Annotated in this window: 64 protein-coding genes, 3 tRNA genes and 1 pseudogene (1 of these 68 running past the window's edge); 34 read left to right on the plus strand and 34 right to left on the minus strand. The window is 45.0% G+C overall.

All coding sequences use genetic code 11. The features are described from left to right. The 9 genes and pseudogenes from CBI31_RS08915 to CBI31_RS08955 form a co-directional block, all read left to right on the plus strand. Positions 1-463: integrase core domain-containing protein (locus CBI31_RS08915; RefSeq protein WP_133062493.1), on the plus strand; the 463-nt coding region annotated here is incomplete at its 5' end. A gap of 52 nt (positions 464-515) precedes the next feature. Next, positions 516-692 (plus strand): annotated as a pseudogene (locus tag CBI31_RS10360) (ABC transporter substrate-binding protein); the annotation flags it as partial. A gap of 202 nt (positions 693-894) precedes the next feature. Further along, positions 895-1,470, plus strand: a complete 576-nt coding sequence (locus tag CBI31_RS08925) for a phasin family protein (RefSeq protein WP_088526067.1) — start codon at positions 895-897, stop codon at positions 1,468-1,470. Positions 1,471-1,636: 166 nt separating this feature from the next. Then, a complete protein-coding gene (locus tag CBI31_RS08930) occupies positions 1,637-1,816 on the plus strand; it encodes a helix-turn-helix domain-containing protein (protein ID WP_088526068.1) in 180 nt (59 codons plus the stop codon). 1 nt (position 1,817) lies between these two features. Then, positions 1,818-2,114: a hypothetical protein gene (locus CBI31_RS08935; RefSeq protein ID WP_088526069.1), complete on the plus strand. Its 297-nt coding sequence runs from the start codon at positions 1,818-1,820 to the stop codon at positions 2,112-2,114. A gap of 107 nt (positions 2,115-2,221) precedes the next feature. After that, the gene (locus CBI31_RS08940; protein WP_240553895.1) at positions 2,222-2,602 is read left to right on the plus strand and encodes a Smr/MutS family protein; all 381 of its coding nucleotides are present in this window, start codon (positions 2,222-2,224) and stop codon (positions 2,600-2,602) included. A gap of 23 nt (positions 2,603-2,625) precedes the next feature. Further along, on the plus strand, positions 2,626-2,970 hold the full coding sequence (locus CBI31_RS08945) for an ElaB/YgaM/YqjD family protein (protein WP_240553896.1): 345 nt from the start codon (positions 2,626-2,628) through the stop codon (positions 2,968-2,970). Positions 2,971-2,974: 4 nt separating this feature from the next. Continuing rightward, a complete protein-coding gene (locus tag CBI31_RS08950; RefSeq protein ID WP_088526072.1) occupies positions 2,975-3,343 on the plus strand; it encodes a phage holin family protein in 369 nt (122 codons plus the stop codon). After that, positions 3,340-3,621: a YqjK family protein gene (locus tag CBI31_RS08955; protein WP_088526073.1), complete on the plus strand. Its 282-nt coding sequence runs from the start codon at positions 3,340-3,342 to the stop codon at positions 3,619-3,621. Before CBI31_RS08950 ends, CBI31_RS08955 begins: the two co-directional genes overlap by 4 nt. 19 nt (positions 3,622-3,640) lie before the next feature. Here CBI31_RS08955 and CBI31_RS08960 read toward each other — a convergent pair whose 3' ends face one another. Beyond that, complete coding sequence (locus tag CBI31_RS08960; protein ID WP_088526074.1) at positions 3,641-4,159, minus strand: adenine phosphoribosyltransferase; 519 nt, start codon at positions 4,157-4,159, stop codon at positions 3,641-3,643. An 11-nt stretch (positions 4,160-4,170) separates the two neighbouring features. Here CBI31_RS08960 and CBI31_RS08965 point away from each other — a divergent pair, with 11 nt between their 5' ends. Further along, entirely contained in the window at positions 4,171-4,728 is a 558-nt protein-coding gene (locus CBI31_RS08965) for a phosphorylase family protein (protein WP_088526194.1), read from the plus strand. 9 nt (positions 4,729-4,737) lie between these two features. Beyond that, positions 4,738-6,414: an AMP-binding protein gene (locus CBI31_RS08970; protein ID WP_088526075.1), complete on the plus strand. Its 1,677-nt coding sequence runs from the start codon at positions 4,738-4,740 to the stop codon at positions 6,412-6,414. 21 nt (positions 6,415-6,435) lie between these two features. Here CBI31_RS08970 and CBI31_RS08975 read toward each other — a convergent pair whose 3' ends face one another. From CBI31_RS08975 to trhP, 4 genes are all read right to left on the minus strand, one after another. After that, positions 6,436-8,184, minus strand: coding sequence for an IlvD/Edd family dehydratase (locus tag CBI31_RS08975; RefSeq protein WP_088526076.1), 1,749 nt, complete (start codon positions 8,182-8,184; stop codon positions 6,436-6,438). Between the two features lie 70 nt (positions 8,185-8,254). Next, entirely contained in the window at positions 8,255-9,133 is an 879-nt protein-coding gene (locus CBI31_RS08980; RefSeq protein WP_206075486.1) for a transporter, read from the minus strand. 19 nt (positions 9,134-9,152) lie between these two features. After that, on the minus strand, positions 9,153-9,689 hold the full coding sequence (locus CBI31_RS08985) for a hypothetical protein (RefSeq protein ID WP_088526077.1): 537 nt from the start codon (positions 9,687-9,689) through the stop codon (positions 9,153-9,155). 113 nt (positions 9,690-9,802) lie between these two features. After that, the gene (trhP, locus tag CBI31_RS08990) at positions 9,803-11,113 is read right to left on the minus strand and encodes a prephenate-dependent tRNA uridine(34) hydroxylase TrhP (RefSeq protein WP_088526078.1); all 1,311 of its coding nucleotides are present in this window, start codon (positions 11,111-11,113) and stop codon (positions 9,803-9,805) included. A 155-nt stretch (positions 11,114-11,268) separates the two neighbouring features. On the opposite strand from trhP, the gene CBI31_RS08995 reads away from it, so the two are divergent. The 6 genes from CBI31_RS08995 (at position 11,269) to CBI31_RS09020 (ending at position 15,757) form a co-directional block, all read left to right on the plus strand. Beyond that, entirely contained in the window at positions 11,269-12,312 is a 1,044-nt protein-coding gene (locus tag CBI31_RS08995) for an alpha/beta hydrolase (protein WP_240553898.1), read from the plus strand. A gap of 53 nt (positions 12,313-12,365) precedes the next feature. Further along, a complete protein-coding gene (locus CBI31_RS09000) occupies positions 12,366-12,731 on the plus strand; it encodes a hypothetical protein (RefSeq protein ID WP_088526079.1) in 366 nt (121 codons plus the stop codon). 80 nt (positions 12,732-12,811) lie between these two features. Continuing rightward, positions 12,812-13,495: a DUF3313 domain-containing protein gene (locus CBI31_RS09005; protein WP_088526080.1), complete on the plus strand. Its 684-nt coding sequence runs from the start codon at positions 12,812-12,814 to the stop codon at positions 13,493-13,495. Between the two features lie 9 nt (positions 13,496-13,504). Continuing rightward, positions 13,505-13,765: an EF-hand domain-containing protein gene (locus CBI31_RS09010; protein ID WP_088526081.1), complete on the plus strand. Its 261-nt coding sequence runs from the start codon at positions 13,505-13,507 to the stop codon at positions 13,763-13,765. A 43-nt stretch (positions 13,766-13,808) separates the two neighbouring features. Next, positions 13,809-14,708, plus strand: coding sequence for an alpha/beta fold hydrolase (locus CBI31_RS09015; protein ID WP_088526082.1), 900 nt, complete (start codon positions 13,809-13,811; stop codon positions 14,706-14,708). A gap of 47 nt (positions 14,709-14,755) precedes the next feature. Further along, positions 14,756-15,757 carry a sulfurtransferase gene (locus CBI31_RS09020; protein WP_088526083.1) on the plus strand — a complete coding sequence of 334 codons (1,002 nt, stop codon included), beginning with the start codon at positions 14,756-14,758 and terminating at the stop codon, positions 15,755-15,757. Between the two features lie 31 nt (positions 15,758-15,788). Here the strand turns inward: CBI31_RS09020 and ppk2 are convergent, their stop codons facing one another. The 6 genes from ppk2 to wrbA form a co-directional block, all read right to left on the minus strand. Further along, the gene (gene ppk2, locus CBI31_RS09025; RefSeq protein WP_088526084.1) at positions 15,789-16,571 is read right to left on the minus strand and encodes a polyphosphate kinase 2; all 783 of its coding nucleotides are present in this window, start codon (positions 16,569-16,571) and stop codon (positions 15,789-15,791) included. A gap of 2 nt (positions 16,572-16,573) precedes the next feature. Continuing rightward, complete coding sequence (locus CBI31_RS09030; RefSeq protein ID WP_088526085.1) at positions 16,574-16,804, minus strand: serine/threonine protein kinase; 231 nt, start codon at positions 16,802-16,804, stop codon at positions 16,574-16,576. Between the two features lie 415 nt (positions 16,805-17,219). Then, a complete protein-coding gene (locus CBI31_RS09035) occupies positions 17,220-17,405 on the minus strand; it encodes a hypothetical protein (protein WP_088526086.1) in 186 nt (61 codons plus the stop codon). Between the two features lie 95 nt (positions 17,406-17,500). Then, the gene (locus tag CBI31_RS09040) at positions 17,501-18,919 is read right to left on the minus strand and encodes an FAD-binding oxidoreductase (RefSeq protein ID WP_088526087.1); all 1,419 of its coding nucleotides are present in this window, start codon (positions 18,917-18,919) and stop codon (positions 17,501-17,503) included. Further along, positions 18,919-19,308, minus strand: coding sequence for a DUF2069 domain-containing protein (locus CBI31_RS09045; RefSeq protein ID WP_088526088.1), 390 nt, complete (start codon positions 19,306-19,308; stop codon positions 18,919-18,921). Before CBI31_RS09045 ends, CBI31_RS09040 begins: the two co-directional genes overlap by 1 nt. 5 nt (positions 19,309-19,313) lie before the next feature. After that, positions 19,314-19,919, minus strand: coding sequence for an NAD(P)H:quinone oxidoreductase (gene wrbA, locus CBI31_RS09050; RefSeq protein WP_088526089.1), 606 nt, complete (start codon positions 19,917-19,919; stop codon positions 19,314-19,316). A gap of 19 nt (positions 19,920-19,938) precedes the next feature. Between wrbA and CBI31_RS09055 the strand changes: the two genes are divergently transcribed. The 4 genes from CBI31_RS09055 (at position 19,939) to CBI31_RS09070 (ending at position 23,671) form a co-directional block, all read left to right on the plus strand. Then, positions 19,939-20,787, plus strand: coding sequence for a YhjD/YihY/BrkB family envelope integrity protein (locus CBI31_RS09055; RefSeq protein WP_088526090.1), 849 nt, complete (start codon positions 19,939-19,941; stop codon positions 20,785-20,787). 87 nt (positions 20,788-20,874) lie between these two features. Next, a complete protein-coding gene (locus CBI31_RS09060) occupies positions 20,875-21,330 on the plus strand; it encodes a CBS domain-containing protein (RefSeq protein ID WP_088526091.1) in 456 nt (151 codons plus the stop codon). 53 nt (positions 21,331-21,383) lie between these two features. After that, positions 21,384-22,499 (plus strand): chorismate synthase, encoded by a 1,116-nt coding sequence (gene aroC / locus CBI31_RS09065; RefSeq protein ID WP_088526092.1) that lies wholly within the window; start codon positions 21,384-21,386, stop codon positions 22,497-22,499. A gap of 14 nt (positions 22,500-22,513) precedes the next feature. Continuing rightward, entirely contained in the window at positions 22,514-23,671 is a 1,158-nt protein-coding gene (locus CBI31_RS09070; protein WP_088526093.1) for an MFS transporter, read from the plus strand. A gap of 12 nt (positions 23,672-23,683) precedes the next feature. On the opposite strand, the gene CBI31_RS09075 is transcribed toward CBI31_RS09070, so the two are convergent. Genes CBI31_RS09075 through CBI31_RS09095 form a run of 5 tightly spaced genes read right to left on the minus strand, consistent with a single transcriptional unit; the run spans position 23,684 to position 27,324 of the window. Further along, positions 23,684-24,475: a peptidylprolyl isomerase gene (locus CBI31_RS09075; protein WP_088526094.1), complete on the minus strand. Its 792-nt coding sequence runs from the start codon at positions 24,473-24,475 to the stop codon at positions 23,684-23,686. Positions 24,476-24,535: 60 nt separating this feature from the next. Beyond that, positions 24,536-24,826 (minus strand): BolA family protein, encoded by a 291-nt coding sequence (locus CBI31_RS09080; protein ID WP_088526095.1) that lies wholly within the window; start codon positions 24,824-24,826, stop codon positions 24,536-24,538. Further along, positions 24,823-25,371: a septation protein A gene (locus CBI31_RS09085; RefSeq protein ID WP_088526096.1), complete on the minus strand. Its 549-nt coding sequence runs from the start codon at positions 25,369-25,371 to the stop codon at positions 24,823-24,825. The genes CBI31_RS09080 and CBI31_RS09085 overlap by 4 nt, the downstream gene beginning before the upstream one ends. Positions 25,372-25,405: 34 nt before the next feature. After that, positions 25,406-25,810 carry a peptide-methionine (R)-S-oxide reductase MsrB gene (msrB, locus tag CBI31_RS09090; protein WP_088526097.1) on the minus strand — a complete coding sequence of 135 codons (405 nt, stop codon included), beginning with the start codon at positions 25,808-25,810 and terminating at the stop codon, positions 25,406-25,408. A gap of 47 nt (positions 25,811-25,857) precedes the next feature. Further along, positions 25,858-27,324 (minus strand): protein adenylyltransferase SelO, encoded by a 1,467-nt coding sequence (locus CBI31_RS09095; RefSeq protein ID WP_088526098.1) that lies wholly within the window; start codon positions 27,322-27,324, stop codon positions 25,858-25,860. Between the two features lie 55 nt (positions 27,325-27,379). Here CBI31_RS09095 and CBI31_RS09100 point away from each other — a divergent pair, with 55 nt between their 5' ends. Continuing rightward, positions 27,380-27,871 carry a PaaI family thioesterase gene (locus CBI31_RS09100; protein WP_088526099.1) on the plus strand — a complete coding sequence of 164 codons (492 nt, stop codon included), beginning with the start codon at positions 27,380-27,382 and terminating at the stop codon, positions 27,869-27,871. Positions 27,872-27,874: 3 nt separating this feature from the next. On the opposite strand, the gene CBI31_RS09105 is transcribed toward CBI31_RS09100, so the two are convergent. Continuing rightward, positions 27,875-28,732, minus strand: a complete 858-nt coding sequence (locus tag CBI31_RS09105) for an NRDE family protein (protein ID WP_088526100.1) — start codon at positions 28,730-28,732, stop codon at positions 27,875-27,877. A 14-nt stretch (positions 28,733-28,746) separates the two neighbouring features. After that, positions 28,747-29,724 carry a CAF17-like 4Fe-4S cluster assembly/insertion protein YgfZ gene (ygfZ, locus tag CBI31_RS09110; RefSeq protein WP_088526101.1) on the minus strand — a complete coding sequence of 326 codons (978 nt, stop codon included), beginning with the start codon at positions 29,722-29,724 and terminating at the stop codon, positions 28,747-28,749. Positions 29,725-29,744: 20 nt separating this feature from the next. Here ygfZ and mltG point away from each other — a divergent pair, with 20 nt between their 5' ends. The 6 genes from mltG (at position 29,745) to CBI31_RS09140 (ending at position 34,725) form a co-directional block, all read left to right on the plus strand. Further along, positions 29,745-30,812: an endolytic transglycosylase MltG gene (mltG, locus tag CBI31_RS09115; protein WP_088526102.1), complete on the plus strand. Its 1,068-nt coding sequence runs from the start codon at positions 29,745-29,747 to the stop codon at positions 30,810-30,812. Positions 30,813-30,828: 16 nt separating this feature from the next. Next, positions 30,829-31,467 carry a dTMP kinase gene (gene tmk / locus CBI31_RS09120; protein WP_088526103.1) on the plus strand — a complete coding sequence of 213 codons (639 nt, stop codon included), beginning with the start codon at positions 30,829-30,831 and terminating at the stop codon, positions 31,465-31,467. Continuing rightward, positions 31,468-32,610: a DNA polymerase III subunit delta' gene (locus tag CBI31_RS09125; RefSeq protein WP_088526104.1), complete on the plus strand. Its 1,143-nt coding sequence runs from the start codon at positions 31,468-31,470 to the stop codon at positions 32,608-32,610. It begins immediately after the preceding gene. A gap of 31 nt (positions 32,611-32,641) precedes the next feature. Beyond that, positions 32,642-33,433 (plus strand): TatD family hydrolase, encoded by a 792-nt coding sequence (locus tag CBI31_RS09130; protein WP_088526105.1) that lies wholly within the window; start codon positions 32,642-32,644, stop codon positions 33,431-33,433. Next, a complete protein-coding gene (locus tag CBI31_RS09135) occupies positions 33,430-34,131 on the plus strand; it encodes an ankyrin repeat domain-containing protein (RefSeq protein WP_088526106.1) in 702 nt (233 codons plus the stop codon). Before CBI31_RS09130 ends, CBI31_RS09135 begins: the two co-directional genes overlap by 4 nt. A gap of 66 nt (positions 34,132-34,197) precedes the next feature. Continuing rightward, positions 34,198-34,725: an ion channel gene (locus CBI31_RS09140; RefSeq protein ID WP_206075487.1), complete on the plus strand. Its 528-nt coding sequence runs from the start codon at positions 34,198-34,200 to the stop codon at positions 34,723-34,725. On the opposite strand, the gene CBI31_RS09145 is transcribed toward CBI31_RS09140, so the two are convergent. From CBI31_RS09145 to hyi, 5 genes are all read right to left on the minus strand, one after another. Then, positions 34,722-35,693, minus strand: coding sequence for a DUF3108 domain-containing protein (locus tag CBI31_RS09145; RefSeq protein WP_240553900.1), 972 nt, complete (start codon positions 35,691-35,693; stop codon positions 34,722-34,724). The genes CBI31_RS09140 and CBI31_RS09145 overlap by 4 nt on opposite strands. Before the next feature lie 41 nt (positions 35,694-35,734). Continuing rightward, positions 35,735-36,304 (minus strand): HNH endonuclease, encoded by a 570-nt coding sequence (locus tag CBI31_RS09150; protein ID WP_088526107.1) that lies wholly within the window; start codon positions 36,302-36,304, stop codon positions 35,735-35,737. Positions 36,305-36,382: 78 nt separating this feature from the next. Next, positions 36,383-36,970 carry a YqiA/YcfP family alpha/beta fold hydrolase gene (locus CBI31_RS09155; protein WP_088526108.1) on the minus strand — a complete coding sequence of 196 codons (588 nt, stop codon included), beginning with the start codon at positions 36,968-36,970 and terminating at the stop codon, positions 36,383-36,385. Positions 36,971-36,987: 17 nt separating this feature from the next. Further along, positions 36,988-37,887, minus strand: coding sequence for a 2-hydroxy-3-oxopropionate reductase (gene glxR / locus CBI31_RS09160; protein WP_088526109.1), 900 nt, complete (start codon positions 37,885-37,887; stop codon positions 36,988-36,990). 33 nt (positions 37,888-37,920) lie between these two features. Next, on the minus strand, positions 37,921-38,700 hold the full coding sequence (gene hyi / locus CBI31_RS09165; protein WP_088526110.1) for a hydroxypyruvate isomerase: 780 nt from the start codon (positions 38,698-38,700) through the stop codon (positions 37,921-37,923). A gap of 151 nt (positions 38,701-38,851) precedes the next feature. Between hyi and CBI31_RS09170 the strand changes: the two genes are divergently transcribed. After that, positions 38,852-39,460 carry a DUF1344 domain-containing protein gene (locus tag CBI31_RS09170; protein ID WP_088526111.1) on the plus strand — a complete coding sequence of 203 codons (609 nt, stop codon included), beginning with the start codon at positions 38,852-38,854 and terminating at the stop codon, positions 39,458-39,460. Between the two features lie 12 nt (positions 39,461-39,472). Here the strand turns inward: CBI31_RS09170 and CBI31_RS09175 are convergent, their stop codons facing one another. Further along, complete coding sequence (locus CBI31_RS09175) at positions 39,473-39,937, minus strand: DUF4118 domain-containing protein (protein ID WP_088526112.1); 465 nt, start codon at positions 39,935-39,937, stop codon at positions 39,473-39,475. Between the two features lie 57 nt (positions 39,938-39,994). Here CBI31_RS09175 and CBI31_RS09180 point away from each other — a divergent pair, with 57 nt between their 5' ends. Next, the gene (locus tag CBI31_RS09180; protein ID WP_088526113.1) at positions 39,995-40,846 is read left to right on the plus strand and encodes an alpha/beta hydrolase; all 852 of its coding nucleotides are present in this window, start codon (positions 39,995-39,997) and stop codon (positions 40,844-40,846) included. Positions 40,847-40,898: 52 nt separating this feature from the next. On the opposite strand, the gene CBI31_RS09185 is transcribed toward CBI31_RS09180, so the two are convergent. The 4 genes from CBI31_RS09185 to gltX all read right to left on the minus strand — a co-directional run bounded on the left by CBI31_RS09185 (position 40,899) and on the right by gltX (position 42,688). Then, positions 40,899-40,975 (minus strand) — tRNA-Asp (locus tag CBI31_RS09185). Positions 40,976-41,025: 50 nt separating this feature from the next. After that, a tRNA-Glu gene (locus CBI31_RS09190) sits at positions 41,026-41,101 on the minus strand. 35 nt (positions 41,102-41,136) lie between these two features. Then, positions 41,137-41,212, minus strand: a tRNA-Ala gene (locus tag CBI31_RS09195). Between the two features lie 81 nt (positions 41,213-41,293). Beyond that, positions 41,294-42,688, minus strand: coding sequence for a glutamate--tRNA ligase (gene gltX / locus CBI31_RS09200; RefSeq protein ID WP_088526114.1), 1,395 nt, complete (start codon positions 42,686-42,688; stop codon positions 41,294-41,296). Positions 42,689-42,752: 64 nt separating this feature from the next. Between gltX and hslO the strand changes: the two genes are divergently transcribed. Further along, positions 42,753-43,718: an Hsp33 family molecular chaperone HslO gene (gene hslO, locus CBI31_RS09205; protein WP_088526115.1), complete on the plus strand. Its 966-nt coding sequence runs from the start codon at positions 42,753-42,755 to the stop codon at positions 43,716-43,718. Positions 43,719-43,737: 19 nt separating this feature from the next. Here hslO and ftsB read toward each other — a convergent pair whose 3' ends face one another. Genes ftsB through CBI31_RS09225 form a run of 4 tightly spaced genes read right to left on the minus strand, consistent with a single transcriptional unit; the run spans position 43,738 to position 47,960 of the window. After that, entirely contained in the window at positions 43,738-44,064 is a 327-nt protein-coding gene (ftsB, locus tag CBI31_RS09210; RefSeq protein ID WP_088526116.1) for a cell division protein FtsB, read from the minus strand. Between the two features lie 21 nt (positions 44,065-44,085). Beyond that, complete coding sequence (gene eno / locus CBI31_RS09215; protein ID WP_088526117.1) at positions 44,086-45,372, minus strand: phosphopyruvate hydratase; 1,287 nt, start codon at positions 45,370-45,372, stop codon at positions 44,086-44,088. Positions 45,373-45,425: 53 nt separating this feature from the next. After that, positions 45,426-46,289 carry a 3-deoxy-8-phosphooctulonate synthase gene (gene kdsA, locus CBI31_RS09220; RefSeq protein WP_088526118.1) on the minus strand — a complete coding sequence of 288 codons (864 nt, stop codon included), beginning with the start codon at positions 46,287-46,289 and terminating at the stop codon, positions 45,426-45,428. A 9-nt stretch (positions 46,290-46,298) separates the two neighbouring features. Next, complete coding sequence (locus CBI31_RS09225; protein ID WP_088526119.1) at positions 46,299-47,960, minus strand: CTP synthase; 1,662 nt, start codon at positions 47,958-47,960, stop codon at positions 46,299-46,301. A gap of 124 nt (positions 47,961-48,084) precedes the next feature. On the opposite strand from CBI31_RS09225, the gene CBI31_RS09230 reads away from it, so the two are divergent. The 3 genes from CBI31_RS09230 (at position 48,085) to acnB (ending at position 51,451) form a co-directional block, all read left to right on the plus strand. Then, the gene (locus CBI31_RS09230; RefSeq protein WP_240553901.1) at positions 48,085-48,495 is read left to right on the plus strand and encodes a DUF2147 domain-containing protein; all 411 of its coding nucleotides are present in this window, start codon (positions 48,085-48,087) and stop codon (positions 48,493-48,495) included. 5 nt (positions 48,496-48,500) lie between these two features. Next, a complete protein-coding gene (locus tag CBI31_RS09235) occupies positions 48,501-48,689 on the plus strand; it encodes a superinfection immunity protein (RefSeq protein ID WP_088526121.1) in 189 nt (62 codons plus the stop codon). 176 nt (positions 48,690-48,865) lie between these two features. After that, positions 48,866-51,451: a bifunctional aconitate hydratase 2/2-methylisocitrate dehydratase gene (gene acnB, locus CBI31_RS09240; RefSeq protein ID WP_088526122.1), complete on the plus strand. Its 2,586-nt coding sequence runs from the start codon at positions 48,866-48,868 to the stop codon at positions 51,449-51,451. Between the two features lie 44 nt (positions 51,452-51,495). Here the strand turns inward: acnB and CBI31_RS09245 are convergent, their stop codons facing one another. Together CBI31_RS09245 and purL are read right to left on the minus strand one after the other, a co-directional pair. Then, on the minus strand, positions 51,496-52,335 hold the full coding sequence (locus tag CBI31_RS09245) for a spermine/spermidine synthase domain-containing protein (RefSeq protein ID WP_240553903.1): 840 nt from the start codon (positions 52,333-52,335) through the stop codon (positions 51,496-51,498). Next, a protein-coding gene (purL, locus tag CBI31_RS09250; protein WP_088526124.1) for a phosphoribosylformylglycinamidine synthase crosses the window boundary here: on the minus strand, positions 52,280-55,484 show its 3' portion. Its footprint extends 797 nt past the window's final position; only the last 3,205 of its 4,002 coding nucleotides appear in the window; its start codon lies beyond the right edge, outside the window; the stop codon is at positions 52,280-52,282. The genes CBI31_RS09245 and purL overlap by 56 nt, the downstream gene beginning before the upstream one ends.

Raw genomic sequence — 55,484 nt, forward strand, 5'->3', positions numbered from 1 at the left:
TTATGGTGGCAAGATCCGCATGCTCACCCTGATTGATGAGTTCACTAGAAAGTGTTTAACGATCCACTGCGCCAGAAGGATTGGATCGATCCAAGTGATTGAGCAACTGGCGAACGCCATGATTGACAACGGTATCCCAGAGTACATCCGCAGTGATAATGGCCCAGAATTTATTGCTAAAGACCTGCGTAGTTGGTTATCTGGCATTGGAGTGAAAACTGCTTACATTGAACCAGGGAGCCCTTGGGAAAATGGCTTTTGTGAAAGCTTTAACGGCACTTTTAGGGACAACCTTTTAGATGGGGAGATCTTTTATAGCCTAAAAGAGGCCCAGATCATCGTGGGGGAGTGGGTTAAACATTACAACCATGTCAGGCCCCATAGCGCTTTAGGTTACAGACCTCCAGCACCCCAAACCCAAGTACCCCAATTAATCCAGAATCAACCCATGTTGCTGCAATGATTTACTATAGAAATACTCTCTTTGGTAGTGGACCTAAATTGACAGCAGTTCACTACCAGGCCGCTTCATGCAAATTCAGCAGGCCATGGGTGTGCCAAAGTCCTATGGTGAAGAGGCTTTAGGCGTATTAGATTCGTTTGTAGCCTCCATGAAATCATCGGGTTTTGTTCTTGACTCGCTGCGCAAACATGGCATCCAGGGTGCTTCAGTTGCCCCATTAAGCTTCTAATTTTTGCTATTTACAGTTTCCCCCCCCAATATATTTTTTAAATAAATCCATTAAATTCAGATAGTTACTGGATTTTTTGTTACCCAGATTGTCTCTAATAGTAATAACTGTAGGTATTTTTACAACTAAATGTTGCAGCACAGCAAATTTGTGTTTAAAATGACGCATCGCAACAAATTTACCAACCCCATTAGGAGAAGTCATGTTTCAAACTCAATTAAACGATCAAATCGCTCAAACTCAAGCTAAAGCAGTTGAAAAAGCGAAACACTTGGCTCAAGTAGCTGTTGAAAGTGCTCAAGAATTAGCTGAAATCAACCAAGCTGCTGCTAAAGATGCATTGGCTGCTGCACAAGATGCAAGCACACAATTGTTAGCAATTAAAGATCCACAGCAATTTACTAAATTGGCCCAGCCAGAAGTTGCTCAAGAAGCCGCTAAGTACGCTACTGCGTATCAAGCTAAGGTAAACAAAGTAATTCGCAACAGCAATAAAGAAGTTGCTCAAGTATTCGATGCTTCTATTGATGATGCACGTGATGACTTGGTTAAGTTCGTTAAAGAGTCTACAAAGACTGCACCAGCTGGATCTGAGGCTTTTGTATCAGCATTCCACACTGCATTTGATGCTTCACTCCAACAGTTTGACCAAATTCGCGCTACAGCAACTGATGCTTTTGCAAACTTTGAGAAGAGTGTTGACGCTGCAATGTCAAACATTCAAGGTCAATATGCTCCTAAGTCAGCAAAGAAATCTGCTGCTAAGTTAGCTGCCTAATTCAGTTTTAAGCTTACGAAAAGCCGCCTTAGGGCGGCTTTTTTCTTGCCTCAATTTCCCTAATTTCTAGTAATTAACCCTCAGATCCTATCGAGGGTTTGTCCTATGTGGATAAACTTCACAGCTTCACAACTTCTGTAGTATAGTATGACTACTGGGAGAAAAAATGAAGAGATTGGTGCCGAAAACACATCAAGCCTTGCAGTGGGTAGATAAAGGCTTAAGTGCTGCGCAAGCAGCCAGGAAAATGGAGATTTCAGAATCCAGTGTGTATGCCGCTCTCAGAAAATCAAAAGCAAAAGATTCGGGCTGTTGCCCAACCTGTGGTCACAAACTAAGAAACTAAGATGAAAAAGACACTATTAGCAGTTGTATCCATTTCTGTTGCTGCATTTGCTTATGCCAATACAGTTTCAGATTCATCGGCCCTGGTAAATCAGCAGTGCAAAATTTCAGCAGAGGCCGTGTCCACACTAAAGGGCTTGCGGTACGGTAATACATCCATCAAAAAAGATGTCTCTAGTCTCATTAATGCTCACTTGAAGACGCCAGAGAATCGTGAGGTGGCGCAGAAGGCTTTGATCATGATGATTGATGACAAATCAACAGATGTTGGCACCTTAGAAGGTAAATACTGCTCTTAATATCCTCGGTTCGGTAGATCTTCAGAGTGTCATTTGCTGCGGAGTGTCCTGAGTGTGGGAACCCAAGGGCATTGTTTAATCAATGTCCATATTGCGGTTCAGATCATTTGCCCGCCTTAAATACGGATACGATCGAGATCAATATCAAACAAGGTAGCCCCTATGTTGAGGAGGCCTTGGAACTATTAACAGAGCAGTTGCGTAAATGTTTGGAGCTAGGAATTAAGGCCATCATTCTGATCCATGGATATGGATCTAGCGGGGAGGGCGGCCGTATCAAATGGGCGATTCATGATGCTCTAGAAAATAACCGATATTCAGATCGCGTAGAAGAGTACTTCTTTGGCGAGGATGTAGCCTACGGTAGTCAGTCTTATCATGCATTGTTAAAACGCCGACCAGGCCTCAAAAGATATTTAAAGCGCTTTAAAGAGGGTAATGCTGGAATGACAGTGTTATTGCTAGGCTCACACCATATAAGTGCTTAGAATGGAGTTCACTCAATGAGGAGATGACTTCCATGACAGCTAAAAAATCTAATATGGCAACAGAATCAGTTTCGCCAGGCGCCGATCAATTAGTTGCCGAATTTAAAACGCTCATGGCAGATGCTGAAGCCTTGATCCAGGCGACAGAGGGACATACCGATGGCGCCATTAAATCCATTCGATCTAAAGCCTTAGAGACTATTGCTGGCGCTAAGGAAAGCCTTTCGGGGATTGAGGGCCAGTTGGCCGATAAGGCGAAAGCAGCGGCTGAGAGTGCGGATGATTTTGTCCATCGCAATCCCTGGGAAGCAGTTGGTGTTGCTGCTGGGCTAGGACTATTAATCGGCCTGTTTATTCGCCGCCACTAAGAATATGTCTCAAGAAAATTTACTATCCTCTCTTAAGAGTCTTGTCTCTACTGGTGCTTCAATTGCGCAAACACGCCTAGAGTTGATTTCGGTTGATGTACAAATTGCTAGAACTCAATTGATTAGTTTGCTGGTCATGATTGTGAGCGCCTTGTTTTTCTTATTCTTCGGCTTGGTCATGCTGGCGCTAATCATCGTCATCTACAGTTGGGAGTCTGATCGTATGATGGCCCTTGGTTTGCTTACCGGCGCCTTTCTATTTATTGGCCTCATTCTGGCTTTATTGATCATGCAATCATTGCGTACGATGCCTAAATTATTTGAGGCATCCATTGCAGAGCTTGCTAAAGATCGTGAGGCACTCACTAAATGAGTGCCACCTTAAGGGAATTGGAGCTTCGTGTGCAAGAGCTGACGGTTCAGGCCAGTCGAGAGCGCAAGGAATTTGCTGAGCACTTTGAGGTTTGGGAGAAACCACTCTCTTGGGCAGATAAAGGCGTTGATACCTTTCATTTCTTAAAAAATAATCCCTTCCTCTGGACTGGTGCATTTGCTGCACTCGCTCATTACAAGCCTAAGCTAGCTGGCAAGGTGCTTGCTGTAGGCTGGGGAGCTGTAAAGCTTTTGAAGAGTGCCAAGAATCTAATATAGGACGATCCTGGAAATATCCTTAGCTTAGCAATACAGATTTATTAGCGATACCATGCTGATCAAGTAGTTGTCTTCCATTTAGAAAGGAAATTTCTAGTAAGGTAATTGCGCCGCACACTTCAAAGCCTGCGCTACGCATTAATTTATTCGCAGCAATCAGCGTTCCGCCAGTGGCCAGAACGTCATCGATCAGCAAAACCTTGGCATTTTTAGGGAGGCTTGATTGTTGAACCTCTAAGGAATCAGAGCCGTATTCCAGACCATAGAATTCTTTATGGGTGGCTAGTGGAAGCTTGTTGGGTTTTCTGGCAAGAGCTAAGCCTTTGTGGGCATGATGGGCTAGGGCAGAGCCAAAAATGAAGCCTCTAGATTCAATGCCTAAAATATGGGTATAGTTAAATTCTTGAGCCAGTATGTCCATTTGCGCAATAGCCTCTTTGAAGGCGGCTGGATTTGCAAGCAATGGGGAGATATCCCTAAAAAGAATTCCGGGTTTCGGAAAATTTGGCACTCCAGGTAGATAATCTAATAAATTCATTAATGGCAGACATGAAAACAGATCTCCTCATTATCACCGCATTGGAATCCGAGCTCAAGCGCAATGCACTCCCAGCAGGGGTGGAGATGGTTTACTCTGGCATTGGTAAGATAAATGCCGCGCTAGCTAGCGTTAAAGCAATTCATCAATTTAGCCCACGCAAAATTATGAATTTCGGTACAGCAGGAAAAGTAAATCCCCAATTAGATGGCTTGCTGGAGATTGGGAAGGTCATTCAACGGGACATGATGGCAGAACCTCTTGCGCCACGGGGAAAAACTCCTTTTTGCGACAGGCCCCAAGAATACTTATCATCAGGAAAATATATCTGCGGATCTGGCGATAGCTTTGTAAGTACTCCCGACCCTTGGCTGCTCAGCCAAGGAGTAGATGTAGTCGATATGGAGTTATTTGCCATAGCCTATGTTGCTAATCACCATCAGATTCCATGGCACTCATATAAATACATTACAGATGATGCCAATGAGAGCTCAGGCAATGACTGGCAGCAAAACGTTCACCATGGACAAGATTTATTTCTTGAAAAATTAAAGCAACTCCTGAACTAAAAAAAAGATATGGCTATTAATCCCTCTAAGCCTTGGCTAAAAAATTACCCTGAAGGTGTTCCTCATGTAATTGGGCCACTAAGTCATTCATCCTTGACCGAATTTTTGGATGAGTGCTTTACTCGGTTCGGAAATCGTAAAGCTATTGAGGCTATGGGGAAGTTTTTCTCATACAAAGAGCTTGATAGTCTCTCCAAGCACTTTGCTTCTTATCTGCAAACTCTGAATTTAGAAAAAGGTGCCCGCGTTGCATTGATGTATCCCAATGTAATTGAGTATGTTGTTGCAATGATTGGCACTCTGCGTGCTGGTTATGTGGTGGTAAATATCAATCCACTCTATACAGCCCGAGAGCTTGAGAACCAATTGGTGGATAGCGGGGCATCAGTTCTAGTCATGATGGAAAACTTTGCTCACAGATACCAAGAAATCAAGCCCACAGCTGGTATTGTGCAAGTGATTGTGAGTAGTCCAGGCGAATTAATGGGCCTTAAGGGGTATGTTATCAATTGGGTGGCTAGGAAAGTTAAAAAGTTAATCCCGGACTGGCAGTTTGCCCACATGAGCTTCAAAGAAGCGCTTCAGAAGGGTAGTCAGCAGAATTTTCACAAACCCAATATTGGTCTAGATGATATTGCGTTCCTGCAATACACCGGTGGTACGACTGGAACCTCTAAAGGGGCGGTATTACTTCACCGTAACATCCTTTCTAATGTGATGCAGATCGAGAGCTGGCTAAATCCAGGACTAAAGCAAAAGCCAGAACAGCAATTGGTATTTCTGTGTGCATTACCGATGACCCATATTTTTGCTTTGACAGCATGTGCATTGCTGGGGATTGCCAAGGGTAGCCTATTAGTTCTTGTACCCAATCCTCGTGACATTACTGGCTTTATCAAAATGCTCATTAAGCATCCGAATATCAATATATTCCCAGGCGTCAACACACTTTTTCATGCGCTGATTCATCGGCCAGAATTTAAGAAAGTAAAACTTCCCAATCTTTTGGTCACGATTGGTGGAGGCATGGCAGTTCATAAGAAGACTGCAGACCATTGGCAGGCGCTTACAGGTTCGCCTATTGCACAGGGATACGGTTTATCAGAGACATCTCCAGTTGTCTGTGTAAATACTCCACTAGAGAAGCATTTCACAGGACATATTGGTATGCCGGTACCAAGTACCCATGTTGTAATTCTCGACGATGATGAAGTTGAGTTACCATTCGGCACTCCTGGAGAGATTTGCATTTCGGGGCCACAAGTCATGCCGGGCTATTGGAATAAGCCAGAAGAAACCAGTCATTGCATGACGGCCGATGGTTTCTTTAAGTCAGGTGATATTGGCTTTATTACCGATGAAGGCTACGTTGAAATTGTTGATCGTAAGAAAGACATGATCGTAGTAGCGGGATTCAAAGTCTTTCCAAATGAAGTGGAAGATCACCTATCCCAAATGGATGGCATTAGAGAATGTGCTGTGATTGGGGTGCCACACCGTAAGCTGGGTGAGATTGTGAAGGCTTATGTGGTGAGAGATAACCACCATTTAACTGAAGCAGATATCTTGCAATATTGCAAATATCATATGACCAGCTATAAACGCCCTCGAAAAGTCGTCTTCATCAATGAGCTCCCAAAATCGAATGTTGGCAAGATATTACGCCGAGAACTCAGAAATATTTAAGAAAACAATACTACTAGACCTTTATTTTCGGGGGGTTTTACCAACCATCTTCGCTGCTCTCAAGAAATCAAAGTCGACACCTTGATCAGCCTGTGTCACAGTATCTAAGAAGAGCTTCTTATATCCGCGCTCAGCAGTAGGCGATGTAATTGGGTTTTCTTTGGCGCGCTTAGCTAACTCTTCATCAGAAATCAATAAGCTAATTTCACGATTTTTGACGCTTAAGCGAATACGATCACCGTTGTGTACATGTGCTAGTGGCCCACCAATAGCTGATTCTGGGGTAACGTGAAGTACGATCGTTCCAAATGCTGTACCGCTCATCCGTCCATCGGAGATGCGTACAATGTCTTTTACTCCAGCACGCGCTAATTTCATAGGGATGGGAATATAGCCTGCTTCAGGCATACCAGGTGCTCCTTTAGGGCCAATATTCTTGAGTACCAAAATATCATCAGCCGTAACATCTAAATCTGGGCTATCAATGCGGCTTGCTAGATCTTCTGCATTCTCAAATACTACGGCGCGGCCTTCATGCTCCATGAGTTTCTCGTTAGCAGCTGATTGCTTAATGATCGCAGCACCCGGAGCAAGATTGCCATGCAGAACAGCAATACTGCCGCGTGGATAGATTGGCTTATCAAATGGGCGCACTACATCTTGTTTGAAGCTTGGTGGTGCTGCATCAATTTCTTCGCCAAGTGTTCTGCCAGTTACTGTCATGGCATTGAGTTTTAACTGGGGCTTTAGTTCTCGTAATAAAGTAGCCATACCACCAGCGTCATGGAAATTTTCCATGTAATGATCGCCAGAGGGTTTTAGATCTACTAGTACTGGGGTTTCATTACCCATTTTGTCTAAGGCATCTAGATCTATCTCAAGACCCATACGACCAGCAATTGCAGCCAAGTGGACAATGCCATTCGTAGAGCCACCAATGGCTAGCAAAACTCGAATTGCATTCTCAAAAGCATCTGCTGTCAGGATTTTGTCTATGGTTAAACCATCTTTAGCCATTTGTACTGCGCATGTACCGGTTTCTTCTGCAACCCTTATACGATCTGCAGTCACAGCAGGGGGTGTGGCACCGCCTGGAACGGTCATGCCTAAGGCTTCAGAGATGCAAGCCATCGTACTAGCGGTACCCATGACGGAACAAGTACCAACGCTGGCTACCAACTGATCATTGACTTCATCCTTTTCAATTTCATCAATCTCACCAGCGCGGAACTTACCCCAGTAACGACGACAGTCAGTGCACGCACCAACACGCTCGCTGCGATGCGAGCCAGTCAGCATTGAGCCGGTGATGAGCTGAATCGCTGGTAGTCCTGCAGAAGCGGCGCCCATCATTTGTGCGGGGACTGTTTTGTCGCAACCGCCAATCATCACTACCGCATCCATGGGCTGTGCACGCAACATTTCTTCCGTATCCATGGACATCAGATTGCGCAGATACATGCTGGTAGGTGCAGCAAAACTTTCATGAATCGAGATCGTTGGAAATTCCATGGGCAGGCCACCAGCAAGCATGACGCCGCGTTTGACTGCTTCAATGAGTTGCGGCATATTTCCGTGACAAGGGTTGTACGCACTACCGGTATTGATGATTCCAATGACAGGGCGATCTAATGCGCTATTGGTATAGCCAGCTCCCTTGATAAATGCTTTGCGTAAAAATAAAGAGAAGCCTTTATCTCCATAGCTTGTTAAGCCTTTACGTAAACCTGTCTCAGAGGCTGTTTTAGGATCTTTTGGCTTGGTGCTCATATTTGTCTCTATAAATAATTTATATAAATGCTAATTAGGGATCATTGTAGTCATGCCTGCACTAAAGTGCCTACAAGCCAGCACCCCAGCGATATTGCCAAGAAATACCAATGGCGTTATAGCTTGTATCGGTGCGGGAGTACACACCGGTGCTGCCAGTCAGACGAATAGAGTTATGTTTATTAATAGGATAGGAGAGCGTACTACCAAAGCGCCAGTTTTCTTGTGAGCCATTGACTGCTGAACCGTTGACATAGGTTTGCCCGCCAAAAAAGTAGGTGGCATCGGCCGATATCCAGGCGGTATTGGGGAAGTAATAAATTACGTGGGTTTCACTTGAATACACTGGGTTTTGGGATAGAGTGTTATTGCCCATATAGTTAGAGTTACTGGTATAGATCGATGCCATGCCAGCCAATTCTAGGCGCCACGAACCAACCGCTTTTGAAGCTCCGACACCAGGTTGAATCACTGTACGATTTCCGCCAACATTGATCATTTGATCGCTGTTGTACTTACCCCAAGGAATGGAAGCAGCCAGACTTGCGCCAATGATGAGATCTTGCTGATAGTTTTTGAACTCACTTACCGAAAGGGCGGGTGCACCATATAAGTTGACAGAGGCCTTAATCATGGGATCTGATAGACCTTCAGCAGATGCATTGATCGCTTGGCCGCTCACAGTGCCTGTACCAGATAATTCTGCGTAAGGTAGCACTAAAGAAAGTCTTCCAGATTGACCAGCAACATTCAGGATATGGGTCAAGCTGATGGCTTCAGTGGTTAATTTATACGAACCACTTTTCACTTGAGCAATACCGCCAGTGACAAAGTTAATGCCAATGGGCGCATTGGAATAGGCGCGGGCCTCTATTTCTTGAGCATGAGGCTTAACAGATAGAAATGCGAGAATGCAAAAACAAAATAGTTTTTTAAAGAATGAGTCCACAGCAAACAACTTCAAATATCTACTGATCTGAAGAATCTTTTTTTCCAAAAAGGATGTTCATCGTTGTATCTTTACCTAAGGCCAATCTCAATCCAACCAAGACGAGATACGGCCAAACGATTAACCAATAGACGATAGTCATCGCCAAGACATGCAGAGGATTTTTTTGACCAAAGCTTGCCATCGCATCAAAAAAGTTTTTACCATGTATGAGTCCATCGATACCTGCTTCGATATAGTTCAGGCTGAGAACAACAAAAATATAGAAAAGTGATTCCAGGAAGAGGGATTTAATAATCCCATTATTTTTGCTTACCTTAATTGGAAATATTGCCTGCGCTATCAACATAAACTTAGCGCAGAGTCCTGCCTTAATAAGGGCAATTCCAAAAATAGAAAAGGAAATAGGATGTTGTGAGTTAGTGACAGCTAAAAAGGTAATAGCGCAGAACCAGGTAGCGAAGTAAGCTGTGAGGGCTAAGGCTTCCTTGGCTTCCGCCTCAATTTTTTTCTTGATGCCTGGCAAATGGTCTTCACTGCTTGCGGGTGTATTCATTGCTTTATTTTCTTTATTGAGTTAGTGCTTATACAACCTCAGATGTTGCGCAGGGAAATCAAAATAACTACCGAGGTTTTGGTGGAGCCATAGGAATGCGCTACAGCTGGTAGTTAATTCGCTTCACAGCTAGCACAAGAAGAAGCAGACTCAACGGGGGCGGGCTCTTGGGTATAACGAGCAATAAATGCATGCTTGCTAAGCAGTGGTAACTTGATCCACACAAAGTGACCAGAGCCAGGCGCTACATCAATTGGTTCGCCACTCATATTCCACATGGCATCTAAAACGATATCTTGATTGCCTTGTGGTTCGATGATCTCTAGTTTGTCGCCAACAGAAAAGCGGTTCTTAACATCGACCTTGACGCGACCAGAGACCGGGTCAACCTCTAAAGTTTCAGCAACATATAAGCTTCTGCCTGAAAGTGAGTAGCCTCTCATATACAGTTGATATTCTTTATCATGGTGACGCTCATAAAATCCATCGGTATAGCCACGATTAGCAAGACCCTCTAAGTTTCCAAGCAATGTCGTGTTAAATGGTCGGCCTGCGACTGCATCATCAATTGCTGAACGATACGCTTGGCATGTACGCGAAACATAGTAGGGGGACTTAGTACGACCTTCAATCTTGAAGGAGTCGACACCCATCTTCGTTAGTCTTTCGATATGCTCAACTGCACGTAAATCTTTAGAGTTCATGATGTAGGTACCATGCTCGTCTTCTTCCATCGGCATTAAGTCATCTGGCCTTTTGGCTTCTTGAAGGAGAACCACATCGCCACTAGAAGTTTGTTGGCCTGGTTTGACCTTGTAATCCCAGCGACAGGCATTGGTACAGGCACCTTGATTGGAATCACGATGAGACATATAGCCCGATAAGAGGCAGCGACCAGAGTATGCAATACACAAAGCACCATGAACAAATACTTCAAGTTCCATTTCAGGGCAGTCTTGACGTACCTCTTCTATCTCATCGAAAGAAAGTTCGCGTGACAAAATCACTCGGCTAATGCCAACTGAGCGCCAGAACTTCGCGGATGCACCATTAACAGTATTGGCTTGTACTGATAAATGGATGGGCATATCAGGCCAAGCCTCTCTAGCCATCATGATCAGACCTGGGTCAGACATGATGAGTGCATCAGGCTTCAAATCAACCACGGGCGACATATCTTTGATATAAGTGCGCGTCTTTGCACCATGCGGCAATAGGTTAGAGACTAAGAAAAACTTTTTGCCTAATTCATGCGCGGTATCAATTCCTTGCTTGAGTACTTCAATCTTGCCAAAGTCATTATTACGAACGCGCAAAGAGTATCGAGGTTGACCAGCATAAATTGCATCCGCTCCAAATTCAAAAGCGGTGCGCAACATGGCAAGGCTGCCAGCAGGGGCTAGAAGTTCTGGGATCTTAGTCATGCCGCTATTTTAAGCCCTCGGCAGATTTTGGGTTTTCGCCGTTTTGGCGCTTAAAAACACGTAAAAAGAGGCTTTTCCTTGCCTGGATAATCTTTTGGAATGCTATAGTGGCCAAACAATATCAATATAAGGGCATGCGCCCAAAGGGAGACAAAGTGAAATACCTAGCACGATCACTAGTAGCGCTTATTTCTTGTTTATTTCTCGGTCAAGCATTTGCTGCTGGAAAAATCCAGATGAACGAGTACATGGTACAAAGTGATACGCCAGGTATTTCCCTCTATGTACGCAACAAACACTTAGCTGGCATGAAGAAATTCACAGCTGAAAAAACATTGCTCTACGTTCATGGCTCAACCTATCCTGCAGAAACTGCCTTTGATTTGTCGCTTGGCGGAACCTCATGGATGGAGTACATGGCAGCAAGGGGCTACGATGTTTGGTTGGTAGATTTGCGTGGCTACGGTAAATCTACCCGGCCTCCTGAAATGGATCAGCCTGCAGACCAAAACCCTCCTATTGTGAGAACAGATACTGCAGTTAAGGATGTCTCTAGCGCAGTTGACTACATCTTGAAAAAGCGTAACATTCAAAAGATGAATTTACTTGGTTGGTCTTGGGGTACAACCATCATGGGTAAATACACTACAGAGAATAATGAGAAGGTCAATAAGTTGGTTCTCTATGCACCACAGTGGTTACGTCAAGGCGGAGCACCCTTGACAGATAAAGGCGGTCCACTGGGTGCCTATCGTGTGGCTTCAATTGCAGATGCTAAAAATCGCTGGCTAACAGGCGTTCCTGAAAGTGCTAAAGCTACGCTCATTCCACCAGGTTGGTTTGAAAAATGGTCTGAAGCTACTTTTGATACGGACCCATGGGGCAGAACGCAAACACCTAAGAAGCTCAGAGCTCCCAATGGCACAGTTCAGGATGCGCGAGAGTTTTGGACTGCCGGAATTCCTGTGTATGAACCTAAAAATATTCGTGTACCAGTTATGCTAGTGCACGCAGAGTGGGATGCAGACTTGCCAAGCTATATGCTTTATGAGTACTTCACAAAACTTGAAAACGCACCGTACAAAATCATGTTGCAGATCAGTGAGGGTACTCATACCATCATTATGGAAAAGAATCGGATGCTGATGTTTACGGGTGTACAGGAATTCTTGGATAGCAATTTCAAGCCAGAGAAGTAAGTCTCTAAAGTGATAGGCGCCATAAATAGGTTGGGCTACCTTGAAATGACTATATGAAACTAAAGTTAAGTCCTAGTACCAGCATTGCAGTCTTGATTGCTATTGGTCTTTCAGCTTGTACTGCGGCTAAATTAGAGGCTCGTCTGGAAGCCAATCCTCAGTGCAAAGAGAGCGTCAATCCAAAGACTGGTGCTTTAATGCCGTGTCCCGGATCAGACCGGTCCTTTTATGTTGCAGCCGGTCTGGAGACGCTAAGGCCAGCCAAGGTAATCGCTACTCCTGCCAATGCAACGGATACTCCGCCCGTCACAAATTCAATGGCAGGGACTTCTGCCGCAGCGAAGCCAGCCGCAGTGAGTTGTAAGCCCCAGTTACATAAAAAGACAGGTGGGGTATTACCCTGTCCTCCTGGCGATTAATTTAGGAGAGGTTTACAGCAGGGGGTTATGATTACCGAAAAGTAGCACGTCATCTTGGATTTATTAAATTGGGTTTAAAAATGAAAAAATTGGGTCTATTGGCAGCATCTATTTCTACTGTCCTTCTATTGACTGCTTGTAGCAATACTCCTAAACTGGCCTCAGAGCCAATGCCTAGATCTGGGTTCTTACCAGACTATTCGGTGCTGGTTCCAATGGTTACCAGCGTTCCTGATGCGCGTATTTGGAGATACAGAATCTCTGGCGTTAATCCTAGCTCTTACACTGCAGTTATTTTGGATCCTATTTATTTAAATCAAAGTGCTACCAAAGATATCAGCGCTGAAGCTATTACTCAAGCAAGGACAACATTGCAGGCATCTATGATTGAAGCAGTGGGTGCGCGTGGCAATATCCAGATTGTCACTAAGCCAGGCCCTGGCGTTGCCCGTGTATCTGTAGGCATTACCGGCGCTGAAAGTTCTAACGATTATTTAAAGCCATGGAACTTTACACCAATTGGACTGGCTGCCAATGCTGCGGCTTTTGCAGGTGGCGTTAATGCTAAAACTCCGGCACTTGTAATTGAAAGCAAAATCACTGATAGCCAAAGCAATAAGCTCTTAGGTGAGGGTCTAGTGACCGTTCAAGGCGAATCCTTTAGAACTGCTAGCGGCTCTGTTGAGTCATTTATAGCAATGGCAAAAAAAGCGGTTCAGGTGGCTATGGAAACTTCTGCAAACCCTACACCAACTGGTAAATAAGAGATTGCTATGTATTTTGCTAAAAATGTTTTGCTAGTATTTGCTTGTGCGTTAACTTCTTTGCCAATGAGTGTGTATGCAGATGATGTATCTCGTAACAAGGAAATTGCTGAGCGTTTTGCAAAATGCGATACAAATCGTGATGGTAAGTTGACTTTAGCTGAAGCAAAAGGATGCATGCCTCGAATCTACGACCACTTCAGTTATATCGATAGTGCTAATAAGGGTTATGTCACAGTCGCCCAAATTCAAGCTATGGCGGCTCGATAGTGACTGTAAGGGCCTCTCGAGGCCCTTTTCCATTTGATAGAATATGCCTGTAATTATTCCCAAGTTTGAGCAAAAACGCATCACCGTCACTTCTGAAGATGGCCCATTAGAAATTGCCTGTCAAGTTGGTGGCAATGGCCCGCCGATTTTATTGCTCCATGGTTTTCCGCAAACTAAAGCGATTTGGGAAATCGTTGCACCTGAATTAGCTAAAAACTTCACCGTTGTCGCTTCTGACCTGCGTGGGTATGGAGAGTCCTCCAAGCCCCATGGCAAAGAAGATCATTCGACTTACTCCAAAAGATCTATGGCATCTGACCAGCATGGGCTCATGAAAGCCTTAGGTCATGAGCAATTTTTCTTACTCGGTCACGATCGAGGCGGCAGAGTCTCTCATCGTCTTGCAATGGATTACCCAGATAGTGTTTTGCGTTTGATGGTCTTAGATATTTCTCCAACTCTCACAATGTATGAGAATACTACGATGGAGTTTGCCAAAGGCTATTGGCACTGGTTTTTCTTAATTCAAGCAGAGCCGATTCCAGAAACCTTAATTGGCGCAGATCCCAAGTTTTGGATTAATAAACACATGGGTCGTCATGCCGGCACAGGTATATTTTCTGCGGAGCGCTGGGCTGAGTATCTTGCGGGCGCAAGCAATCCACAGAGCATGCATGCCATGTGTGAAGACTATCGTGCTGCGGCAACGATTGATTTAGTACATGATCGTGCAGATAGGGTGGCTGGTAAAAAACTCAAAATGCCTTTAAGGGTCTTGTGGGGTGAGCATGGCATCGTCAATAAATGCTTTAAACCGATTGAGGACTGGCAAGTAGTAGCCCAGAACGTATCTGGAAGGGTGGTTCCTTGTGGGCACTATATCCCAGAAGAGCTTCCAAGAGAGCTCATTACTGAAGCTCAATCCTTCTTTAAGTCAGGCTGAGTGTTAAGCTCATTCCTTGTTATATATTTCTAGTTGAAAGTGCCCTCATGAATCAATTCATCAAAAAACTGTTTTTAATCAGTGCCGCACTAATCTCAGTGTCTGCATATGCACAAAAAAATGATGCCATTCTGAATACCGCCCAAGTACAGCAAGCGATTGCTCGAGGTGCCATTGTTTGGGATGTGCGTGATGAAAAAAGTTTCTTAGAAGGGCACATCCCTGGAGCAATCAATATTGGCGAGGTGGGAAGCGTTCTCAGAGACCCCAACAAAGAGGATTACATAGCAACAGAAAAGATACAAAAGATGTTTAATGATGCTGGCCTGAGTATTAATCGAGACATTGTTGTCTATGGTGCACGCGGTAATCCCTATGCATATTTTGGTCTGTACACCATTCAATATTTTGGTGGCAAGCAAGCTCAGATTTATCACGATGGCTTTGATGGGTGGAAATCAGCTGGGCTACCTATTCAGCAGGAGCGTCAAACATCTGCTCCCGTATCGGTAACTCTTGTACCCCAAACTCAGTTGGTGGTATCGAATGAAGAAATGATCAAGCTTGCACAATCTAAATCTGTGCAGATTGTGGATGTACGAACACCAGATGAATATTCCGGTAAGGATGTCCGCGCTATACGGGGTGGTCATATTCCTAACTCAGTCAATATTCCCTTTGAGGATAACTGGCAGGATCCCGCTACGGCAATTAAGCTGAGCAAAAAACAGCTCACAGATAACTCTGGTATGAGCCTAAAAAATGAGGCAGATCTTAAAAAGCTCTACGCTAAATTAGATCCAGACAAGGAAACGGTTGTGTATTGTCAAAGTGGAGTTCGGGCCGCTGAAACTGCAGTTGTTTTGAAAAACCTTGGATTTAAAAAGGTGAAGGTCTACGACTCATCCTGGCTTGGGTGGGGCAATAACCTACAAGCACCTGTCGCTGATGAGTCTTTCCTTAACGTTGGGGCACTAAATGCCAAGATGAGTGCTATGCAAAATAAGATCAATCAGCTCGAAGAAGCGCTTAAAGCAAAAAGTAACTAGAGCTATCTAGCAATCTTTGCTTAATAAGAGTCTATGGTGCTAGCTTAGGTGGTTTTTTTCCAAGGGGTGGGCAAGGCATCACCACCTCAGGATCAACAGTCAAAATCTTTTCATTCTTATCTTTATAGCTCACTCTAGATAAGAGATCCTGGATGAGGTTTAAGTGAGTTTGTTTCTTGTTGTTTGCATTGACAACAGTCCATGGTGCCTTTATGGAGCTAGTCTTGAGCAACATCAGATCCCTTGCAACGCTGTAGGCTTCCCATTTATTTTGGGCCTCCTCATCAATCGGGCTAATTTTCCATTGCTTTAATGGATCCTTTTTTCGGCTCTCTAAGCGTTCTGCTTGCTCTTTTTTGTCAATATCTAAGTAGTACTTCATGATCTGAATGCCTGAATCTGCTAGCAAGCCCTCAAATTCATTCACAGAGCCCATGAACTGTTTGTATTGTGTATCGGTGCAAAAGCCCATCACTTTTTCAACACCAGCCCTGTTGTACCAGCTGCGATTGAAGATAGTTAACTCGCCTGCCGAGGGAAGCTCAGATACATATCGTTGAAAATACCACTCACCTTCCTCGCGAGAGGAGGGTTTTCCTAGGGCTACAACATGAGTTTCGCGCGGGCTCAAATGTTCAATGATGCGCTTGATGGTGCCGTCTTTGCCGGCAGCATCTCTTCCTTCCAAGATTATTAACAGACGCAAGCCACCTAAAATGACCTGACGTTGAAGCTTAACTAATTCAATCTGCAATAGTTGATGTAGCTGATCATCATAATCATCGTGTTTACAAGGCTTGGTAGATTTACTCAAGCTTAAGGTGCCAAATCTGTTGCAGGTGGAGGTGCTTTAGGAACTTTTTTAGCAGCCACTTTTTTCCTGGGAGCTTTTTTTGCAGCTACTTTCTTGGTAGGAGCCTTTTTGGCAACCCCTTTTTTGGTAGCTGGCTTTTTAGCTGTTTCTTTTTTATCAAGCTTCTCTAGTGCATTAGCCAACTTATCAATGAGTTTTTCGCGGTCAGACTCTAATTTGTCTAGTTTTTTCATTAGCTGCTTAACTAATTTTTTTTTGACTCATCATTTTCTCCTTAGGTCAGTTTTTCATACTTGTCGATGATTCATCCTACGATCTATTGAGACCACATGCAAGGGGCACTTAGATTCAACAGAATTTATGCTTGCCTCATCGATTAGTGCAACTTTGGGCGGGATATGTTCAAAAACCTAGCTTCGGTATTTGAAGCCGTTTGGTTAATAGGGCCGGCTAGTTTTCTAAATAAGTCAGCATGCAAGATGTGATGTCACTTAATGCCACTTCATCAATCGAAAGTACTGTTGGCAGGCCCCAAAACCCAAGGGCTCTATCGGGAGTGAAGCTGAAGCAACCGCCGGGATGGGGCGATGAGAGTTAAGAGATGAAAATCCTCTAAATAATTGATTTATTAGGGATTTTTACTAATAATTACTCTGGATGAAAGTTATTGCTGGCCATGAAGCTGATGGTTCGTTCAAAGCCTAAAATGCGGATATAACGCCAAGCGATATCGCGGTATTTATTGTCTAAATAGCCAATCGCGACCTCAGGAGTCCTTTTGGACAGGTCGATTTGTTCAATTGCACGGGCCCAGCGTTTGAGTCTTGTTGACATATTTGTCACCTCCATGACCATACAACGCATCAGAATTGGGTGGAGATGACAAGAATTTCTAAATATTTAATAAATATCTTAAGCGCTTAAAACCCTTAAATCGAGACTACTTTATGGGGGTTGAGGATATTTTGGGGGTCTAGGGCCCTTTTTAGGGCCTTCATCAAATCATGCGCTACAGCACCCTTATGGGCTCTTAGGTCAGCTAATTTGAGCTGCCCAACCCCATGCTCTGCCGATATTGAGCCCTGGCAACGTTCCACTTGGGCATAAACCAGCTCATGGATAGCCTTTTCATGGCTGAGGTTGAACGCCTTGGGGTCCAATCCTAGGGGCGGGGCAATGTTGTAGTGTAGATTTCCATCGCCCAAATGCCCAAAATTAATGATCCTTACCCCTGGATACTTTTGCCTCATCAGTGAGTCAGTGTCCTGAATAAAGCTTTCTAAAGAGGAAAGTGGGATGGTGATGTCATGCTTCAGATTGGCGCCTTCTTCGGCTTGTGCCAAAGTAATGTGCTCGCGCATATGCCAAAACGTATTAGCTTGACTCAGATTGCTAGCGATGACTGCATCGCTAATAAGATTAGCTGAAAAAGCCTCCTCCAAAATAGTTTCGAGCAGTTTACGAACATGCTCCTCACTTTCGTGATCAGAAAGTTCAATCAACACAGTAAAGGGTGGATTTCCTTTTAAGGGATTGGCCATGTGTGGGAAATGTTTTTCATTTAATGCCAATGATTCTTGGGTCATCATTTCAAAACCTGTCAGCAATGAAGTTGCACGTTTCTGAAATAGAGTCAGTAGAGCAATCGTAGATGCAATATTATCCGTGGCAACTAGCGTTGTCCATTGAGAGACTGGGAGTGGGTAAAGCTTCATGACTGCTGCTGTGATGATGCCTAGAGTGCCTTCCGAACCAATGAAAAGATCACGCAAATCATAACCAGTGTTGTCTTTGCGCAAACCTTTGATCCCATTCCAGATCTCACCTTGAGCGGTAACAACCTCAAGGCCTAAGCAAAGATCACGAGTATTGCCATAGCGCAGTACATTCGTACCCCCAGCATTGGTAGCTAAGTTGCCGCCAATCATGCAACTGCCTTCTGCGCCAAGACTGAGTGGAAACAAAAAATCTTGAGCTGCAGCTTTTTCTTGAACAGATTGCAAAATGCATCCCGCTTCTAGCGTTATGGTTTGGTTAGCAGAATCAATCGCACGGATTTGATTCATACGCTTGAGATTGAGAATGACTTGATTGCCGCTATTATCAGGCGTAGCGCCACCACAAAAACCAGTGTGTCCGCCTTGCGGAACGATGGCGACATGATGCGCAGCGCAAAGCTTCACAATATTGGCTACTTCATCAGTTGTTTTGGGTAGAAGGACTGCTAAGGCTTTGCCGGTGTAACGTTTGCGCCAATCTGTGAGGTAGGGCACTTTATCTGCATCATCAGTTAGAACATATTGCTTGCCTAATACTGCTCCAAATTGTTCGATCAAGCCTTGCATCATTACTCAGCCTGTCTCTTTTGCTTGGCCAAGATTTTTGCTTGCTGCTTGATGGGCTTGAGGTAGAGTAGTAAGCAAATAAAACCGCTTGTAGCGAGGATGGTCTCTAACAGCGCCATCCAAAAATTGCTACCAGTTTCCAGAATACGAACTAAACCCTCAGTGATATAGAGGAGGACCAACATTGAAGCCCATTGCATGGTGTAGACCTTGCCTTTCCAGAGGCCTGGAATTGCAAAGAGCAGGGGGATACCTTTTAGTATCAACCAAGAACCACCGGGGCGAAGGGGGGAAATAAACCACTCCCAACACACGCATAGAATAAATAAATCAACAAAGGCTGCTGTTGCCAGGAGCTGGTACGGATTCTTTTCAAGTAATTTCTTGAGCATTCTGCTTACTTTTTCTGCAAAAGTTTGAGGGCAGTTTCTGCTAAGCGCTTACCTTGGGCTTTTGCTAAACGCTGCTCTTCAGGGCTAATCGGAGCCCGACCATCTGCATGCGCCAAGTGAGTAACTCCATAAGGGCTACCGCCTGTATTCGAAGACATCAAATCAGGCTCACTATAGGGTAGGCCGACAATGACCATGCCATGATGCAGGAGAGGAATCATCATGGTGAGCAGAGTGCTTTCTTGCCCACCGTGCATGCTGCCTGTGCTGGTAAATACGCAAGCAGGCTTTCCAATTAAAGCGCCGTTGAGCCACTCGGATGAGCTGCCATCCCAAAAATATTTCATAGGGGCTGCCATATTGCCAAAGCGAGTAGGGGAGCCCAGGGCCAAACCAGCACATTCCTGAAGATCGGTGTATTCAACATAGGGCGCGCCCTCATTTGGGACGGCAGCTTCTGTGGCCTCACAAACGGCGGAGATTGCAGGGACAGTTCTGAGCCGCGCATTGATCCCAGGAACGCTTTCGATGCCTTCAGCGATCAGACGAGCCAGATCCCTGGTGGCACCATAACGGGAGTAGTACAAAACTAAAATTTCAGGTTGGTTCATATTCTCTTATGATAAGGCGATGCGCCTTATTCGTAATCCTCAATTATGGCTTGCTCTGGGCAAACAGCTCTGGGAGCGTAATCGCGGCCTCAATCTGAATCAGATTGTTGCCAGTTTGGCGTTTACGACCACCTTGTCTCTAGTGCCAATGATCACCATTGCCACCATTCTGATTGGTTATCTACCCAGCGTCATCCAGTTTAAAAATACTTTCAGAACATGGCTGCTCGATACCTATATGCCCGGCGGCCTAAATCAACAAGTATTTACCTATCTGGAACAGTTTTCATCTAAAGCAAGTGGATTAACATTCATTGGCTTGATTGGCTTAGTGATCACCACCATCATGACATTGGCGGTGATTGAAGCAGCATTTAATCAGATCTTCAAAGTAAATGAGCGTCGTCCTTTATTGAAAAAGGTCATCATTTATAGTGCGGCAACTTTTTTGGGGCCGGTACTGTTAGGTGTGGGTGTCTATTTAAGTGGCGTTTTATTTAGCGCCTCTGAGGGATGGATTGAAGCGATATCCATTGGCTTTCGCCTGATGGCAGCAATTGCACCCATCTTCCTAGCTATTGCTGTTTTCACTGTCGTTTATAAAGTTTTACCTTACACCAAGATTCTGTGGTCAGATGCCTTTTCAGGGGCTTTCTTTGCGGCTATTAGTTTTGAGTTGATGAAGTTTGGCTATGCTTTTTTTCTGAGTAATACCGCCTTCTATAAGACTGTCTATGGCGCCTTCGCCATCTTCCCTCTCGGGCTGCTCTGGATCTATATGACCTGGTGGATCACCTTGGCTGGAGCGATCTTAGTAGCCAACTTACCTAATATCCGCAGCGGTGTCATTAGGGTTATTCGTTATTAAAAGAGATCCACTTGCCCTTGATTGATCGAGATCTTCGGCATATATTGAAACTATCGTTGTCGTGTTTGTATTGTTTCTGGAGATGAGATGAAAGTTCGCGATATATTACGCGTCAAGGGCAGCACCTTATTTACCGTCGCCCCCGAGACTGCGCTGCAAACTGCAGTATTGGTCATGAGCGAACATGACATAGGATCTTTGGTTGTTATGCAGTACGACAAACTAGTCGGTATTCTCACTTTCCGTGAGGTGATTGCAGCTTTAGCAATACATCATGGCAAGCTTGATGGTCTGCAAGTGAGTGCTGTGATGAATCACAAACCGCTGACTTGCAACATGGAAACGGAAATCAATGAAGTCCGCCGCATGATGTTGGTGGATCACGCACGCTATCTACCTGTAGTAGATCAAAAAATGTTGATGGGTGTAATCTCTTTTTATGACGTTGCCAAGTCTGTAGTTGAAGCGCAAGACTTCGAAAACACCATGCTAAAAGCCTATATTCGGGATTGGCCAGAAGATACCGAAAAGGCTGCAAACTAGCCCTTAGCCGCTTGTTTTAGGCTGATATTCCTGACAAATGACATAATGTTGTTATGTCAGGAAATACTTTAGGCCTCCTCTTTACTGTTACCACTTTTGGTGAATCTCACGGTCCCGCTATCGGGGCGGTGGTTGACGGCTGCCCGCCAGGTATGGCTTTATCGGAGGCGGACCTTCAGTTAGATCTAGATCGTCGCAAACCAGGCACCTCGCGCCACGTGACCCAGCGTAAAGAAGAAGATCGGGTTGAGATTCTCTCTGGTGTCTTCGAGGGCAAGACTACAGGTGCACCCATTGGCCTCTTAATACGCAATACCGATCAGCGCAGTCAAGACTATGGCGATATCTTGCAAACATTCAGGCCGGGTCATGCTGACTATGCTTATCACCATAAATATGGTTTTCGCGATCCCCGTGGTGGCGGTAGATCTTCTGCGCGCTTAACTGCACCAGTTGTTGCAGCGGCAGCCATTGCAAAAAAATGGTTGCATCAACAATATGGCACGCAGTTCTATGGCTATATGAGCCAACTGGGCTCCTTGGAAATTCCATTCAAGGATCTTTCTCAGGTTGAGAAGAATCCATTCTTTGCTGCTAACGCTGACATCATTCCGCAACTTGAGGCTTATATGGATGAGTTGCGCAAGGCCGGGGACTCTTGTGGCGCACGCATTGAGGTGCGTGCACGTAATATGCCTATTGGCTTAGGTGAACCCCTCTTTAATAAGTTGGACGCAGATATTGCACACGCCATGATGGGAATCAATGCTGTTAAAGGTGTTGAGATCGGCGCTGGCTTTAAATCAGTTGCTCAGCGTGGTAGTGAGCATGGCGATGAAATGCATCCCGATGGCTTTGCAAGTAATCATTCTGGAGGTACCTTGGGCGGAATCAGTAGCGGCCAAGACCTGCGAGTTTCTATTGCGATTAAGCCGACTTCTAGCATCATGAGTCCAAAGCAATCGATTGACTTAGATGGCAAGCCGATTACAGTTCAAACCAAGGGTCGTCATGATCCTTGTGTTGGTATTCGTGCTACACCCATCGCTGAAGCAATGTTGGCTTTAGTGGTCATGGATCACGCATTACGTCATCGCGCTCAGTGCGCTGATGTCCAAGTGGCAGTTAAGCCTATCCCTGCAGCTCGCCCGGGATCAACACCAGATTGATGGCTATTGTTTAGATGACACCATCTCTTCGTTGGGCCTTCGGGTCCTTTTTCTTTTTATATTTTGCTTATGTTGGCCTGGTCTCACCTTACGCTAGCTTATTCTTTTTAGAGCGCGGATTTAGCGTAATAGAGATTGCAGTATTGATGTCAATGCTCCAAATTACCCGCATTATTGGGCCATTTTCTTGGGGCTGGCTCTCTGACTTTTTATCGAACCGCGTTGGGATTATTCGCTTTTGTGCTTGCTTGGCGGCGCTAGTCTTTTTATCTATTTACTTTTTACAAAGCTACATCAGCTTTTTTATCTGGATGTTTGTTCTGCATACCATCCTAAGCAGTCTGATGCCTCTTGGAGAATCTGCAACCGTACACGCTTTATTTAAAGATAATTCTTTTGATAAACGTTATGGGCGACTGCGCCTGTGGGGGTCCCTAGGCTTCATATTCATGGTGCTGACTGCTGGTGAGCTCTTTCAACGAAACTCGATAGAGCTCTATCCTGCGGTGGGTGCGATTGTATTGGTATCACTAGCCTTGGTCACATTTTTGCTGCATGAGCCAAAGATGGAGCGCCGCAAAATGGTCAAGGGTGAATTGCTAGTGCTGCTCTTGAACCCAGATGTTCGCTGGTTTTTAATCTCTGGTTTCTTTATGGTGTTTGCTCATGCAGCCCTATATGTTTTTTATTCCCTCTATCTTGCCAATCTTGGTTACGATAAATTTCAAATTGGATTGTTCTGGGCCTTAGGCGTATTTGCAGAAGTGATTTTCTTCTACTTCCAAAGTAGAGTGCTGAGTCGTTTAGACGCTGAGGTTATTCTTCAGGCAGCTTTTGGGATTGGGGTGGTGCGTTTTATTTTGATTGCATTCTTGCCAACAACAGCTATTCTGATCTTTGCTCAAGTCTTACATGCAGGTACTTTTGCGGCCCACCATAGTGCCGCCACAAAATTACTCCAACGCTGGTTTACTGGGCCCTTGCAGGCTAGAGGCCAAGCCTTAATGGCAACCGTCTCTTATGGGCTGGGCGGTACTTTGGGCGGATTGTGTGCAGGCTGGATCTGGGAGCTATCTCAACCACGCGATGTATTTGTGATGGCTGCATTTGCCTGTGGATTGGCTGGCATGGCAATTCAAAAACTGAGACCACGCCATTATCCAGGCAGATAAGGAAAACTCTTCTTACTGAATCTTTGCCTTAGCGCGAAGTTTTTGCATCATTTCTGAGAACTTTACTTTTTGCCAATTCTGATCAGACATGATCATTTGTTTTAGCTGGTCTTTCATCTCATCAAAGCTAGGAGCCTTGGCTTCACGAGAATCTAGGGTCTTGATAATGTGATATCCAAATTGAGATTTCACTGGCTTATCAGTAATCTGACCGTTCTTAAGTTGCACCATGGCTTTTGAAAACTCAGGAACCAGGGCTTTATCAGATACCCAGCCGAGGTCGCCACCATTTTTAGCGGAGCCGGGATCTTTAGATTTAGCTTTGGCCATATCTTCAAAATTAGCGCCAGCCTTCAGCTGGACAATGATCGCTTTGGCATCTGCTTCTTTGTCCACCAATATATGCTCTACGTGATATTCCTTACCGGCATACTCACCTTTGATGTTTTCATAGGCGGCCTTCAGGTCTGCATCCGTGACGCCTTCGCGCTCTACATAGTCCTCAAAAACAGCCCCCACTAAAACTCCCACACGCGCTTGTTCTAATTGCTCACGTACCGCTTCTTTTTGGATAACCCCACGCTTATCAGCGTCCTGCAAAATCAATTCACGGGTGATTAGCATTTCTCGGGCTTGATCTCGTACTTGAGGATCATCTGGCTTACCCATTTTTTCCACTAACTTATCTAACTGAGCCTTAGGAATAGCTTTGCCGTTGACGATGACAGCATTCTGAGCAACTGCATTTGCTGACAAGAAGAGGGCAAAAAGACTGATAGTAAAAGAGGATTGAAGTTTCAACATAGTGGGAGATTATTTAATAAATGGTCTGAATGATCCGGTTTCAATGGCTGTCAGTGTAAATCAAACTGATGAGCCGGATTCACCTGGTGCTATGGCATTAATTGTTAGGGCATGGATCTCTGTTGGGATATGTCGATTTAAGGCAGCGTAGACTGCGCGATGTCTAGCGACTAAGCCCAGACCCTTGAATTCTGGGGCAACGATAGTCAGCTTAAAGTGGCCACCACCAGTAGCTGCGCCCGCATGCCCAGCATGCAGATGACTTTCATCTTCAATCTGAAGATGCTCAATCGCAAATGTTTTATGTAGGTCCTGCTCAAATAATGCAATACGTGCTTGATTAATACTCATTCAGAGGGATGCTCCATATGACGTGAAAGCCAAATACCTTGGGCGATGACAAAGGCGACTAGTAAGCCTGTGCTACCAAAGAGCTTGAAGTTAACCCAAGTTTCTTCAGAGAACTCAAAAGCGATATACAGATTGAGGATACCCATCAGGAAGAAGAATGCAGCCCAAGCCATATTGAGTCGATGCCAAACTGAGTGCGAGTTTTCTGGTTTGAGAGTAACTTGCTTGCCCATGAGAACTTGAATCCAATTTTTACTGAAGAATTGGGCGCTTATAAATAAAGCCCCTGAAAATAGCCAGTAAAGGGCAGTCGGTTTTAGTTGGATAAAAGTCTTGTCATGCAAAAAGATGGTTAGGCTGCCAAATACTAGAATCATGACCAAACTAACCCATTGCATGGCATCGATCTTGCGGTGGCGATAGTAAACCCACAGAATTTGTCCAATAGTTGCAACCATGGCAACAATCGTTGCGGTGTAGATATCACCAAATTTAAAGGCGATAAAGAACAGGATGATGGGGAATAGATCGAATAAAAATTTCATAAGAGGCATTATCCAGCTATTTAATATTTCAGCCCTATTTATCAGATTCGTTTGTGGGCTTTGCATTAGAGCTAGGCTCAAAGCTCAAAGATGCAGAATTAATGCAATAGCGTAAGCCAGTTGGATTTGGGCCATCGTCAAAGACATGGCCTAAATGGGCATCACAGTTGGCGCAGCGTACTTCAGTACGAATCATTCCATGGCTAACATCCTTAATTTCTTTGATGGCTGATTCTTCCTCTGGTTGGTTGTAGCTAGGCCATCCGCAGCCAGCATCAAATTTAGTGTCTGAAAGGAAGAGCGGGGTATGACAGCAAACGCAGCTATATCTACCTTTGTCCCAATGGTCCCAATATTTTCCAGTAAATGGCCTTTCAGTAGCAGCCTCTCTAGTGACGCGATACTCAATATCGGTAAGTATTTTTTTTGTATTCTGGATTTGTTTTTTTCATAAGAACTCTCTTGATTTCAATCGGTAGTGAGGTATTAGGAAGAGCAGCTAACTTCAATGAACTCTAGATCTGGAGGAGGGGGGTTTGCGTACTCTTGGTATTGCTCTTGTTCATCAAACGGGCTCTCTAAAATGCTTAAGAGTTTAGCCACTTCAGAAAAGTCTTGCTGTTGAGCCTTTTCAATAGCAGCTTGGGCTAAATGATTGCGCAATATATATTTTGGGTTGACTGCATTCATTCTTTGTTTGCGTTCAGCATCAACACTAGATTCTGCCTGTAAGCGCGCGATGTAATCACTAAACCATTGATCAATCGCATCCCGATCAATAAAATCATTGCGTGCTTCGATTTGGCTGATAGGGGCATTAGAATTAATATCCGCAAGCCCTCTAAAGAACTTTGTAAAGTCGACTCTTGTCTCATGCATCATCTGAAGTAGTCTTTCAATGAGTTCGATATCTTCTTCTTGCTCATTAACGAAGCCCAGCTTGCCCCTAAATAGAGTCTGCCAATCTTTTTCAAAGATGATTGGAAATTCACTGAGCGCATCAGTGAGTAGCTTTTGGGCTTCTTCTTTAGAGTGATCTAATTCTAGTAAAGGTAAAAAGGCGCTCGCTAAGCAAGCCATATTCCAATGCATGATCTGCGGCTGGCGATGATAAGAATAGCGGCCACCATGATCGCTATGATTGCAGATGTGGTCCATTTGAAATTGATCCAGAAAGCCAAAAGGACCATAGTCAATCGTCAGTCCTAATACGCTGATATTGTCGCTGTTGAGAACTCCATGACAAAAGCCAACGGCTTGCCACTGAGCAACTAGCTTTGCATTTCGCTCAGATATCTTTTGAAATAGCGCTAAGTAGTGATCTTTATTATTAAGGCATTCTGAATAATGCTCATTTATTAGTAAATCTGCGAGCTCTTTCAGTCGAGCGATATTTTGGGTTGAAGCAAAGTGTTCAAAATGACCAACGCGAATAAAACTCGGTGCTAAGCGGGCGCACACGGCAGCAGTTTCTAGGGCCTCTCGCAAGACTGGCATCTTAGATCCGACCACCGATAACGCCCTGCTGGTGGGGATACCTAAAGAAAACATAGCTTCGCTGCATAAAAACTCGCGGATAGAAGAGCGCAAGACAGCTCTGCCATCACCCATGCGCGAATAACGCGTCTTACCAGCACCCTTTAGTTGTAGTTCTTGGCCAGCGATATTGCCCAAGAGGATTGCTCTACCATCGCCTAGCTGTCCAGCCCAGACGCCAAATTGATGTCCGCTGTAAGCAGTGGCAATTGGATTGGGAAATTTCTGAGACTGAGTCTCCAGACTATTTCCTGCTAAAAGGTTCAGCCAAGACCCATCCTCTGGATAGCCATCACTCTTTAACTTGAGTTTGAGTAATTTAGCTGCCGATGATGAAAAAGCCACCCAATAGGGCTCTGGAATCGGGCTTGGTTGTAGTTCTTGGACAGCGTCATCGCCGCTTAAAGTAAAGGCCATAAGAACTATTCTAGGGGGATTTCCCAAATAGCGTTTGAGCTACTAAAATCCGGGTATGAATAAACAAGTCCAGATCAATGCCCAAACTCAGCTTGCCAACTTAGGTGAAGAATTAAATGTTCCCTTTTTAAAGCTTCTGGGTGTTCGCTGTCTGAGCGCAGAAATGGGCAAAGGGGAGATCTTGCTAGCTCTTAAGCCAGAGCATACCAATACTTGGGCCGTAGCCCATGGCGGCGTTCTTCTCACTCTAATGGATGTGGCTATGGCTGTAGCTGCCAGATCAGGTGATCCTGGTGACCGCAGTGTGGTCACAATTGAATTGAAAAATAACTTTATGCAGGCTGCCAATGGCGTATTACGTGTAAAAGCCGATACGGTTCGTAGTACAGCCACTATGGCCTTTTGTGAAGCTAAGCTTTACAACGATCAGGGTGAAGTGTGCTGTATGGCGACAGGAACGTTTAAATACTTAAAGCGCTTAGCAACTCGCAATGCTGATGGCAGTCGTGTTGTGAATGATGACCTACGTGGCGAAACAAACGACTAAGAATTAAACCGAAAGATTAGAGCCGGGTGCAGCACTAAGAGCGCCGGTAATCACGTCATGGCCAACTGTGCCAGTAGCATCGAAGCGACGTTCTACCATTTCAAATTGACCGTCTTTACGTACTCTGAGCACTGTGCTGGAACGCGTTCCATAGGTATCAGTTTTAATGAAGGCGGGTGAGAGTGCCTTTTCCCATTCGCGAGTCACGCCGGTATTAGGCAGTTCATGATCACTTGCGTGATGGGTATCAGCTAGTAACTTTAAATATTGGTCTACATTTTTTAGTTGACCACTATCCATAGCAAGTGTCTGTGCAAAGGCAGCTACACGATGGTTTACCTTAGGCCATGGCGTATCGAGCATGGCATTAGAAAGCCCGTAAACACCAGCATCTAAGGGTTGCTGAGGGAAAACTTTACGTGGACGAATACTCTGGCCCATCATCATACGGTTACTAACCCAATGCATCTGGGCATTCTCAGGATTACTTAGGTCAGCCATTAAAAGATTAAAGCCGTTGTAATTCTGGAAACGCTTTACATTTTCTTGGATGAAGTCAGTAGGTTGCTCCTTTCCTGAAAGATACATTAAGGAGAGTTCTCCACGCGTTCTTGAGTCAGGATTTTTTTCGCTAGGCGCCCTAACATTCGTCAGTGCGGCAAACTTACCGGTCTTGGTAAAGCCTAGCCAGGTACCTGGGCTTCCCAAAACATCAGCACGATCTCTACCAGCTAAAATATGGGGGTGCTCTGGCCACCAAGAAATACCTTCAGTGTCACGCTCATAAAACTCATCGCGATTAGCTGCAACTACCAAGGGGTAGTCAGGATGTGATTTCCAGGCAAAAAGGATCAGGCACATATCAGCAGAAAATCCTAAATTTCAATGAATGGATAAGGCAATGGATCTATTTTTAACACAGGTCCTTGCACGCTTCCTAGATGGATTTCTCCACCTTCTAGCGCATCCAATTTGCATTCCACCTGGAGGTCGATTCTATTGGGCTCTGTGGGGGATGGAGATGACAGGACCACCATACCAGCTGGTTGGGCGGGGTCGTTCTCATGAAAAAGCTCGGTACCTGGGGCTATCGAGACGCTACCTAGGGAGTCTATTGAAGTGTGCGCTAGTTGCAGCCGCCTCTTGATAACGCCCCGGTATTGGCTACGCGCGACGATTTCTTGTCCTGGATAGCAACCCTTTTTAAAGTCCACTCCGGCAACGGATTCAAAGTTAATCATTTGCGGAACAAATTGCTCTTGCGTTGCTAGAACAATTCTCGGAATTGCACTCATTACCTCAAGATGATCCCACTGTATGGAATCATCACTCAAGTTGCTCTCTGAGCCATCATTATTCCGTGCAATCAATACTCGTGAATACGTGTAATTATTTGCTAAGACATTTGGTAGGCGTAAGCCAATTTGACCAACTTCTATTTTGAGATCTGCAATATCTGATTCAATGCAGCAATATCCAGAAATACTCCATGCAGATGATGCATCGATCACTTTTACTTTGGAGCGCAGCACAAACATCGATAAGCGTTTGGCTATAGATGCTGCGATATCTTTGGAGAGGAATAGTGCAAAACGATCTGGCGCATTGACATCTTCAGGAAATTGCCCAATCCAGGCGCTGGCTAGTAATCTTCCTTTTGGATTGCAATATCCGACCAGTCTGACTGAGTTATGGGTTTGGGCAGTTTGCGGGGCGAAGGTCCGATTCAAGCCCAATACAGAATTACTCAGCTGATTTTGTAAAAAACTAGCGGCATCTGCACCCTCCACAAAAATGAGGCCCCATTGGGGGAGATTGGCTTGTATTGGTGTATTTTGGGGGTGATTGATCATGACCCTTTTATCATAGCCTGATGAGTAGAAAAATTCAGGGAAGTCGTCGTTTTAATAAGAACAACACTTTGGGCCAACGTCTTAGAGCTTGGCTATATGGGCTTCTTGCGGTGATTGGTATCTTCTATAGCGGCATCTTTTTATGGCCAGTAGTTCCATCCAATCCCAATGTGGCTGATTTGCTAGTTTATAAGGTCAAAGTTAAGCCCCAGTCAGGACTTGCTAGCATTTCCGGGCAATTAGAGGAGCAGGGCGTTTCTACGAATTCAATCGTATTTCAGGTGAGCGCAAGAGCTTTGTTGGTTGGATCAAAGCTAAAACCAGGAACTTATCTTTTACCAACGAGTGCAAGTTTAGGAACCATTCTTCTTCAAATTGCCCGAGGCGATAGGGTGAAGGAGAGTATTGCCATCGTTCCCGGCATGACCATCTGGCAATTAAGGCAATTGGTGGATGCGCATCCATCATTGCTTCATCAGACTAAGGGCATGAGTCCAAAAGAAATACTGCAAAAACTCAACCTTAGTTATCCGGGGCTTGAAGGTATTTTTATGCCAGATACCTATATCTTTGATCCGGACGAGTCTGATATTGAAATCTATCGCAGGGCGTCACAGGCAATGCAAAAACAGCTTTCTTACGCATGGTCACAAAAAGAGGCAAATTCCCCCTTGAAAACACCTTATGAGCTTCTCACTCTGGCATCTATTGTGGAAAAGGAAACTGGGCGTTCAGCTGACAGGGGCTTGGTTGCAGCCGTCTTCACCAATCGCTTAAATAAGGGAATGATGTTGCAAACCGATCCTACCGTTATTTATGGCATTGGCCCTCAATTTGACGGTAATCTTCGTAAAGCAGATCTTCGCAAAGACAATCCCTACAATACCTATATGCGCAAAGGATTGCCTCCAACCCCCATCGCCATGCCGAGCAAAGAATCAATTCAAGCAGCCATTCATCCTGCTGTAAGCAATGTATTATTTTTTGTAGCTAAAGGCGATGGCAGTAGCCACTTTTCTCAAAGCCTTAGTGAGCATGAGAGGGCAGTGGATCAATATCAGCGCAAGCCAAGCCGGACATCCCATTAATGCGATTTAATTTCATATGACATCAATGTATCCAGGATTTTTTATTAGCTTTGAAGGTATTGATGGTGCCGGTAAGAGCACTCATCTCGAGTCGTTTCAACGGCTGATGCAAGAGCGCTATCCCGATCGTGAAGTGGTCATGACCCGCGAGCCGGGTGGCACACCTTTGGGTGAGCAGCTAAGGGCATTGTTGCTGGATGCCCCAATGAATTTAGAGACAGAAGCTTTGTTAATGTTTGCTGCTCGTCGTGAACATATCGCTCAAGTGATTGAGCCTGCTTTGAAGGCTGGAAAAATAGTCATTTCAGACCGATTCACGGATGCTAGCTTTGCTTATCAAGGAGGAGGGCGGGGCTTAAGTCTTGATAAATTAAATCAACTTGAGCGTTGGGTGCAAGGCGGCGCTAATGGCCTCTTACTCCAGCCTAATCTCACGATCCTGTTTGATTTACCAGGTGAGATTGCAGAGGCGCGTCGCTCTAAAGCACGAGCACCAGATAAGTTTGAAAAAATGGATTTAAATTTCTTTGAGAAAGTTCGCCAAGAGTATCTTCGCCGCGCCAAGGAAGATCCATCGCGCTTTCATTTAGTAGATGCCACAAAAACTCCAGACCTCATTTGGAATGAATTAAGTCATTTGAAATTCAAAATCTAAATGAGTGACTCCATGCTTGCCGAACCAAAAAAGTCTCTAGCGCCATGGCTGCAAGGGCTATGGGATAACTTGGATTTTTCCAACTTTCCTAATGCGACCTTATTGCATGGTCAATCCGGCATTGGTAAATTTGCATTTTCGCTTGAGCTTGCAAAAGCCCTCTTATGTGAGAGTTCTCACACAGCTTCACGTCCCTGCAATCAATGTGAGGCCTGCCATTGGTTTAGCACTGGAAATCATCCCGACTTTATTGCCCTGGTTCCCGAGACGCATCGCAGGCTATTGCCGCATGCCGACTATGAAAGTGATGAGTCTCCAAAGAAAGGCAAAGCAGTACGAGATGATTCTGATGGTGAGACTAGTGAAAAGAAAGAAAAGAAAAATATTTCCATTGAAGAGACTCGTAGCGCTATAGAAGGTCTTTCAATTGGTTCGCATCGAGGGGGTAATCGTGTGATCTTGATTTACCCCTTAGAGATGCTGCGTTCTGATTCTGCCAATACTTTACTAAAGTCCTTAGAAGAGCCCCCAGCAAATACTATCTTTATCTTGTTAGCTGATCGAGTAGATCGTGTTCTGCCGACCATTCGTTCTCGTTGTCGCTTACTGACTGCGCCACGCCCAGATCGTGAGCAAGGCTTAGCGTGGTTACGTTCGCAATTACAGAAAATCAATGGGCTTAAAGTAAACGATGCTGATATTGAAACCGTTTACGATGAACAGGGTGGGGCGCCATACTCAGTTTTAGATTCCTTGATTGCAAGAAACAATCAAGATGACAAAGATGAATTAACGATTGCCATTCAAGCCTCACGCTATCTGCTTCAATCCATGTCGCAAGGAGTGCGCATGAATTGGTTAGATTCTGCGGAGAAGACGCACAAGGCCCGATACAGCTATTTATTGGCCGCAATGCAACGCTGGACCTCTGATCTTCAAGCTGTTGCACAGGGCGGTAACCCGCGTTATTACCCAAAACACATTGCAACGCTTCAAAGTTTGTCTCAAACCGCCAAGACCCCCAAACTGCATCATTTTTGGAAATCTCTGATTCAAGCTCGTCGTCATGAAAATCACCCCTTGGCTAATAGAGTTCAGTTAGAAGCCTTGCTATCTCAATACCAACAAGTTTTTGAATCTTAATTTAGACCTAGGCAGTCTAAAATAGCGAGTCATGTTTATAGACTCTCATTGCCATCTCGATTTCCCAGAATTTCAATCTCGCTTGCCTGAAGTGCTTGCGAATATGGCGGCTGCCAAAGTAAGCAATGCCTTGTGCGTATCTGTCGATCTGCCAGACTTTCCCAATGTTTTAAAGCTTGCCCAGGATCACTCCCATTTATATGCCTCTGTTGGGGTTCATCCCGACTATGAGGACACTCCCGAGCCTAGTTATGACTTCCTGGTAGAAACCGCTTTAAAGCATCCCAAAATCGTTGCTATTGGTGAAACTGGACTGGACTACTACCGAATGGGTGATCGCAGCTATGCATCCATGGAATGGCAACGTGAGCGCTTTAGAACCCATATCAGGGCTGCAATAGCCTCTAAAAAGCCTCTTATCATCCATACACGTTCAGCATCCGAAGACACTATCAAGATCCTCAAGGAAGAGGGCGCACAGCAGATTGGCGGGGTGATGCATTGCTTTACTGAAAGCCTAGAAATGGCTCAACTGGCTATGGAAATGGGCTTTTATATCTCTTTTTCTGGAATAGTGACCTTTAAAAGTGCTAAAGACCTTCAGGCGACATGTATGGCGGTTCCGCTGGACAGAATGCTCATCGAGACAGATTCTCCTTATCTAGCGCCTATTCCGTATCGCGGGAAAATCAATGAGCCTGCATGGGTGGCTAAGGTTGGCGAATTCATTGCTAATCTCAAAGGAATTCCTATTCAAGAGCTTGCTGATCAAACTTCAAGTAATTTTTATGAATGTTTTCAATTAGATAGAAGTTATTCATGATATTAAAGTTTAATAAATTAGGGATGTTTTTATGTTTGATTTGCATTGGAATTCAGCTTTCTCACTCACAAACCCCAGCCCAGGTTGCTGATTTTGCCAAAGCAGCTAAATTTGATGATGTTTCTGAGGTCAAAGCTTTACTAAAAAAAGGCTTAAATCCAAACACTGTTGATGTAAATGGCAGCCCAATGTTGGTTTTGGCCATTAGGGAGAAATCTCCTAAGGTTATTGATTTATTGCTTGGCGATAAGAATATTGATGTTGACTTATCGGATAAGAACGGTGAAACACCCTTAATGATGGCTTCAATCGATGGAAATTTGCCACTTGTTAAGACTCTGGTTATTGGCCATAAGGCACAACTAGATCACATTGGCTGGACACCTTTACATTACGCGTGCGCCAAGGGCCAGCTGGAAGTTTCCCAGTTCTTAATTGCAAATGGAGCTATCGTTGATTCCATGAGCCTTGGCAATACAACGCCGCTGATGATGGCCGTCCAATCTGGCAATGAGCAATTGGTCAAGCTGCTCTTAGATAAAGGCGCAGACTTACAACTACGAAACTCACAAGGCTTAACAGCGATTGATATTGCTGATGTTTATGACAAGCCTTGGATTAGTGAGGGCCTTAGATCCCGTTGGTTAAAACTCTATAAGAAGCCTTATGTGAGCCCAGTGAAGTCAAAGGCCTCATAGACAATCTGCGTATAATCATTATTATGTCAAATAAGATATTTCTGTAATCCTCACCCCCAAAGCCCAATGTTCCTCATAGACCTCATTCACAGCGCTGACCTTCCTAGCTTTGCTACCCTGTTTAGTGAAATCAATACCGATATGGGCAATGGACAGATCTGGTTTGTCTTGCTGTTGGCGTGCTTCATGTTGACGCTTCACGGCATGATTGTTTTATCAATTGCAGGTACGTTTCATTGGTTGGATCAAAAACTCGAAAATAGACGAATCTATGGCGGCAATTTCGTATCCTATTTCATCGCAATCTTGCTGATTATTGCCGTCCATTTCGCTGAAATTATTGCTTGGGCGTATATCTGCGTGGCATTGAAGGTATTCCCTACCAATCCGCAAACTTTCTACTTTGCCGGTGAAATGTACACAACGGTTGGATATGGCAATTACACCTTAACCGAGCACTGGAGAGTTTTACCGATCATTATTTCCTTTACCGGGATCTTCGCCGTATCCATGTCCGGAGCTGCTTTGTATTCAATGATGGTGAACTTACTAGGCCATTCCAAACAAAGCCCTAAATCAGGATCAGGCTTTTAGGGCTTAGTTCCCGCTGGTATAGGGCTCTTTTGTTTGAATACCAACTCGAGCACCCTACCATTGGCTTCCTGAGACCGAATTCTCCCTGGCAGCCAATCTAGGTCTTTGGCTAGCCAAATATCTACTTGACGCTTAAATGGATCTTTTTCGCGCTGCATTAAGGCATAACGACGGTTAACTGACTTTCCCAATGAGGGAATATCTTCAGAAACTGCCTCTCCGTAACTCTTAAAGTTCCACATTTCTAGAGTGTTGTAATCAACTACTGGCAAAGATCGAATGCTGCCTGCCTCATCGATCTTGCTATCGCCGTTGAGCAAAGAGGCAAACTGAAACATCAAACTAAATCGGTCTTGCGTGCCCGGAAGAAGATCTGGAGTGAATTCTGGTTTTTCTGAGAAGTACATCTTCCCTCCCCCATTTGCATCCCTATCAAAGCGAGAATAACGAGGCGGCTTAGTACCGCGTTGAGTCCAGTAGATGGATGGTGCAATGCCGTATGCATCGACAGTTCCTCTGGATTCAAATACAAAAGGACCAACAAAAGCAAATGGGATATTGATGTAAAGGCGATAGTTATTGCCATCAACAATCCAATCAATTTCCCCCGTCTGATACTGCTGTCCATCGACATAGGCATCGTAATAAATAATTCCTGACTCTGGGAGCTTGAAAGCAATCCCCTGTTGATTAATGGCCCCACCCTGCTCGCCACCGCTCGCAAGACTCTTGGAGTCTTCGACTGCATTGGTGGTTGTCTCTTTATTTACTTTCTTTGTAGGCGCCTTAGCCATCTGAATTTTCTTTGGCGGCTCAACTTTTAGCTCTGTCCTAATAATGAGATCATCCGCAATCTCTGGCGGTGAATTAAAAGATAGAAAAGGAATGCCAAAAAATAAAATAAAATGGCCAATCAAAGACAGGGCCAATGCAATGAGAATAATCCGCAAAGGTTTTGCGTGAATCAAGTTAATACTTTGAGAGTGCTTAAATTGCTCTAGCTCCAAACTCAGAGAGCACTCTCGAGTAAACGACTGTTCTTAGGCAAATTGGCGGCCAGGAAGTCCATCTGGTCTGCCAGAATATTTCTTCCCTTCAGAATCATATCTTCGTACAGGCTTGGTAGATAAGGGGTATACAACAAACCCATGCCGGCCTGTTCAGGGGTGCGATTACCCTTGCGTTGATTGCAGGGCCTACAAGAAATAACTAGATTCATCCAGGAGTACTTACCACCACGACTATTTGGGATGATGTGCTCGGCCTCGGCGTGATTTTCGTGAATAGTGTCACCGCAATAAGCACACAGACCTCGATCACGCTTAAAAAGTTTGTGTTTTGTAATCACTGGTGCAACGTCAAATAAATTAATCTTTGCACTACCTTTGATAGCAATGATCGAATGAAGTTCGATAACGGATTGCAAGCCACTAGCCCTAGAAATGCCACCACGCATTTTCATAATGGGGTCACCTAGCGTCCACAAAACACTGTTATCAGCGTATTGCTTGGTTGCTTCCTCTGCGTTAACCCAACCCTGGGGAATTCCACCAGCGTCTAGTTTTAAGATGCTCAGCACAAACTCTCCTTTCTTGACCTAGGCAAAGCCATCGATCTATAGACTTATCTTACAGAAGAAATTTGCGTCAATCAATCATCAGGGGGATATAAACTCCAAGACCCTTGGAAGATGGTCTGCATACTCGGCGATTCCATGGTCACTGCCTTCAAGGATAAGCTGATGAGCGCCTTGGTAGAAGTCACTCATTTCTCTCCAATCTAGCAATTCATCTCCTTTTGCGGCAATTAAAAAGTAGCGCTTAGGATCAGAAATTCTCTCAACCTGTAGGCTCTTGAGTTCTTCGATATATTCGGGCCGAAAATCAAAGGGTTCATTGCTGTCATAGGATGTCATCATCCCCACATGGGGGGCAAGCTCTCTAGCTGCGCGCACTGCCGGATTTAAGGCAACTGCCTTGCAGCTATATTTTTCTGCCAGATAGTTGGCATAAAATCCACCAAGCGATGATCCGATAACAACAATGCGATCAGTCTTAGATTGGTCTATACAGGCCGTTACCATCGCCATGCTTTCTTTGGGTGATGCTAACAACTGCGGGCAATACCAATCGAAGGTATGAGCCGCAGTTGATAAGGTTTTGACTGCCTCACCTGTCATCACCGCCTTACTAGATCTTGGCGAAGATCGAAAACCATGCAAATACACTAATAGGGTTGATGACATATATAGAGATATAGAGCTTAGGCTTTTTGACCCACCTCAAAGTTCGCTAGCTTTTCTAATGCTTTGACCATTGCCGAATGATCCCAGGCTTTACCACCATGTGCAGCGCATGAGTTAAACAATTCTTGGGCAGTAGCTGTATTCGGAAGTGAGACGCCCAGGGCTCGAGCACTATTGAGCGCAAGGTTTAAATCCTTTTGATGCAATTCAATCCTAAAGCCAGGATCAAATGTGCGCTTAACCATGCGCTCTCCATGCACTTCAAGAATTTTGGAGCTGGCAAAACCGCCCATCAGTGCCAGGCGAACCTTAGCAGGATCTGCACCCGCTTTAGATGCAAATACAAGGGCCTCTGCTACAGCTTCAATATTCAAAGCAACAATAATCTGGTTCGCAACTTTGGCAGTTTGGCCGTCACCATTGCCGCCAACCAAGTTAATGTTCTTGCCCATCAGATCCAGCACAGGTTTTATTTTATTAAATACAGCCTCATCACCGCCGACCATAATCGAGAGCGTGGCGTTTTTAGCGCCAACTTCGCCGCCAGAGACAGGTGCATCAAGATAATCACAACCCAAGGCATTTATTTTCTTGGCATATTCTTTAGTGGCGATTGGTGAAATAGAGCTCATATCAACCACAACCTTGCCCTTGGATAAACCAGCCGCAACCCCTTTATCACCAAATAACACTTTTTCAACATCTGGTGTGTCTGGAACCATAGCGAAAATAATGTCTGCTTTTTGGGCAACTTCGCTTGGGCTTGCGCATTGAATAGCTGCTGAGGAGGCTAACTCTTGAGGAACTTTGCTTCTGGTAGAGATGAATACCTCATGACCTGCTTTAACCAGTTGGCCTGCCATAGGAGCACCCATAATTCCAAGACCAACAAAACCTAATTTTAATTTCGCACTCATTTTCTTTTCCTTTTGTATTTGTTTCGATTTATTTTAAGAATTTAACTTTTGTATCCAACCTAGACCTGCTTCAGTAGTAGTTGCGGGCTTGTATTCACAACCAATCCATCCTGAATATCCGATCCGGTCTAGGAATTTGAATAGATGTACATAATTAATTTCGCCTGTACCAGGTTCGTTGCGACCAGGATTATCGGCTAATTGAATATGTCCAATCTTGGCAAGATTCTTTTCCATTGTGTTGCAAAGTTCACCCTCCATACGCTGGGCATGATAGATGTCGTATTGCACGAAAAGATTATCGGCAGCAACCTCCTTGAGAATATCAAGCGCCTGCTGGGTTGTGCTTAAAAAGAATCCAGGAATATCAAAAGTATTGATTGGTTCAATCAGCAGCCTTAGATTAGCCTTTTTTAATTCAGCTGATGCGTATTTAAGGTTCGACACGAAGGTATCATGTAATAACTTGCTGTCTACTCCAGCAGGAGCTTTGCCTGCTAGACAATTGAGCTGTGGAACGCCTAAGACCTTGGCGTATTCGATTGCTTTAGTAACGCCCTCACGAAATTCTGCTACTCGATCCGGGTGACAAGCAATTCCCCGCTCTCCAGCATCCCAATCTCCAGCAGGTAAGTTATGAAGGACTAGCTTTAAGCCATGTTGATCTAACTTATTTTTAATTTCAGAAGCCGCAAATGGATAAGGGAAGAGAAACTCAACTGCCTTAAATCCAGACTTGTGGGCTTTCTCAAAGCGATCTAAGAATGGCGTCTCTGTAAAAAGCATTGTTAAATTTGCGGCAAATTGAGGCATTTCATACCCTCCTTAGGGTTTTAGAATCAAACAGTGATCTTATCAAAAATGAAGATTCCAGTCTTAACCGCCATTTAGCGCCTTAGAAGGCATATAAACGCTAAAAGTGAGCTAGTATCCAGATATGAGGCGCTTATTTACAAGGAAAATAATGAATATCAAATCTACAATCATTTCACTATCAATCGCAGCTGTATTAGCCTTGCCTACTTTGGTGATGGCCCAAGCAAAGCCTGCCGATTCTGCTGCTAAGCCAATGGTGATCGACGCTGCTGTAGTCGATAACCGTTACCAACTATATGAAGGCACCATAGTTGCCATTGATAAGAAGACGCGTACGATTACCTTCAAGAATAAAGAAGGCGAATCTAAATTTGTTGCTGGCCCAGAAATTGCCAATTTTGATCAGATCAAAAAAGGCGACCAAGTCAACGTTACCTATGAATTAGCTGTTGCAATCGAGCTGATTAAAACCAAGAGCGATGGTATTCGTAGCAAAGTAGAGACTAATACGGTTACCGATTCCAAGCCGAATGAAAAGCCATCTGAAGTCATTGCCAATAAGACAACCATCATTGCCGATATCGTTGCAGTGGATCGCGACAAGAAGCTAGTCTCGGTAAAGGGCCCCAGTGGCAAGATTACAACTGTCACTGTTAAAAATCCAGCCCTCTTGGCGGATGTCAAAGTTGGCGAACAAGTGAAAGTGATTTATTACGATGCAATGGCTGCATCTATCACTTCACCTAAAAAGAAGTAAAAAGAAAATTAGTTATTCAGGTTTGAGGGGGGTATTTTTCAAGAGATCTCGTATTTTGCTGTCCCCTTCAACCATCAGCTTGAAACGAGATTCACTCACCAAAATAGCCACCTTTGCATTGTATTGTTCGCGACGTAACCACTCAACTAAAAAACATATAAGCGCGGTATAGGTGGCATAAACAAACAATATTGTTATGTCTCGGGTATCAATAACGGTAAACTCGCCAAAAGGTGCCATAAAGAAATACGAAATCAAGGGGATACTTAACGCGACGGTTAGTAACGCTGGACCAGTCCCGAAGAAGAAGGCAATCACAATCGTATTAATCTGGAAGAAAAATAGCGGAAGCGCCTCTTCAACTTGCGGCTGAAGGCTAAAGCGAATGCAAAAAGCGAAAAATACACCCACACAGGCATTTAGATAGCCTTTTGCCTTATTGGGGCACCACCGATAAGCATTAAGATTATGTTTCATGATTTCCTTGGGCGGTGTATGCTTTGCAGCATCACTATATTAGAGACAGTGTAAGACATGCCATCTAGAAATGAAATAGGCGCCCCAAAGGACAGTATCACCATTCTACTTCCGGGTTTAAATGGCGGCGGTCTCGAATTGGGTCAACTCCCTAGCTTTCTGAATTCAAACGGTTTTGATACTGTCTTGCCTGAAATTAAGGGCTATCTTTTTGGCAGCCCAGCAGATGACTATGAAAATTGGATTAGCCAAATTCACAATTGCATAGATGAACTCAAGAATCAATATAAAACTATTAATCTGGCAGGCATCAGTATGGGCTCAACTCTAGCCTTAGCAGTTGCAACGCAAAGAGTTGATATTGCATCCATCGCCCTGCTTTCACCAGTATTGCGCTATGACGGTTGGTCGGTGCCCTGGTATCGTTTTCTATTAGATATCGCCTATAACCTTGGGATTCGCGATTGGGAGTACTCTGAGCGAGAGCCATTTGGAATTAAAAACCCTGATTTACGACGCCGAGTTCGGGATAAATTTAAGTCTCATGAATTGTCTGAGGTAGGAGCCCCGCTAATCACTGCAAGGCATTTACACGAAGCCAAGGGACTCATGTCGTACACGACAAAAAATCTCGATATGATCACCTCTAGATTGCTGCTCATTCAGTCTGTTGAGGACGATACATGCTCGATCTGGTCTGCAGAAAAGATATTGGCCAATGTTAAGTCGGATCTTCGAAGAACCATTTGGTTAGGAAATAGCTATCACATTATCACTATCGATAACGAGCGAGAGATTGTGTTAAACGAAGCCTTGCGTTTCTTTGCGCGAGCAGCTGGCGACAATCGTGGCGCAGATAATTACTACTCAGATATGAGTCCTAAAGCACTGCGTACTAGAGCTCTTTAATTTAAGGTAGAAATAAAAAAAGCCCCCTTCTGCAGGGGGCTTTTAGTTGTCTTGGCGGAACGGACGGGACTCGAACCCGCGACCCTCGGCGTGACAGGCCGATATTCTAACCAACTGAACTACCGCTCCAAAATACATCGAGAAAAACATCACACTACATTTTACTGCCACCAGAATTCTGGCGTCCCCAGGGGGATTCGAACCCCCGTACTCACCGTGAAAGGGTGATGTCCTAGGCCTCTAGACGATGGGGACCTGGACTACTACTAATTACTGCAATTTTGAATGTTTGGTGGAGATAAGCGGGATCGAACCGCTGACCTCTTGCATGCCATGCAAGCGCTCTCCCAGCTGAGCTATACCCCCGAAATCCCACAATAAACCTGCAAGACACTCAAAACAATCCAAGATTTTAGCCTATTTTTGTGCAACTGCGCAAATTGCCTACTAGACTACCTTGGAGAGCCGTTTGAGAGCTTCTTCCCGGCCCAATACTACCAGTACAGAATCGATCGCTGGGGTTTGAGTGGTTGCGAATAATGCGTAACGAACAGGCATCGCAAGAGCGGGCATTTTGAGTTGATGTTTAGCTAAGACTTGTTTAAATGCGGCGCCATAAGCTTCCTTTGTCGGTTCCGAATTCTTAATAGCCTCAATCAAATCTTTCAATACAGGAACAATAGACGCTGGAATATTTGTAGCAATCTCATCTTCACTATGGACTGGTGCTGGCAAATAAAAGAGCTTAGCCCCTTCTGCAATTTCAATCAATGTGTTGGCGCGATCTTTTAATAGGCCTACGACTTGAGTAAAGTCTGGGCCATTCTCGGTGTCAATCCCAATTTGATGTGCGAAGGGTTTAGTCGCCTGCGCTAATTTGGCTGGGTCTGCATTCTGAATATATTGATGATTAAGCCACAGTAGTTTCTCTGGATTATGTTGTGCAGGCGAGCGACCTAGGTTAGCCAAATCAAACCAAGCTACAAACTGTTCCTTGGTGAAGATCTCGGCATCACCATGAGACCATCCTAAGCGCGCCAAGTAATTCAGTATCGCTTCCGGTAGGTAACCTGCTTTTTGGTAATCGCGCACGCTCATGGCGCCATTACGTTTACTCATTTTCTCGCCAGAGTCATTTAGGACTGTGGGAAGGTGCGCATAGATAGGTGGATTGCCACCTAGAGCCCTCATGATATTAATTTGACGAGGTGTATTGTTTACATGATCATCACCACGAATGACATGGGTGATTTTCATATCCAAGTCATCTACCACCACGCAGAAGTTATAAGTTGGCGTGCCATCTGGACGAGCAATGACCAGATCATCAAGCTCATCGTTGCTTATTTCAATCTTCCCTTTGACAGCATCGTCCCAAATCACTGATCCACCAATGGGATTTTTAAAGCGAATTACTGGCTGAATATCCTTTGGAACTGCTGGCAGGGTTTTTCCAGGCTCAGGTCTCCATAAGCCGTTATAGCGCGGCTTTTCTTTATTGGCCATTTGTTGATCACGAAGTTTGTTCAATTCTTCTTCGCTCATATAGCAAGGGTACGCAAGACCTGCATCCAACATTTGTTTGACAACCTCACGATAGCGATCAATACGCTGCATCTGATAGATTGGGCCCTCATCTAAATCGAGTCCTAGCCAGGCCATCCCCTCGATGATCACCTCTACAGCTTCTTGCGAAGAGCGCTCAAGATCCGTGTCTTCAATGCGCAGAATGAAGTCGCCTTGATTATGGCGTGCAAAAGCCCATGGATATAAAGCACTGCGGAGATTGCCTAGATGAATGAAGCCTGTGGGGCTAGGGGCGAAACGTGTACGAATATGCATGGATCAGATTATCTCAGGTCAGATGAATTGGCGGCAAAATTCAAAAACGAGGATACTTTGCCTTATGAATGAATTACTAGTATTTGTCTGTGATGGAGCCCCTGTTCGCGGGGAAATTGTCTCCATTAGCACTGCTTGGCAGGCTGTTTTAGAGCGTCGCAATGATCCACCTGCCGTCCGCCGTATTTTGGGGGATTTTGTTGGCGCCGCCACTCTTTTATGCGCAAGCTTGAAGTTTGATGGCACCTTGATGATTCAAGCCCAAAGCAAAGGCCCCATTGCGCTTTTAGTCGTTGAATGCAAGTCAGATTTATCCATGAGAGCTACCGTTAAGCTCTCGGTAGATCCATCAGAAATCGCCCCCAATGCCAGCCTTGGTGAGCTCTTAGATGCCACAGGCTCTGGAAGGCTGGTCATTACACTAGATCCTTCAGAGCGTGAACCTGGTCAATCACCCTATCAAGGTATTGTTGCCCTCCAAGAGCAACATGGCAGCACTATCAAACCCGTTTCTAGTGCTGCAGAGGCCATTGGTCTCTACATGCAAAAATCTGAGCAATTAGATACGCGGATATGGTTAGCCTCAAGTGACACCCATATTGGCGGCCTCTTATTGCAACGTATGCCTGATTCGGGCGGCCATGCACACCTTGACCCGCAAAATGCGGCCGAAGGATGGACTCGTATCCAGACATTAGGCGAGACCATTACCGACGATGAGCTCCTTACCCTTCCCCCAGAAACAATCCTCAGGCGCCTATTTCTAGAAGAGTCTACCGAGAATGGTGTGCGCAGCTTCCCGCCACGTCAAATCCGCTTTTCTTGTCGTTGTTCGCGTAATAAAGTGGCAGATGTTTTACGAATGCTCGGCGAAGAAGAGGTTCAGGGAATATTGGCTGAACAAGGGGTGGTCGAGACCATCTGTGAGTTCTGCGCTAAGCCCTACCGATTCGACGCTGTAGATTGTTTGCAGGTTTTTAAAACCGATTTATTGAGTGATGCCACCAGGCCGCCATCTAGCGGTCATTAATCTTTAATGCTGAGCCTTATTACTTAGTAGCCTGTGCTTTGATTCCATCAACCGCAGGTGCTGCGCTAGCTTTATCAACTGGCAAGATCTGCACAAAAAATTCACCTTCTTTAATCAAGCCATGTTCAGCTCTGGCGCGTTCTTCGATCGCACGTGTACCATCTTTTAAGTCTTTCACATCACCAGCTAACTTGGCATTGCGAAGAGCTAAAAGACTATTTTTAGCCTCTTGTAGCTCTACTTGTTTTTCCATTTCATAAACCTTTAGCCATCCACCCTTTCCCAGCCAAAGCGGATACTGGATTGCAATAAGCAATAACAGCATGGAGTAGATGACTATCCGCATAACAAACCGATTTTGAGAGGTTTAGCGTTTTAAATTATAAAAAACGGATTTTCCTGGATAGGTCGCAACATCACCTAAATCTTCTTCAATGCGTAATAGCTGGTTGTATTTAGCGATACGATCAGAGCGCGACAAAGAGCCTGTCTTAATCTGTCCAGCATTTGTGCCTACTGCAATATCAGCGATAGTGCTATCTTCAGTTTCACCAGAGCGATGGGAGATCACTGCAGTGTAGTTGGCGCGCTTCGCCATTTCAATAGCAGCAAAGGTTTCTGTCAGGGTGCCAATCTGGTTAATCTTGATCAAAATTGAGTTGGCAACACCCTTCTCAATACCTTCTTTGAGAATGCGAGTGTTAGTTACAAATAAATCATCGCCAACTAATTGAATCTTTTTGCCTAGTTTATTGGTGATATCAGCCCAACCATCCCAATCACTCTCGTGCATCCCATCCTCAATCGACACAATGGGGAACTGATCGGCTAAATTACCGAGGTAGTCTGAGAACTCGCTGGAGGTCAATTGCAGGCCTTCTCCTGAAAGATGGTATTTGCCATCTTTGTAGAACTCGCTCGCAGCACAATCTAATGCTAACAACACATCTTCACCAGCCTGGTAACCGGCACCCTCAATCGCTTTCATGATGGTTTGCAAGCACTCCTGATTACTCTTGAAGTTCGGCGCAAAGCCACCCTCGTCACCAACAGTTGTCGGCATACCTTGAGCACCAAGGATTTTTTTCAGTTCATGGAAGATTTCAGCGCCGCAACGCAGCGCATCGCGGAAATTTTCTGCGCCCACAGGCATCACCATGAACTCTTGGATATCTAAGCTATTGTTGGCATGTGCCCCACCATTCACGATATTCATCATGGGTACAGGTAATTGCATGCCGCCTGAACCACCAAAATAACGATACAAAGGTAAGCCGGCCTCTTCGGCTGCTGCTCTGGCAACGGCCATCGAAACAGCCAAGGTTGCATTAGCGCCCAAGCGAGCCTTGTTATGAGTGCCATCCAAATCGTTTAGAGTCCGATCTAAAAAAGCCTGCTCAGTAGCATCCAAGCCAAGAATAGTTTCTGCGATCTCAACATTAATGTTTTGAACTGCATTGAGAACGCCCTTGCCGAGATAACGAGACTTATCGCCATCGCGTAACTCAATCGCTTCGCGTGAGCCTGTAGAAGCGCCAGAAGGTACTGCTGCACGTCCCATGACGCCTGACTCAAGCAATACATCACACTCTACCGTGGGGTTGCCGCGTGAATCTAAAATTTCTCTACCGATAATGTCAACAATGGCGCTCATGCACCTTCTCCTTAAAGCAATACAAAATGGGAATTAATCAATTCGCTACAAATTTATTTGAAGCTATTTTCTAAAAATGGACCGCTAGATTTCACTACTGTATCAATTGCAACAAGCGATTCCAGCAACTCTTTCATCCGATGCAAGGGTACTGCATTAGGTCCATCAGATAGGGCTTTGGATGGATCTGGATGGGTTTCCATAAACAGGCCGCTAATACCTACCGCGACTGCCGCACGCGCTAATACCGGTACGAACTCTCTCTGACCACCACTGGCTGTACCTTGACCACCAGGTAATTGTACAGAATGGGTAACATCAAATACTACAGGTGCATTTGCTTCGCGCAAAATGGCAAGGCTTCGCATATCAGAAACCAGATTGTTATAACCAAATGAAGCGCCGCGCTCACAAACCATAAATTGATCTGGAAGATTTACTTCTTTAGCAGCCGCTCTAGCCTTCTCAATGACGTTAAGCATCTCATGCGGGGAAAGGAACTGCCCTTTTTTGAAATTGACTGGCTTACCGCTTTGAGCACACGCTCTAATGAAATCCGTTTGTCTGCATAAAAAGGCTGGTGTTTGAATTACATCAACTACCTGAGAAACTGCCTCGATCTCGCTAATGTCATGGACATCAGTCAGAATCGGTACGCCCACTTGTTTCTTTACTTTAGCCAATATCTCTAAACCCTTTTCCATTCCTAAACCACGGAATGAATTTCCAGAAGAGCGATTTGCTTTATCAAATGAAGATTTATAGATAAACGGAATATGTAGGGCGCTGGTGATTTCTTTTAAATGGCCAGCAACATCGATCGCGGACTGCTCAGATTCAATAACGCATGTCCCAGCAATCAAGAAGAAGCGTTGATCTAGGCCAACATCGAAACCACATAACTGAAATGAGCTCATCAGTTCCTCTTAAGCAACTTGTTTTAATGCAGCGTCTTGATGGACCAGCGCTGCACCAATAAATGCTGAGAATAATGGGTGGCCATCACGAGGTGTAGAGGTAAATTCTGGATGGAACTGCACGCCAAAAAACCAAGGATGTATTGACTCTGGTAATTCCATCATCTCAGGTAAAGACTCATTTGGCGTTCTGGCTGAAATAATCAAGCCAGACTTCTCGAGTTTTGGAACATAAATATTGTTTACTTCATAACGATGGCGATGGCGCTCATTTACTTCAGAGCCATAAATGCGATGAGCCAAAGTTCCAACTTTCACTGGGCAGCGTTGGGATCCTAAACGCATGGTGCCACCTAGGTCAGAATCATTGCTACGCTTCTCTACTCGCCCTTCTCTATCCATCCACTCTGTGATGAGAGCGACTACCGGGTTTTCGGCTTGTGGATCAAATTCAGTGCTGTTGGCATTGGCAATATTAGCGACATGGCGCGCAAACTCAATCACTGCCAACTGCATACCTAGGCAGATTCCAAGGTACGGGATATTGTTTTCGCGGGCATAACGAATAGCAGAAATCTTACCTTCAGTACCACGCTTACCAAAGCCACCGGGAACCAAGATGGCATCTAATTTTTTCAAGCAATCAATGCCATCTTTTTCAATGACTTCTGAATCGATGTAATTAATATTGACCTTGGTATGAGCATGAATGCCGGCATGGCGTAAGGCTTCAATTAAAGATTTATAGGATTCAGTCAGCTCAACATATTTGCCAACCATGCCAATAGTAACCTCATGCTGCGGATTAGCCATCTCATAAACTAAGTTTGCCCAAACAGAAAGATCGGCTGGTTTGGCTTTGATGTCTAATTCACGGCAAATTAGATCGTCCATACCTTGTGCATGGAGCATCTCGGGAATCTTATAGATCGTGTCGACATCCCAAACAGATATCACAGCTTCTTCACGCACATTGGAGAACAGAGAAATCTTAGCTCGCTCATCTTCTGGAATGGGACGATCAGCACGGCATAGCAAAACGGTTGGCATGATACCGATCTCGCGCAACTTCTGAACAGAGTGTTGTGTTGGCTTTGTTTTGAGCTCACCAGCGCTATGAATATAAGGCACCAGAGTCAAGTGAACAAAGGCGCAGCTGTGTAATGGAAGGCGCAGACTCATCTGCCTTGCAGCCTCGAGAAATGGTAGCGACTCAATGTCACCAACGGTGCCGCCGATCTCACAAATCGCAATATCTGCATTGCCATCATGACTTGCTTTGGCACCACGCTCTACAAATGCTTGAATTTCATTGGTAATGTGTGGAATGACTTGAACTGTCTTTCCTAGGTATTCACCGCGACGTTCTTTACTGATGACAGATTCATAAATCTGGCCAGTTGTGAAGTTATTACTCTTACGCATCTTTGCTGATACGAAGCGTTCGTAGTGACCAAGATCTAGATCTGTTTCAGCGCCATCTTCAGTGACGAAAACTTCACCATGTTGGAGTGGGCTCATCGTGCCCGGGTCAACGTTGATGTAAGGATCTAATTTTAGGAGGGTGACTTTCAGGCCGCGGGATTCGAGAATCGCGGCAAGCGAGGCAGCTGCGATTCCTTTCCCTAAAGAAGAAACCACACCACCAGTGACAAAAACGTATTTGGTCATCGCTTAAGCTCTGTTGGAAAAAGTAATTATAACGATAGAGACTGAGGATTACGGAAACTAAAAGGGGGTAATATTGCCTAAATAGATGAAAAATACGCTACTAAACTACTTATTTATAGCGATCATGCTGTTTCTTGGGGTCGTTAATGCAAAGGCGCAGACTAATGACTCAATTATGGGATTTTGGAAGACATATGATGATCAGACGAATCAACCTGCCGCTATCGTCCAAATTTCAGAAAAAAACGGCCTTTTTTCAGGCGTGGTTACGAAGTTACTTGATCCTAGCGCTCTTCCAACCTGTGAGAAATGCACTGATGCCCGCAAAGGTAAGCCAGTTGTTGGCATGGAAATACTGACCGGATTGAAAAAGAATGCTGATTCATACGCTGGCGGCCAAATACTGGACCCCGATGATGGAGAAATCTATCGCGCAACAGTCAGGTTGATAGATCAAGGAAATAAGCTAGATTTACGTGCCTACATCGGTATTCCATTGTTAGGTAGATCACAGACCTGGATTAGAGAGAGGTAGGACTCATGCGACTTTTGTTTGCAGTGCTTATTACCATTCTGTCCCTGTTCTATTTTTTGCCCTTTGCGATCGCTTTTCATCGAAAAAGGGCTAATACCGGGGCTATTTTTGCCCTTAACCTCTTTTTGGGGTGGTCCTTGATTGGATGGGTTGTGGCGCTGGTTTGGGCATTAAAGGACGAGCAGATCATCTAATTTTGGGAAAAGACCCTCTTTTAGGGCTAAATTTCATCCTAATTGCCCAAATGAGTTGAAATTAAGGGAATTTAAACTCTTATATAAGACTTAAATAAGTAACTATAATGTGTCTATTCGGGAGAAAATTCCCGTTTAGTCTTTCTATAGAAATCACTTACCTCTTAGGAAACACCATGTTAGAAGCCTACAACGCCACAGTTGCTGAACGTGCAGCCCTTGGAATACCAGCCCTACCGCTAACCAAGGATCAGACTGCTGAGCTGGTTAAGTTGTTAAAAAATCCACCGGCAGGTAAAGAGGCTGAGCTTATGGAGCTGATTACGCATCGCGTACCTGCTGGCGTTGATGAGGCTGCAAAAGTAAAAGCAGAATTTTTAGACGCTGTTGCAAAAGGCACAGAAAAATCACCCTTGATTTCTCGTGTGAAGGCGACTGAACTTTTAGGTAGCATGCTCGGTGGCTACAACATTAAACCTTTGGTTGAATTATTAAGTGATGCTGAATGCGCCACTGTGGCTGCGCAAGCTCTCAAGAAAACGCTCTTGATGTTTGATTACTTCAATGATGTGCGTGAGCTTGCTGAAAAAGGTAATGTAAATGCAAAGGCTGTGATGAAAAGCTGGGCTGATGCGGACTGGTTTACTAGCCGCCCTGCTGTTCCAGAAAGCATGAAGCTCACGGTATTTAAAGTTACTGGCGAGACGAATACAGACGACCTCTCTCCAGCTCCAGATGCGTGGAGCCGTCCAGACATTCCATTGCATGCAACGATCATGCTGAAGAACCCACGTCCAGGTATCGAGCCGGATGAATCTGGTGTTCGTGGTCCAATGAAGCAAATCGCTGAGCTGCAGAAAAAAGGCAATCAGATTGCTTACGTTGGTGACGTTGTTGGCACAGGTTCATCACGTAAATCCGCTACTAATTCTGTTCTCTGGTGGACCGGTCAAGATATCCCATTTGTACCAAACAAGCGTTTTGGCGGCGTTTGTCTTGGTGGCAATATTGCTCCAATTTTCTTCAACACCATGGAAGATTCTGGTGCACTGCCAATTGAATTAGATGTCTCTCAAATGAATATGGGTGATGAGATTGAGTTACGCCCATATGAAGGCAAAGCATTTAAAAACGGTAAAGAGATTGCTGCATTTTCACTCAAGTCACCAGTGATTTTGGATGAAGTTCGTGCTGGCGGTCGTATCCCATTGATCGTCGGGCGTGGCTTAACTGCAAAAGCTCGTGCGGCATTAGGTTTACCTGCCTCAACAGAATTCCGCCTCCCAATAAGCCCGCCTGATAATAAAAAAGGTTTCAGCCTGGCTCAAAAGATGGTTGGACGCGCATGTGGTTTACCAGAGGGACAAGGTATACGTCCTGGTACCTACTGCGAACCACATATGACTACTGTTGGCTCTCAAGATACAACTGGTCCTATGACGCGTGACGAGTTAAAAGATTTGGCTTGCTTGGGCTTCTCTTCTGATTTGGTGATGCAATCTTTCTGTCACACGTCTGCATATCCAAAGCCAGTCGATATTCGTACTCAACACGAGTTGCCACCATTCATGACCAATCGTGGCGGCGTTGCATTGCGTCCAGGTGACGGTGTGATCCATAGCTGGTTAAATCGCTTGTTGTTGCCAGATACCTGCGGCACTGGTGGCGATAGCCATACTCGCTTCCCAATTGGCATTTCCTTTCCTGCTGGCTCCGGCCTAGTTGCTTTTGCAGCAGCTACCGGCGTGATGCCCTTAGATATGCCTGAGTCTGTATTGATTCGCTTTAAAGGCAAGATGCAGCCTGGTATTACATTGCGTGATTTGGTAAACGCCATTCCTTTGTATGCCATCAAAAAAGGTTTACTAACTGTTGAAAAGCAAGGCAAGAAAAATATTTTCTCTGGCCGAATCCTTGAAATTGAGGGTTTACCTGACCTTAAGGTTGAACAAGCATTTGAATTATCTGATGCTTCTGCTGAACGCTCTGCTGGTGGCTGCACTGTTCATTTGAACAAAGAGCCGATTATTGAGTACATGCAGTCCAATATCACTTTGATGAAGTGGATGATTGCGAATGGCTACGAAGACAAGCGCACCCTCGGTCGTCGTATCAAAGCTATGCAAGCTTGGATTGCAGACCCACAATTACTGCAGCCTGATGCTAATGCTGACTATGCAGAGATTATCGAAATTAATATCGATGAAATCAAAGAACCAATCCTTGCATGTCCTAACGATCCAGATGATGTGAAAGTATTATCTGAAGTTGCCGGCGACAAGATTGATGAAGTCTTTATTGGCTCTTGTATGACCAACATTGGACACTTCCGTGCAGCAGGTCAAGTCTTGCAAGGCAAGAAAGATATGCCAACTCGCTTATGGGTAGCTCCTCCAACGAAGATGGATGCCATGGTGTTGATGGAGGAAGGCTACTACGGCATGTTGGGCGCAGCTGGCGCACGCATGGAAAGCCCAGGCTGCTCATTGTGCATGGGCAATCAAGCGCAGATTCGCAAAGGATCAACAGCTGTATCAACCTCTACACGTAATTTCCCTAACCGCTTAGGTATCGATACTCGAGTGTATTTGGCTTCCGCTGAATTAGCCTCTGTAGCTGCGCTCTTGGGTCGCCTACCTACTCCGAAGGAATACCTAGAACAAGTAGAGTCGCTCAATGCAAAATCTACTGAAGTCTATCGTTACATGAGCTTTGACAAGCTGAAGTCGTTTAGTGATGTTGCAGATACTGTGACTGTCTAAGAAAAAAAGGCGATCAACTGATCGCCTTTTTTCTGATGCAAATTCTATATCGCTAGCTGTAATTGCTGACGGGCATTCTCTCGACTGATGCCCGATACCCACTTGCTAGTTGGTAGATCCGTTTGTTCTTTAATGAGCTTGGCGCGTGCTGAGACAGTTTTCCATTGAGCTTCTAGCTTAGGGCCTTTAAAAGCAATGGCCACTACATTGCAATCATGCGACTCCGGAAATAAGAGCACGCGATTATCAAAGGCTTCGCAGATGTTCTTGAGATTGATGTCAAAGCTCTTATGACGTGAAAATAAATTGACTGTCAGAACACCTGGTTCCTTGAGGATGTTGTAGCAACCCTGATAAAACTCCAAAGAGCTTGCTGATGGGCCATCACAAATAGCATCGTATAAATCGATCTGGACTGCATCAAAGGTATTTTTATATTTCAGGCTCTTTACAAATTTCTTGGCATCAGCCTGTAGTGTTTCCAGTCTACAATCATCATCAGGCATTGAAAACATGCTTCTTGCCGACACAATGACGGCAGGATTAAGCTCTACAACAGTTGATTTCACAGCTGGGCAATGAAGGTACGTGAACTTTGTTAAAGCTCCCGTTCCAAGCCCTAATTGCGCAACCCGCATACCGGGTTTGGTTTCCAAAAAGAGAAGCCAGGCCATCATTTGCTGGTTGTACTCGAGATAAATTTCATTTGGGTCACGAATACGCATTGCCCCTTGGATTAGCTCGGTACCAAAATGAAGGTAGCGCACTCCTCCGCTCTCGGAAAAGGTTACCGGCTCCATCAGCATAGATGCTTTAGCTCCACTGGATTTACTTGGTCCAGCGGCGTGCGTTGCGGAACAATCGCAGCCATGGGCTTGCCCCATCAGGAATAGTCAGCCAATCAGTTGGGCACCAGCTCATCTGTACAGCTCTAAATACTCGCTCAGGGTGCGGCATCATGACTGTGAAGCGACCATCTGGCGTAGTAAGGCCTGTTAATCCCCCAGGAGAACCATTTGGGTTCATCGGATAGGTTTGAGTTGGATTGCCCTCGTGATCAACAAATCGTAAGGTTGCCAAACCTTGCTGCTGTAGTAAATCTAAATTGCCCTGCTGGCTGAAATTGGCAAAGCCCTCGCCATGCGCTATGGCGATTGGTAACTGACTGCCTTCCATACCTTGCGTAAAGATCGATGGTGAAGCAAGCACTTCTGCCATCACTAAACGGGCTTCGTATTGCTCTGATTGGTTACGCGTAAATTTAGGCCAAGACTGTGCGCCAGGAATAATTGCAGCAAGATTACTCATCATCTGGCAACCATTGCAAACACCTAAAGCAAAACTATCTTGGCGACTAAAGAATGTTGAAAATTGATCTCGAAGCTGTTGATTAAAGAGAATCGTTTTTGCCCAACCTTCGCCGGCGCCAAGAACATCGCCATAACTAAATCCGCCACAAGCAATGAGGCCTCTGAACTCATCAAGCTTTGCCTTACCGCTCAAAAGATCTGACATGTGAACATCATAACTATCAAAACCAGCCCAATTCACAGCATAGGCCATTTCAACATGGGAGTTAACACCCTGCTCTCGTAAAATTGCCACCTTAGGACGGGCATTTTTTCCGATAAATGGTGCAGCAATATCATCTGCGGCATCAAAGGTGAGTTTAGGTGTCATTCCTGCATCAGAGAGATTGTCTAAGAGAGCAAATTCACTATCAGCGCAAGCTGGGTTATCGCGTAAGCGGGATATTTGATAGCTGGTATTAGCCCACATCTTTTGTAAGACTTCACGGGGCTCTGTAAAGATTTTTTTAGCATCACACCAGATCTCAAGACAGCCATTGTTATTTGGTTTTGCAATGACGTGGCTAAAGGCGCTCAAGCCTAACTTGCGGAGTACTACAAATACCGCATCTCGATCTTCTTTCCGAACCTGAATCACCGCGCCAAGCTCTTCATTAAATAAGGCGCGCATCGTTTGTTCATGACGGCGACCAGAAACTTGCTGTGACCAGTTCTTAGCATCACCATAGTCTGGCTCTTGACCTGCATCAACTGCAATCATGTCAACATTGATCGAGACGCCACAATGGGCTGCAAATGCCATCTCCGCAATACAAGCCAGTAAGCCGCCATCAGAGCGATCGTGATAAGCCAAGAGCTTATTTTCCTTACGAAGCTCAATGATGGCCGCAGCTAAATTTTTCAGATCTTCTGGATGATCTAGATTTGGAACCGCTTTTCCAGATTGATTCAATACTTGAGCCAGAATACTGCCAGCCATCCTGTTTTTACCGCGACTAAGATCAACTAGGATTAACTCGGTATCTAGCGCCGCCCCATCTTGCGATTTGAGCTTTAGCTGTGGAGTTAGCGTCTTACGAACATCTTGCACAGAGGCGAATGCTGAAATAATCAAGGAAACAGGTGCAACGACTTTCTTATCTTGTCCTGCATCTTGCCAAGCTGTTGCCATCGATAAAGAATCTTTACCAACTGGAATTGAAATTCCTAAAGCAGGACACAATTCCATACCAACCGCTTTAACAGAGTCATACAGTTTGGCATCCTCACCTGGAGAGCCGCAAGCAGCCATCCAGTTTGCTGATAACTTGACGTCTTCCAGATGACGTATGTCTGCGGCGAGAAGATTGGTGATAGCCTCACCAACAGCCATCCGAGCTGCTGCGGGAGCATCAATTACCGCTACTGGAGTTCTCTCCCCCATGCTCATGACTTCACCGCGATAGCCTTTGTAATCCATTAGAGTGACAGCGCAATCTGCTACCGGCACTTGCCATGGGCCAACAAATTGATCGCGGGCATTTAGACCACCAACCGTTCTGTCGCCAATGGTGATCAAGAATGATTTGCTAGCAACGGTAGGCTGTTGCAATACCCAGGCAATGGATTGAGCAAGATCGGTATCAGTAACATTGAGCTCATTAAATTGCTGGGCTAGCCGTTGAACATCGCGATGCATCCGCGGAGGTTTACCTAGTAACACCTCCATTGGCATGTCAACGGGCATTGCTGCATCAGCGCCAGTAATTTGTTTGGAGTCAATCAGTTGCAACTGACGTTCTGCTGTAGCCTCACCTACTACAGCAAATGGGCAACGTTCACGCTCACAAAGGGCTTTAAATAGTTCTAAATCTTTTGCTTCAATCGCTAATACATAACGCTCTTGTGACTCGTTGCACCAGATCTCGGCCGGACTCATGCCGCTCTCTTCAAGAGGCACGTTGCGTAGCTTAAATTTGGCACCTAAACCAGCTCCATCAGCAAGCTCAGGGAAGGCATTTGATAATCCGCCAGCTCCAACATCATGAATGGATATGATCGGATTTTTTTGACCCATGGCACGACAAGCATTAATAACCTCTTGCGCACGACGTTCCATTTCTGGATTACCGCGTTGGACAGAATCAAAATCTAAATCCGCAGTATTGGTTCCGGTGGCAACTGAGCTACCTGTAGCGCCACCCATACCAATCCGCATGCCAGGGCCACCGAGTTGAATCAATAAGTGCCCAGCCAAAATTGCTTTCTTGCTAGTATGAATAGCATCAATGCTGCCGATACCGCCAGCAATCATGATGGGTTTGTGATAACCCCGCCGTACGCCATCCAAGGTTTGCTCAAATACACGAAAGTAACCACCCAAAATTGGACGGCCAAACTCGTTATTGAATGCTGCGCCACCCAATGGGCCATCAATCATAATCTGCAAGGGCGTAGCTATACGTTCAGGTTTACCGTACTTTTCGCTTTCCCATGGCAGGTCTGTTCCAGGGATGTTCAGATTAGAGACTGAGAATCCTGTTAAGCCTGCTTTAGGGCGGCCACCTACCCCTGTGGCACCCTCATCACGTATCTCCCCACCAGCTCCTGTAGAGGCTCCTGGGAAAGGGGCAATTGCAGTGGGATGGTTATGTGTTTCAACCTTCATTAAGGTATGAACTAAACGTGTATCTTTTTCGTAGCGGTGATCATCGCCTTGTGGAGCCCAAGTCTCCGATTCACAA

It is taken from the genome of Polynucleobacter campilacus (assembly GCF_002206625.1).
Classification (GTDB): domain Bacteria; phylum Pseudomonadota; class Gammaproteobacteria; order Burkholderiales; family Burkholderiaceae; genus Polynucleobacter; species Polynucleobacter campilacus.

Bases quoted from the DNA above. Each gene is read 5' to 3' on its own strand.
- wrbA (WP_088526089.1), bottom strand. From the start codon at position 19,919: ATGAACCAACCTGAAATTTTAGTTTTGTACTACTCCCGTTATGGTGCC.
- CBI31_RS08945 (WP_240553896.1), top strand. From the start codon at position 2,626: ATGACTTCCATGACAGCTAAAAAATCTAATATGGCAACAGAATCAGTT.
- CBI31_RS08925 (WP_088526067.1), top strand. From the start codon at position 895: ATGTTTCAAACTCAATTAAACGATCAAATCGCTCAAACTCAAGCTAAA.
- CBI31_RS09015 (WP_088526082.1), top strand. From the start codon at position 13,809: ATGCCTGTAATTATTCCCAAGTTTGAGCAAAAACGCATCACCGTCACT.
- CBI31_RS09125 (WP_088526104.1), top strand. From the start codon at position 31,468: ATGAGTGACTCCATGCTTGCCGAACCAAAAAAGTCTCTAGCGCCATGG.
- gltX (WP_088526114.1), bottom strand. From the start codon at position 42,688: ATGCATATTCGTACACGTTTCGCCCCTAGCCCCACAGGCTTCATTCAT.
- CBI31_RS08985 (WP_088526077.1), bottom strand. From the start codon at position 9,689: ATGAATACACCCGCAAGCAGTGAAGACCATTTGCCAGGCATCAAGAAA.
- trhP (WP_088526078.1), bottom strand. From the start codon at position 11,113: ATGACTAAGATCCCAGAACTTCTAGCCCCTGCTGGCAGCCTTGCCATG.
- CBI31_RS09135 (WP_088526106.1), top strand. From the start codon at position 33,430: ATGATATTAAAGTTTAATAAATTAGGGATGTTTTTATGTTTGATTTGC.
- CBI31_RS08950 (WP_088526072.1), top strand. From the start codon at position 2,975: ATGTCTCAAGAAAATTTACTATCCTCTCTTAAGAGTCTTGTCTCTACT.
- CBI31_RS09030 (WP_088526085.1), bottom strand. From the start codon at position 16,804: ATGAAAAAACTAGACAAATTAGAGTCTGACCGCGAAAAACTCATTGAT.
- CBI31_RS09095 (WP_088526098.1), bottom strand. From the start codon at position 27,324: ATGGCCTTTACTTTAAGCGGCGATGACGCTGTCCAAGAACTACAACCA.
- mltG (WP_088526102.1), top strand. From the start codon at position 29,745: ATGAGTAGAAAAATTCAGGGAAGTCGTCGTTTTAATAAGAACAACACT.
- CBI31_RS09235 (WP_088526121.1), top strand. From the start codon at position 48,501: ATGCGACTTTTGTTTGCAGTGCTTATTACCATTCTGTCCCTGTTCTAT.
- CBI31_RS09170 (WP_088526111.1), top strand. From the start codon at position 38,852: ATGAATATCAAATCTACAATCATTTCACTATCAATCGCAGCTGTATTA.
- CBI31_RS09060 (WP_088526091.1), top strand. From the start codon at position 20,875: ATGAAAGTTCGCGATATATTACGCGTCAAGGGCAGCACCTTATTTACC.
- CBI31_RS09045 (WP_088526088.1), bottom strand. From the start codon at position 19,308: ATGCTCAAGAAATTACTTGAAAAGAATCCGTACCAGCTCCTGGCAACA.
- tmk (WP_088526103.1), top strand. From the start codon at position 30,829: ATGACATCAATGTATCCAGGATTTTTTATTAGCTTTGAAGGTATTGAT.
- CBI31_RS08970 (WP_088526075.1), top strand. From the start codon at position 4,738: ATGGCTATTAATCCCTCTAAGCCTTGGCTAAAAAATTACCCTGAAGGT.
- CBI31_RS09070 (WP_088526093.1), top strand. From the start codon at position 22,514: ATGACACCATCTCTTCGTTGGGCCTTCGGGTCCTTTTTCTTTTTATAT.
- CBI31_RS09130 (WP_088526105.1), top strand. From the start codon at position 32,642: ATGTTTATAGACTCTCATTGCCATCTCGATTTCCCAGAATTTCAATCT.
- hslO (WP_088526115.1), top strand. From the start codon at position 42,753: ATGAATGAATTACTAGTATTTGTCTGTGATGGAGCCCCTGTTCGCGGG.
- CBI31_RS09000 (WP_088526079.1), top strand. From the start codon at position 12,366: ATGAAACTAAAGTTAAGTCCTAGTACCAGCATTGCAGTCTTGATTGCT.
- ygfZ (WP_088526101.1), bottom strand. From the start codon at position 29,724: ATGATCAATCACCCCCAAAATACACCAATACAAGCCAATCTCCCCCAA.
- CBI31_RS09140 (WP_206075487.1), top strand. From the start codon at position 34,198: ATGTTCCTCATAGACCTCATTCACAGCGCTGACCTTCCTAGCTTTGCT.
- CBI31_RS08955 (WP_088526073.1), top strand. From the start codon at position 3,340: ATGAGTGCCACCTTAAGGGAATTGGAGCTTCGTGTGCAAGAGCTGACG.
- glxR (WP_088526109.1), bottom strand. From the start codon at position 37,887: ATGAGTGCGAAATTAAAATTAGGTTTTGTTGGTCTTGGAATTATGGGT.
- CBI31_RS08960 (WP_088526074.1), bottom strand. From the start codon at position 4,159: ATGAATTTATTAGATTATCTACCTGGAGTGCCAAATTTTCCGAAACCC.
- kdsA (WP_088526118.1), bottom strand. From the start codon at position 46,289: ATGAGCTCATTTCAGTTATGTGGTTTCGATGTTGGCCTAGATCAACGC.
- CBI31_RS09040 (WP_088526087.1), bottom strand. From the start codon at position 18,919: ATGATGCAAGGCTTGATCGAACAATTTGGAGCAGTATTAGGCAAGCAA.
- CBI31_RS09085 (WP_088526096.1), bottom strand. From the start codon at position 25,371: ATGAAATTTTTATTCGATCTATTCCCCATCATCCTGTTCTTTATCGCC.
- acnB (WP_088526122.1), top strand. From the start codon at position 48,866: ATGTTAGAAGCCTACAACGCCACAGTTGCTGAACGTGCAGCCCTTGGA.
- eno (WP_088526117.1), bottom strand. From the start codon at position 45,372: ATGAGCGCCATTGTTGACATTATCGGTAGAGAAATTTTAGATTCACGC.
- CBI31_RS08930 (WP_088526068.1), top strand. From the start codon at position 1,637: ATGAAGAGATTGGTGCCGAAAACACATCAAGCCTTGCAGTGGGTAGAT.
- CBI31_RS09105 (WP_088526100.1), bottom strand. From the start codon at position 28,732: ATGTGCCTGATCCTTTTTGCCTGGAAATCACATCCTGACTACCCCTTG.
- CBI31_RS09155 (WP_088526108.1), bottom strand. From the start codon at position 36,970: ATGTCATCAACCCTATTAGTGTATTTGCATGGTTTTCGATCTTCGCCA.
- CBI31_RS09020 (WP_088526083.1), top strand. From the start codon at position 14,756: ATGAATCAATTCATCAAAAAACTGTTTTTAATCAGTGCCGCACTAATC.
- CBI31_RS09010 (WP_088526081.1), top strand. From the start codon at position 13,505: ATGTATTTTGCTAAAAATGTTTTGCTAGTATTTGCTTGTGCGTTAACT.
- ftsB (WP_088526116.1), bottom strand. From the start codon at position 44,064: ATGCGGATAGTCATCTACTCCATGCTGTTATTGCTTATTGCAATCCAG.
- CBI31_RS09075 (WP_088526094.1), bottom strand. From the start codon at position 24,475: ATGTTGAAACTTCAATCCTCTTTTACTATCAGTCTTTTTGCCCTCTTC.
- CBI31_RS09035 (WP_088526086.1), bottom strand. From the start codon at position 17,405: ATGTCAACAAGACTCAAACGCTGGGCCCGTGCAATTGAACAAATCGAC.
- aroC (WP_088526092.1), top strand. From the start codon at position 21,384: ATGTCAGGAAATACTTTAGGCCTCCTCTTTACTGTTACCACTTTTGGT.
- CBI31_RS09055 (WP_088526090.1), top strand. From the start codon at position 19,939: ATGCGCCTTATTCGTAATCCTCAATTATGGCTTGCTCTGGGCAAACAG.
- CBI31_RS08935 (WP_088526069.1), top strand. From the start codon at position 1,818: ATGAAAAAGACACTATTAGCAGTTGTATCCATTTCTGTTGCTGCATTT.
- CBI31_RS09225 (WP_088526119.1), bottom strand. From the start codon at position 47,960: ATGACCAAATACGTTTTTGTCACTGGTGGTGTGGTTTCTTCTTTAGGG.
- CBI31_RS09100 (WP_088526099.1), top strand. From the start codon at position 27,380: ATGAATAAACAAGTCCAGATCAATGCCCAAACTCAGCTTGCCAACTTA.
- CBI31_RS09080 (WP_088526095.1), bottom strand. From the start codon at position 24,826: ATGAGTATTAATCAAGCACGTATTGCATTATTTGAGCAGGACCTACAT.
- hyi (WP_088526110.1), bottom strand. From the start codon at position 38,700: ATGCCTCAATTTGCCGCAAATTTAACAATGCTTTTTACAGAGACGCCA.
- CBI31_RS09180 (WP_088526113.1), top strand. From the start codon at position 39,995: ATGCCATCTAGAAATGAAATAGGCGCCCCAAAGGACAGTATCACCATT.
- CBI31_RS09175 (WP_088526112.1), bottom strand. From the start codon at position 39,937: ATGAAACATAATCTTAATGCTTATCGGTGGTGCCCCAATAAGGCAAAA.
- CBI31_RS08965 (WP_088526194.1), top strand. From the start codon at position 4,171: ATGAAAACAGATCTCCTCATTATCACCGCATTGGAATCCGAGCTCAAG.
- CBI31_RS08975 (WP_088526076.1), bottom strand. From the start codon at position 8,184: ATGAGCACCAAGCCAAAAGATCCTAAAACAGCCTCTGAGACAGGTTTA.
- CBI31_RS09230 (WP_240553901.1), top strand. From the start codon at position 48,085: ATGCTGTTTCTTGGGGTCGTTAATGCAAAGGCGCAGACTAATGACTCA.
- CBI31_RS09005 (WP_088526080.1), top strand. From the start codon at position 12,812: ATGAAAAAATTGGGTCTATTGGCAGCATCTATTTCTACTGTCCTTCTA.
- CBI31_RS09245 (WP_240553903.1), bottom strand. From the start codon at position 52,335: ATGGGGCAAGCCCATGGCTGCGATTGTTCCGCAACGCACGCCGCTGGA.